General features: G+C 68.1%; 71 protein-coding genes, 2 tRNA genes and 1 pseudogene (1 of these 74 running past the window's edge). 69 read left to right on the top strand and 5 right to left on the bottom strand.

Annotated features, from left to right (window positions below):
• The 11 genes and pseudogenes from dnaN to GV790_RS11415 all read left to right on the top strand — a co-directional run.
• Positions 1–1,046, top strand: the 3' portion of a protein-coding gene (gene dnaN, locus GV790_RS11460; RefSeq protein ID WP_163813344.1) for a DNA polymerase III subunit beta. The gene continues 130 nt to the left of window position 1, outside the view; 1,046 of the gene's 1,176 nt are visible here — the last part of the coding sequence; its start codon lies off the left edge, out of view; the stop codon is at positions 1,044–1,046.
• Positions 1,047–1,208: 162 nt separating this feature from the next.
• Positions 1,209–2,396 carry a DNA replication/repair protein RecF gene (recF, locus tag GV790_RS11455; RefSeq protein ID WP_163813343.1) on the top strand — a complete coding sequence of 396 codons (1,188 nt, stop codon included), beginning with the start codon at positions 1,209–1,211 and terminating at the stop codon, positions 2,394–2,396.
• Positions 2,397–2,749: 353 nt separating this feature from the next.
• Positions 2,750–3,316 (top strand): DUF721 family protein, encoded by a 567-nt coding sequence (locus tag GV790_RS11450; RefSeq protein WP_163813342.1) that lies wholly within the window; start codon positions 2,750–2,752, stop codon positions 3,314–3,316.
• 144 nt (positions 3,317–3,460) lie between these two features.
• Positions 3,461–4,362: pseudogene (locus GV790_RS11445) on the top strand (alpha/beta fold hydrolase).
• Positions 4,363–4,689: 327 nt separating this feature from the next.
• Positions 4,690–6,747: a DNA topoisomerase (ATP-hydrolyzing) subunit B gene (gene gyrB, locus GV790_RS11440; RefSeq protein WP_163813341.1), complete on the top strand. Its 2,058-nt coding sequence runs from the start codon at positions 4,690–4,692 to the stop codon at positions 6,745–6,747.
• A gap of 86 nt (positions 6,748–6,833) precedes the next feature.
• A complete protein-coding gene (gene gyrA / locus GV790_RS11435) occupies positions 6,834–9,344 on the top strand; it encodes a DNA gyrase subunit A (protein ID WP_163813340.1) in 2,511 nt (836 codons plus the stop codon).
• A 36-nt stretch (positions 9,345–9,380) separates the two neighbouring features.
• Positions 9,381–10,466, top strand: coding sequence for a DUF3566 domain-containing protein (locus GV790_RS11430; protein WP_163813339.1), 1,086 nt, complete (start codon positions 9,381–9,383; stop codon positions 10,464–10,466).
• 197 nt (positions 10,467–10,663) lie between these two features.
• A tRNA-Ile gene (locus tag GV790_RS11425) sits at positions 10,664–10,737 on the top strand.
• A gap of 29 nt (positions 10,738–10,766) precedes the next feature.
• Entirely contained in the window at positions 10,767–10,874 is a 108-nt protein-coding gene (locus tag GV790_RS30735; protein WP_014348311.1) for a DLW-39 family protein, read from the top strand.
• Between the two features lie 18 nt (positions 10,875–10,892).
• Positions 10,893–10,965, top strand: a tRNA-Ala gene (locus GV790_RS11420).
• A gap of 138 nt (positions 10,966–11,103) precedes the next feature.
• The gene (locus GV790_RS11415; protein WP_163813338.1) at positions 11,104–12,612 is read left to right on the top strand and encodes a tyrosine-type recombinase/integrase; all 1,509 of its coding nucleotides are present in this window, start codon (positions 11,104–11,106) and stop codon (positions 12,610–12,612) included.
• A gap of 167 nt (positions 12,613–12,779) precedes the next feature.
• Here the strand turns inward: GV790_RS11415 and GV790_RS11410 are convergent, their stop codons facing one another.
• Positions 12,780–13,079: a hypothetical protein gene (locus GV790_RS11410; protein WP_163813337.1), complete on the bottom strand. Its 300-nt coding sequence runs from the start codon at positions 13,077–13,079 to the stop codon at positions 12,780–12,782.
• Positions 13,080–13,691: 612 nt separating this feature from the next.
• Positions 13,692–13,952: a helix-turn-helix domain-containing protein gene (locus tag GV790_RS11405; protein ID WP_163813336.1), complete on the bottom strand. Its 261-nt coding sequence runs from the start codon at positions 13,950–13,952 to the stop codon at positions 13,692–13,694.
• 118 nt (positions 13,953–14,070) lie between these two features.
• Here GV790_RS11405 and GV790_RS11400 point away from each other — a divergent pair, with 118 nt between their 5' ends.
• The 56 genes from GV790_RS11400 (at position 14,071) to GV790_RS11130 (ending at position 50,902) form a co-directional block, all read left to right on the top strand.
• Positions 14,071–14,298, top strand: a complete 228-nt coding sequence (locus GV790_RS11400; RefSeq protein ID WP_163813335.1) for a helix-turn-helix domain-containing protein — start codon at positions 14,071–14,073, stop codon at positions 14,296–14,298.
• On the top strand, positions 14,295–14,603 hold the full coding sequence (locus GV790_RS11395) for a helix-turn-helix domain-containing protein (protein ID WP_163813334.1): 309 nt from the start codon (positions 14,295–14,297) through the stop codon (positions 14,601–14,603). The genes GV790_RS11400 and GV790_RS11395 overlap by 4 nt, the downstream gene beginning before the upstream one ends.
• 247 nt (positions 14,604–14,850) lie before the next feature.
• A complete protein-coding gene (locus GV790_RS11390; RefSeq protein WP_163813333.1) occupies positions 14,851–15,102 on the top strand; it encodes a hypothetical protein in 252 nt (83 codons plus the stop codon).
• A 69-nt stretch (positions 15,103–15,171) separates the two neighbouring features.
• Positions 15,172–15,483: a hypothetical protein gene (locus GV790_RS11385; RefSeq protein ID WP_163813332.1), complete on the top strand. Its 312-nt coding sequence runs from the start codon at positions 15,172–15,174 to the stop codon at positions 15,481–15,483.
• Positions 15,480–15,716, top strand: a complete 237-nt coding sequence (locus GV790_RS11380) for a hypothetical protein (RefSeq protein ID WP_163813331.1) — start codon at positions 15,480–15,482, stop codon at positions 15,714–15,716. Before GV790_RS11385 ends, GV790_RS11380 begins: the two co-directional genes overlap by 4 nt.
• Positions 15,716–15,892 (top strand): hypothetical protein, encoded by a 177-nt coding sequence (locus GV790_RS30540; RefSeq protein ID WP_175585862.1) that lies wholly within the window; start codon positions 15,716–15,718, stop codon positions 15,890–15,892. Before GV790_RS11380 ends, GV790_RS30540 begins: the two co-directional genes overlap by 1 nt.
• Complete coding sequence (locus GV790_RS11375; protein WP_163813330.1) at positions 15,889–16,074, top strand: hypothetical protein; 186 nt, start codon at positions 15,889–15,891, stop codon at positions 16,072–16,074. The genes GV790_RS30540 and GV790_RS11375 overlap by 4 nt, the downstream gene beginning before the upstream one ends.
• On the top strand, positions 16,071–16,463 hold the full coding sequence (locus GV790_RS11370) for a hypothetical protein (protein WP_163813329.1): 393 nt from the start codon (positions 16,071–16,073) through the stop codon (positions 16,461–16,463). The genes GV790_RS11375 and GV790_RS11370 overlap by 4 nt, the downstream gene beginning before the upstream one ends.
• Positions 16,463–17,020, top strand: a complete 558-nt coding sequence (locus GV790_RS11365) for a WhiB family transcriptional regulator (protein WP_163813328.1) — start codon at positions 16,463–16,465, stop codon at positions 17,018–17,020. Before GV790_RS11370 ends, GV790_RS11365 begins: the two co-directional genes overlap by 1 nt.
• A complete protein-coding gene (locus tag GV790_RS11360) occupies positions 17,017–17,850 on the top strand; it encodes a PD-(D/E)XK nuclease-like domain-containing protein (protein ID WP_163813327.1) in 834 nt (277 codons plus the stop codon). The genes GV790_RS11365 and GV790_RS11360 overlap by 4 nt, the downstream gene beginning before the upstream one ends.
• Positions 17,847–18,908 (top strand): hypothetical protein, encoded by a 1,062-nt coding sequence (locus tag GV790_RS11355; protein ID WP_163813326.1) that lies wholly within the window; start codon positions 17,847–17,849, stop codon positions 18,906–18,908. The genes GV790_RS11360 and GV790_RS11355 overlap by 4 nt, the downstream gene beginning before the upstream one ends.
• Entirely contained in the window at positions 18,905–19,255 is a 351-nt protein-coding gene (locus GV790_RS30535; RefSeq protein WP_175585861.1) for a hypothetical protein, read from the top strand. The genes GV790_RS11355 and GV790_RS30535 overlap by 4 nt, the downstream gene beginning before the upstream one ends.
• On the top strand, positions 19,256–20,326 hold the full coding sequence (locus GV790_RS11345; protein ID WP_163813325.1) for a hypothetical protein: 1,071 nt from the start codon (positions 19,256–19,258) through the stop codon (positions 20,324–20,326).
• Entirely contained in the window at positions 20,316–20,837 is a 522-nt protein-coding gene (locus tag GV790_RS11340; protein WP_163813324.1) for a hypothetical protein, read from the top strand. The genes GV790_RS11345 and GV790_RS11340 overlap by 11 nt, the downstream gene beginning before the upstream one ends.
• Positions 20,838–20,866: 29 nt before the next feature.
• Positions 20,867–21,136 carry a hypothetical protein gene (locus GV790_RS11335; RefSeq protein ID WP_163813323.1) on the top strand — a complete coding sequence of 90 codons (270 nt, stop codon included), beginning with the start codon at positions 20,867–20,869 and terminating at the stop codon, positions 21,134–21,136.
• Positions 21,129–21,383, top strand: a complete 255-nt coding sequence (locus GV790_RS11330; RefSeq protein ID WP_163813322.1) for a hypothetical protein — start codon at positions 21,129–21,131, stop codon at positions 21,381–21,383. Before GV790_RS11335 ends, GV790_RS11330 begins: the two co-directional genes overlap by 8 nt.
• A complete protein-coding gene (locus GV790_RS11325) occupies positions 21,373–22,260 on the top strand; it encodes a hypothetical protein (protein ID WP_163813321.1) in 888 nt (295 codons plus the stop codon). The genes GV790_RS11330 and GV790_RS11325 overlap by 11 nt, the downstream gene beginning before the upstream one ends.
• Positions 22,253–22,636: a hypothetical protein gene (locus GV790_RS11320; protein WP_163813320.1), complete on the top strand. Its 384-nt coding sequence runs from the start codon at positions 22,253–22,255 to the stop codon at positions 22,634–22,636. Before GV790_RS11325 ends, GV790_RS11320 begins: the two co-directional genes overlap by 8 nt.
• A 250-nt stretch (positions 22,637–22,886) precedes the next feature.
• Complete coding sequence (locus GV790_RS11315) at positions 22,887–23,339, top strand: DNA N-6-adenine-methyltransferase (RefSeq protein WP_309138993.1); 453 nt, start codon at positions 22,887–22,889, stop codon at positions 23,337–23,339.
• Complete coding sequence (locus GV790_RS11310; RefSeq protein ID WP_163813318.1) at positions 23,336–23,548, top strand: hypothetical protein; 213 nt, start codon at positions 23,336–23,338, stop codon at positions 23,546–23,548. Before GV790_RS11315 ends, GV790_RS11310 begins: the two co-directional genes overlap by 4 nt.
• A complete protein-coding gene (locus GV790_RS11305; RefSeq protein ID WP_163813317.1) occupies positions 23,545–23,985 on the top strand; it encodes a hypothetical protein in 441 nt (146 codons plus the stop codon). The genes GV790_RS11310 and GV790_RS11305 overlap by 4 nt, the downstream gene beginning before the upstream one ends.
• 4 nt (positions 23,986–23,989) lie before the next feature.
• Entirely contained in the window at positions 23,990–24,244 is a 255-nt protein-coding gene (locus GV790_RS11300; protein WP_163813316.1) for a hypothetical protein, read from the top strand.
• The gene (locus GV790_RS11295) at positions 24,241–25,236 is read left to right on the top strand and encodes a hypothetical protein (protein ID WP_163813315.1); all 996 of its coding nucleotides are present in this window, start codon (positions 24,241–24,243) and stop codon (positions 25,234–25,236) included. Before GV790_RS11300 ends, GV790_RS11295 begins: the two co-directional genes overlap by 4 nt.
• Complete coding sequence (locus GV790_RS11290) at positions 25,233–25,814, top strand: hypothetical protein (protein ID WP_163813314.1); 582 nt, start codon at positions 25,233–25,235, stop codon at positions 25,812–25,814. Before GV790_RS11295 ends, GV790_RS11290 begins: the two co-directional genes overlap by 4 nt.
• A 247-nt stretch (positions 25,815–26,061) precedes the next feature.
• Complete coding sequence (locus tag GV790_RS11285) at positions 26,062–26,286, top strand: hypothetical protein (protein WP_163813313.1); 225 nt, start codon at positions 26,062–26,064, stop codon at positions 26,284–26,286.
• A 145-nt stretch (positions 26,287–26,431) separates the two neighbouring features.
• Positions 26,432–26,581 carry a hypothetical protein gene (locus tag GV790_RS11280; RefSeq protein WP_163813312.1) on the top strand — a complete coding sequence of 50 codons (150 nt, stop codon included), beginning with the start codon at positions 26,432–26,434 and terminating at the stop codon, positions 26,579–26,581.
• Entirely contained in the window at positions 26,581–26,775 is a 195-nt protein-coding gene (locus tag GV790_RS11275; protein WP_163813311.1) for a hypothetical protein, read from the top strand. The genes GV790_RS11280 and GV790_RS11275 overlap by 1 nt, the downstream gene beginning before the upstream one ends.
• A gap of 177 nt (positions 26,776–26,952) precedes the next feature.
• Positions 26,953–27,183 carry a hypothetical protein gene (locus tag GV790_RS11270; protein WP_163813310.1) on the top strand — a complete coding sequence of 77 codons (231 nt, stop codon included), beginning with the start codon at positions 26,953–26,955 and terminating at the stop codon, positions 27,181–27,183.
• 1 nt (position 27,184) lies between these two features.
• The gene (locus GV790_RS11265; protein ID WP_163813309.1) at positions 27,185–27,511 is read left to right on the top strand and encodes a hypothetical protein; all 327 of its coding nucleotides are present in this window, start codon (positions 27,185–27,187) and stop codon (positions 27,509–27,511) included.
• A complete protein-coding gene (locus tag GV790_RS11260; protein ID WP_163813308.1) occupies positions 27,512–27,976 on the top strand; it encodes an AAA family ATPase in 465 nt (154 codons plus the stop codon). It begins immediately after the preceding gene.
• Positions 27,977–28,077: 101 nt separating this feature from the next.
• The gene (locus tag GV790_RS11255) at positions 28,078–28,464 is read left to right on the top strand and encodes a hypothetical protein (protein ID WP_163813307.1); all 387 of its coding nucleotides are present in this window, start codon (positions 28,078–28,080) and stop codon (positions 28,462–28,464) included.
• The gene (locus GV790_RS11250) at positions 28,415–29,947 is read left to right on the top strand and encodes a hypothetical protein (RefSeq protein ID WP_163813306.1); all 1,533 of its coding nucleotides are present in this window, start codon (positions 28,415–28,417) and stop codon (positions 29,945–29,947) included. The genes GV790_RS11255 and GV790_RS11250 overlap by 50 nt, the downstream gene beginning before the upstream one ends.
• 16 nt (positions 29,948–29,963) lie before the next feature.
• Entirely contained in the window at positions 29,964–31,292 is a 1,329-nt protein-coding gene (locus tag GV790_RS11245; RefSeq protein ID WP_175585860.1) for a phage portal protein family protein, read from the top strand.
• Complete coding sequence (locus GV790_RS11240; RefSeq protein ID WP_163813305.1) at positions 31,286–32,689, top strand: head maturation protease, ClpP-related; 1,404 nt, start codon at positions 31,286–31,288, stop codon at positions 32,687–32,689. Before GV790_RS11245 ends, GV790_RS11240 begins: the two co-directional genes overlap by 7 nt.
• Positions 32,690–32,691: 2 nt before the next feature.
• A complete protein-coding gene (locus GV790_RS11235) occupies positions 32,692–33,057 on the top strand; it encodes a capsid cement protein (protein ID WP_163813304.1) in 366 nt (121 codons plus the stop codon).
• A 24-nt stretch (positions 33,058–33,081) separates the two neighbouring features.
• A complete protein-coding gene (locus GV790_RS11230; RefSeq protein ID WP_163813303.1) occupies positions 33,082–34,014 on the top strand; it encodes a phage major capsid protein in 933 nt (310 codons plus the stop codon).
• Positions 34,011–34,373 (top strand): hypothetical protein, encoded by a 363-nt coding sequence (locus tag GV790_RS11225; RefSeq protein WP_163813302.1) that lies wholly within the window; start codon positions 34,011–34,013, stop codon positions 34,371–34,373. The genes GV790_RS11230 and GV790_RS11225 overlap by 4 nt, the downstream gene beginning before the upstream one ends.
• Positions 34,374–34,375: 2 nt before the next feature.
• On the top strand, positions 34,376–34,777 hold the full coding sequence (locus GV790_RS11220) for a hypothetical protein (protein ID WP_163813301.1): 402 nt from the start codon (positions 34,376–34,378) through the stop codon (positions 34,775–34,777).
• Complete coding sequence (locus GV790_RS11215) at positions 34,774–35,085, top strand: hypothetical protein (protein ID WP_163813300.1); 312 nt, start codon at positions 34,774–34,776, stop codon at positions 35,083–35,085. The genes GV790_RS11220 and GV790_RS11215 overlap by 4 nt, the downstream gene beginning before the upstream one ends.
• Before the next feature lie 17 nt (positions 35,086–35,102).
• Complete coding sequence (locus GV790_RS11210; RefSeq protein ID WP_163813299.1) at positions 35,103–35,342, top strand: hypothetical protein; 240 nt, start codon at positions 35,103–35,105, stop codon at positions 35,340–35,342.
• On the top strand, positions 35,339–35,743 hold the full coding sequence (locus GV790_RS11205; protein WP_163813298.1) for a hypothetical protein: 405 nt from the start codon (positions 35,339–35,341) through the stop codon (positions 35,741–35,743). The genes GV790_RS11210 and GV790_RS11205 overlap by 4 nt, the downstream gene beginning before the upstream one ends.
• 34 nt (positions 35,744–35,777) lie before the next feature.
• Complete coding sequence (locus GV790_RS11200; protein WP_163813297.1) at positions 35,778–36,308, top strand: hypothetical protein; 531 nt, start codon at positions 35,778–35,780, stop codon at positions 36,306–36,308.
• A gap of 101 nt (positions 36,309–36,409) precedes the next feature.
• Positions 36,410–36,772: a hypothetical protein gene (locus GV790_RS11195; protein ID WP_163813296.1), complete on the top strand. Its 363-nt coding sequence runs from the start codon at positions 36,410–36,412 to the stop codon at positions 36,770–36,772.
• Positions 36,745–37,146, top strand: a complete 402-nt coding sequence (locus tag GV790_RS11190) for a hypothetical protein (protein WP_163813295.1) — start codon at positions 36,745–36,747, stop codon at positions 37,144–37,146. Before GV790_RS11195 ends, GV790_RS11190 begins: the two co-directional genes overlap by 28 nt.
• 3 nt (positions 37,147–37,149) lie before the next feature.
• Positions 37,150–41,007, top strand: a complete 3,858-nt coding sequence (locus GV790_RS11185) for a phage tail tape measure protein (protein ID WP_163813294.1) — start codon at positions 37,150–37,152, stop codon at positions 41,005–41,007.
• Positions 41,004–41,906 (top strand): phage tail family protein, encoded by a 903-nt coding sequence (locus GV790_RS11180; RefSeq protein WP_256673210.1) that lies wholly within the window; start codon positions 41,004–41,006, stop codon positions 41,904–41,906. The genes GV790_RS11185 and GV790_RS11180 overlap by 4 nt, the downstream gene beginning before the upstream one ends.
• Entirely contained in the window at positions 41,906–43,537 is a 1,632-nt protein-coding gene (locus GV790_RS11175; protein WP_163813293.1) for a Gp37-like protein, read from the top strand. Before GV790_RS11180 ends, GV790_RS11175 begins: the two co-directional genes overlap by 1 nt.
• A 9-nt stretch (positions 43,538–43,546) precedes the next feature.
• Positions 43,547–44,596 (top strand): hypothetical protein, encoded by a 1,050-nt coding sequence (locus tag GV790_RS11170; protein ID WP_163813292.1) that lies wholly within the window; start codon positions 43,547–43,549, stop codon positions 44,594–44,596.
• 10 nt (positions 44,597–44,606) lie between these two features.
• Entirely contained in the window at positions 44,607–45,686 is a 1,080-nt protein-coding gene (locus GV790_RS11165; protein ID WP_163813291.1) for a hypothetical protein, read from the top strand.
• Positions 45,683–46,735: a hypothetical protein gene (locus GV790_RS11160; RefSeq protein WP_163813290.1), complete on the top strand. Its 1,053-nt coding sequence runs from the start codon at positions 45,683–45,685 to the stop codon at positions 46,733–46,735. The genes GV790_RS11165 and GV790_RS11160 overlap by 4 nt, the downstream gene beginning before the upstream one ends.
• On the top strand, positions 46,732–47,361 hold the full coding sequence (locus GV790_RS11155; RefSeq protein ID WP_163813289.1) for a hypothetical protein: 630 nt from the start codon (positions 46,732–46,734) through the stop codon (positions 47,359–47,361). The genes GV790_RS11160 and GV790_RS11155 overlap by 4 nt, the downstream gene beginning before the upstream one ends.
• Positions 47,354–48,172, top strand: a complete 819-nt coding sequence (locus GV790_RS11150) for a peptidoglycan recognition protein family protein (protein ID WP_163813288.1) — start codon at positions 47,354–47,356, stop codon at positions 48,170–48,172. The genes GV790_RS11155 and GV790_RS11150 overlap by 8 nt, the downstream gene beginning before the upstream one ends.
• Positions 48,169–48,597 carry a hypothetical protein gene (locus GV790_RS11145; RefSeq protein ID WP_163813287.1) on the top strand — a complete coding sequence of 143 codons (429 nt, stop codon included), beginning with the start codon at positions 48,169–48,171 and terminating at the stop codon, positions 48,595–48,597. The genes GV790_RS11150 and GV790_RS11145 overlap by 4 nt, the downstream gene beginning before the upstream one ends.
• Positions 48,598–48,603: 6 nt before the next feature.
• Positions 48,604–49,005, top strand: coding sequence for a hypothetical protein (locus GV790_RS11140; RefSeq protein WP_218586402.1), 402 nt, complete (start codon positions 48,604–48,606; stop codon positions 49,003–49,005).
• Between the two features lie 2 nt (positions 49,006–49,007).
• Positions 49,008–50,462 carry a hypothetical protein gene (locus GV790_RS11135; protein WP_163813279.1) on the top strand — a complete coding sequence of 485 codons (1,455 nt, stop codon included), beginning with the start codon at positions 49,008–49,010 and terminating at the stop codon, positions 50,460–50,462.
• 11 nt (positions 50,463–50,473) lie between these two features.
• On the top strand, positions 50,474–50,902 hold the full coding sequence (locus GV790_RS11130; protein WP_163813285.1) for a hypothetical protein: 429 nt from the start codon (positions 50,474–50,476) through the stop codon (positions 50,900–50,902).
• Between the two features lie 58 nt (positions 50,903–50,960).
• On the opposite strand, the gene GV790_RS11125 is transcribed toward GV790_RS11130, so the two are convergent.
• From GV790_RS11125 to GV790_RS11115, 3 genes are all read right to left on the bottom strand, one after another.
• A complete protein-coding gene (locus GV790_RS11125) occupies positions 50,961–51,326 on the bottom strand; it encodes a hypothetical protein (protein ID WP_163813284.1) in 366 nt (121 codons plus the stop codon).
• A gap of 419 nt (positions 51,327–51,745) precedes the next feature.
• Complete coding sequence (locus GV790_RS11120) at positions 51,746–52,009, bottom strand: hypothetical protein (protein ID WP_163813283.1); 264 nt, start codon at positions 52,007–52,009, stop codon at positions 51,746–51,748.
• A gap of 184 nt (positions 52,010–52,193) precedes the next feature.
• Positions 52,194–52,472, bottom strand: a complete 279-nt coding sequence (locus GV790_RS11115; protein ID WP_163813278.1) for a hypothetical protein — start codon at positions 52,470–52,472, stop codon at positions 52,194–52,196.
• A gap of 191 nt (positions 52,473–52,663) precedes the next feature.
• Between GV790_RS11115 and GV790_RS11110 the strand changes: the two genes are divergently transcribed.
• Complete coding sequence (locus GV790_RS11110; RefSeq protein ID WP_163813282.1) at positions 52,664–53,857, top strand: helix-turn-helix domain-containing protein; 1,194 nt, start codon at positions 52,664–52,666, stop codon at positions 53,855–53,857.
• 256 nt (positions 53,858–54,113) lie between these two features.
• The gene (locus tag GV790_RS11105; protein WP_163813281.1) at positions 54,114–54,818 is read left to right on the top strand and encodes a DUF3800 domain-containing protein; all 705 of its coding nucleotides are present in this window, start codon (positions 54,114–54,116) and stop codon (positions 54,816–54,818) included.
• The last annotated feature ends 462 nt before the right edge of the window (positions 54,819–55,280 follow it).

The following is a 55,280-nucleotide window of genomic DNA, read 5'->3' as shown; positions in this document are numbered from 1 at the left end:
AAGACGGGCTCACGGTTTCCGGCTTCGACTACGAGGTCTCCGCGCAGATGCGGGTCGCGGCCGAGGTCGCAGGTCCCGGCCAGGTGCTCGTCTCCGGGCGGTTGCTCGCCGATATCACCAAGGCGCTGTCCAACAAGCCGGTGGATGTCTCCGTCGACGGCACCCGCGTGCTGATCAGCTGCGGCAGCGCCAAGTTCTCCCTGCCCACCATGCCGGTCGAGGACTATCCACAGCTTCCCGAGGTGCCGCAGCAGAGCGGTGAACTCAATGCCGACGTCTTCGCCGAGGCGGTCGGTCAGGTGGCCGTCGCCGCAGGCCGCGACGACACGCTGCCGATGCTCACCGGCATCCGCGTCGAGATCGAGGGCCCGCATGTGGTCCTCGCGGCCACCGACCGCTTCCGGCTGGCGGTGCGCCACATCGAATGGCAGCCCGCACGGCCCGACATCGAGACCGCGGTGCTCATCCCCGCCCGCACCCTGTCGGAGTCGGCGAAGACACTCGGCGCCACCGACGCGCCGGTGCAGCTGTCGCTCGGTACCGGTGCCGGGGCCGACGGCCTGCTCGGCATCGTCAACGCGGGCCGGCGCACCACCACCCGCCTGCTGGACGCGGAATTCCCCAAGTTCCGTCAGTTGCTCCCCAAGGAGCACACCTCCATCGCGACGCTGCCGGTCGCCACTCTCACCGATGCGATCAAGCGCGTGGCCCTGGTGGCCGAGCGCGGCGCCCAGGTGCGGCTGGAGTTCTCCGGTGAGGGCCTGTTGCTGTCGGCCGGCGGTGACGACGCGGGCCGCGCGGAGGAGTGGCTGGAGGCCGATTTCCGCGGCGAGCCGCTGACCATCGCCTTCAATCCCGGTTACCTCATCGACGGGCTGTCCGCGCTGCATTCGGATCGGGTCACCTTCGGCTTCACCACCCCGAGCCGTCCCGCGGTGCTGCTGCCTGCCTCCGAGGAAGAGCCGCAGCCGTTGGATTCCGGTTCCTTCGCGGCCCTGGACAGCGCCTACATCTACCTGCTGATGCCGGTCCGGCTCCCGGGCTGAGGCCGGGTGTGACCGTCGGGTGCGAGCAGGATCCGAAACCGGCAGTGCGGTACGACGTTTCGGTGCGGCACATCCTCACCGAACCGGAAACCGATGTGGCACAAGAAAAGTTGTCCACAGTTGTGGATACAACTGTGACATCTCGTTCGGCGAGCTGAGCGCATGTTCATCCGAGCGCTGACGGTGCGTGACTTCCGGTCCTGGGAGCACGCGGAGATCGAGTTATCCACAGGCGGAACGGTTTTCCTGGGGGCCAACGGCAACGGCAAGACCAATCTGCTCGAGGCCGTCGGCTATCTGTCCACCCTCGGCTCCCATCGGGTCGCCGCCGAGGCACCATTGCTGCGGATGGGCACCGAGCGGGCCAGGATCGGCGCGACGGTGGTCAACACCGGTCGTGAGCTGCGCATCGACGTCGAACTCAATCAGGGTTCGGCCAACCGCGCGCAGATCAACCGGTCGCCGGTGCGCAGGCCGCGTGAGATTCTCGGGATCCTGCACACGGTGTTGTTCGCGCCGGAGGATCTGGCACTGGTGCGGGGCGATCCGGGGGAGCGGCGCCGGTTCCTCGACGAGTTGTGCACAGCCAGACTGCCGCGGTTGGCGGCGGTGCGGGCCGATTACGACCGGGTGCTGCGGCAGCGGTCGGCGCTGTTGAAGAGCGCGGGCAGGCAAGCCCGCTCCCGTGCCGATCTGAGCACCCTCGACGTGTGGGACGGTCATCTGGCCGCGCACGCCTCGGTGCTGCTGGCCGAGCGATTACGGCTGGTCCATGAGCTGTCGCCGCATCTGGCGGCCTCGTACGCCGCCATCGCCCCGGAATCGCGGCCCGCGGCCATCGGCTACCGCAGCGCCGCACTACCGGTGGAATTGCTCGATCCCGCGCGGGCACCCGAGCCGGGCGACGCCGCCGCACTGGAGGCGATCCTGCTGCGCGAACTCGCCGCGGCTCGCCCCCGTGAACTGGAGCGAGGGGTCTGCCTGGTGGGCCCGCATCGCGACGATCTCGAGCTCATGCTCGGCGACGCGCCGGCCAAAGGTTTCGCCAGCCACGGCGAGTCCTGGTCGTACGCGCTGGCCCTTCGGCTCGCCTCGTTCGAGCTGTTGCGCGCGGGCGGTACCGACCCGGTGCTGCTGCTCGACGACGTCTTCGCCGAGCTCGACAGGCGCAGGCGCACCGCCCTCGCCGCGGTGGCGGCCGGCGCCGAACAGGTGCTGATCACCGCGGCGGTGGCCGAGGACGTCCCGGCGGAGCTGTCGGCAGCGACGCTGCGGGTGGAGACTTCCGGCGATGCCGAGCGCCGCACCTCCCGGATCGTCCGCAGCGTCGACTCCTCGGCCGCAGGCTGATCGATGCGTCCGGAACCGCTCGTCGTCCCGGTGCGCGGGGAGGCGCTGCCGTACAGTTCTCCCGTGCGTCCAGCGCTGCCTGCCTGGTCACGGGCATCGATCCCGCGTTGTCAACAGCCTGTGGATAACTCGGTATCGCCGGAGAGCTCGGCGAGGGGCCGCAGCTCGACAGCGACCGCCGGGCAACGGCCGCATTGGACTCGGAAATGGCCTTCTACCTGCTGGTATGCCGGTCGGAGGCGGCAGGTCGCGGTACCCGGCCGCCTCGGAACGTACTGGTACACACAGCGTGTCGGAGCCTGGGGACAACTCGCCAGAGCTGGGGACAACTCGACGAATCGAACGGAGCGGCGATGACCGATCGAGCCGAACCGCCGGGCGGCCGGAGCCCGGACGCGGAACCGGAATTGCGCGGGATCGACCTGGCTCGCCGAGCCCTCGAAGAGGCCCGCGCTGCCGCCAAGGCCAGCGGCAAATCGGTGGGCCAGGGTCGTTCTTCCCCGCGGCGGAGCCTGCGGACCGGTGCCCGCCGCCGCAGTGGATGGTCCGGTCCTCGGCCGGACGACCGTGATCCACAGATGCTGTCCAAGCTGGCCGGCTCGATCGCCAAGAGTCGAGGCTGGTCGACGAAGGTGGCCGAGGGCATGGTGTTCGGCCGATGGTCCGGTGTGGTCGGTGAGGACATCGCCAGCCATGCGACGCCGGTCAAGCTGGAGAACGGGGTGCTGAGCATCGCGGCCGAATCCACCGCGTGGGCCACTCAGTTGCGCATGTTGCAGTCGCAGATCCTGGCCAAGATCAATGCCGCCGTCGGGCAGGGCGTGGTGACGTCGGTGAAGATTTCCGGTCCGGCCGCACCGAGCTGGCGCAAGGGGGAACGCCATATCAAGGGCCGCGGACCTCGCGATACCTACGGCTGAGCCGTTCCTTTGTGTGGTACCCGGTGTTACATTGATCCGAATTGCCGGTCCCGGGTCGTGCTGGCGCCGCGAACTGCGGTTTCACGTGGAACAGCGCGGCGATCCGGGCCGCCGGCCCGCGCCACTCGTCGAAAGTTGTCACCGATGACCGTCGTTACCGAGCCGTTTCCCACGTTGCCGACCCGCACGGTCCGGCGCGGCGATATCGAACTCGCCGTCTTCGAATGCGGAAACACCGACGGGCCCGCGATCATCCTGGTGCACGGCTGGCCGGATACGCACACCCTGTGGAACGGTGTCGCCACCCTGCTCGCCGACCGATTCCGGGTGATCGCCTTCGACAATCGCGGAGCGGGAGCCAGTACCGTCCCGGCCGAGGTGGCCGCCTACCGGATCGAAGAGCTGGCCGCCGACGTGCGCGCGGTCGCCGAGGCCGTGGCGCCCGGTGAGCGCGTGCACGTGCTCGGTCATGACTGGGGTTCGGTGATCGGCTGGGAACTGGCCTCGATGCCCGATGCCGCCGGCGCGATCGCCTCCTTCACCTCGGTCTCCGGCCCCAACCTCGACTTCCTCGGTGCCTACCTGCGCGGGCCCTTCTCCCTCGCCCGGCTGCGCAATTCTCTCGCCCAGGGCGTGGCCTCGGCTTATACCGTCGCTTTCCAGATCCCCGGACTGCCCGACCCGGTATTGCGCGGTTTGTCCGGTCGCTGGCCGCGATTTCTGTCTTCTTCGACGGCATCGACCCCGCCCTGGTGCGGCCCGCGCCCACCCTGCGCGCCGACATGATCAACGGCCTCGAGCTCTACCGCGCCAATATCCGGCCGAGGCTCGGCAACCCGCGGCCGCGCCCGATCGACGTTCCGGTCCAGGTGATCGTCGCGACAGGCGATCGCGCGGTGCGCCCGGTGGTGCATCTCGAAGCGGATAATTGGGTGCGGGACCTGACGATGCGCCAGATTCCGGCCAGGCACTGGTCGCCGCTGTCGCATCCGGCGGATCTGGCCCGGCTCACCGCGGAATTCGTGGCTCGCGGCACCGAAAGCTGACCGGCGGGAGCGATCCGGGCGGACGCGGAACGAGACGAGTCGCAACACAACTCTCACGCCAACCCTGATGGATCGAAACCGCCGGACGGCGGATCGGACCCACCGTGATCCGATTTCTCGCATTCTCGTAGCCGTCAGGGGTGTCGTAGGTGCACTGTAGTTTGGGCGTACCAGTAGGATGGTGACGTAACTAGCGGCGATACCTTCGGCGCGTTCCGCACAGCCCGCGCGGTGGACCGTGAATCTCGACCAGCTCAGAATCCGGCCCCTCCGTGTGCTGTGGCGACGCTGTGCCGGGGATCAGCAAGTAAGGAGAGCTACCGACCAGTGGCTGCCAACGACTCCAATGCATCGGGCTCGACCAAGGCGTCTTCGGGTAAGGCGGGCAACAAGGACTACGGTGCCTCCTCCATCACGGTTCTCGAGGGGCTCGAAGCCGTCCGTAAACGCCCAGGCATGTACATCGGCTCCACCGGCGAGCGCGGTCTGCACCACCTGATCTGGGAGGTGGTCGACAACTCCGTCGACGAGGCGATGGCCGGGTACGCCACCCGCGTCGACGTCACGCTGCTCGCCGACGGCGGCGTCGAGGTCATCGACGACGGCCGCGGTATCCCCACCGGAATGCATGCCCAGGGCGTGCCCACCATCGAGGTGGTCATGACTCAGCTGCACGCCGGCGGCAAGTTCGACTCCGACTCCTACGCCGTATCCGGTGGTCTGCACGGCGTCGGCATCTCGGTGGTGAACGCGCTGTCCACGCGGCTGGAGGCGGAGATCGATCACGACGGCTACCACTGGACCCAGGAGTACAAGGACGCCACCCCCGGCAAGCTGATCCAGGGCGAGGCCACCAAGCGCACCGGCACCACCATCCGGTTCTGGCCGGACCCGAACATCTTCGAGACCACCTCGTTCAACTTCGAGACGGTGGCCCGCCGCCTGCAGGAGATGGCGTTCCTGAACAAGGGCCTCACCATCACCCTCACCGATGAGCGGGTCTCCGACGCCGAGGTCACCGACGAGGTGGTCAGCGAGACCGCCGAGGCGCCCAAGCACGCCGACGCCGAGGCGCCGCAGGCCGAGCACAAGGTCAAGTCGCGCACCTACCACTACCCGGGTGGTCTCGAGGATTTCGTGCGCCACATCAACCGCACCAAGCAGCCCATCCACAACTCGGTGGTCGCGTTCACCGGTAAGGGCACCGGCCATGAGCTCGAGGTCGCGATGCAGTGGAACTCGGGCTATTCGGAGTCGGTGCACACCTTCGCCAACACCATCAACACCCACGAGGGCGGCACCCACGAAGAGGGCTTCCGCGCCGCGCTGACCACCGTGGTCAACCGGTACGCGAAGGAGAAGAAGCTCCTCAAGGACAAGGACGGCAACCTCACCGGTGACGATATCCGCGAGGGCTTGGCCGCGATCGTCAGCGTGAAGGTCGGCGAACCGCAGTTCGAGGGCCAGACCAAGACCAAGCTCGGCAATACCGAGGTCAAGTCGTTCGTGCAGCGCACCTGCAACGAGCACCTGGCGCACTGGTTCGAGGCCAATCCGGCCGATGCCAAGACCATCGTGAACAAGGCCGTGTCCTCGGCGCAGGCCCGGGTCGCCGCGCGTAAGGCTCGTGAGCTGGTCCGTCGCAAGAGCGCCACCGATCTGGGTGGGTTGCCGGGCAAGCTGGCCGACTGCCGGTCCAAGGATCCGAGCAAGTCCGAGATCTACATCGTCGAGGGTGATTCCGCCGGCGGCTCGGCCAAGTCCGGGCGCGACTCGATGTACCAGGCGATCCTGCCGTTGCGCGGCAAGATCATCAATGTCGAGAAGGCGCGCATCGACAAGGTCCTCAAGAACAACGAGGTCCAGGCGATCATCACCGCCTTCGGCACCGGTATCCACGACGAGTTCGACATCTCCAAGCTGCGCTATCACAAGATCGTGCTGATGGCCGACGCCGACGTCGACGGCCAGCACATCTCCACCCTGCTGCTGACGCTGCTGTTCCGGTTCATGCGTCCGCTGATCGAGCACGGGCACGTCTACCTGGCCCAGCCGCCGCTGTACAAGCTCAAGTGGCAGCGCGCCGATCCGGAGTTCGCCTACTCCGACCGCGAGCGCGACGGTCTGCTCGAGGCAGGTCTGGCCGCGGGCAAGAAGATCAACAAGGACGACGGCGTCCAGCGCTACAAGGGTCTGGGCGAGATGAACGCCAAGGAACTGTGGGAGACCACGATGGATCCGGCGGTCCGGGTGCTGCGTCAGGTCACCCTCGACGACGCCGCCGCGGCCGACGAACTGTTCTCGGTGCTGATGGGCGAGGACGTCGAAGCGCGCCGCAGCTTCATCACCCGCAATGCCAAGGACGTCCGCTTCCTCGACGTGTAGCCGGTTCGGCAGGGTCAGGGGAATCGACCCCCTGACCGCTGCCTGGAACCGCCGCAGCCCCCGAGCCTTCCAACGGAGAGCCATTCATGACTGAGACCACCCTGCCGCCGAACGGCGGCGCAGGCGACCGCATCGAGCCGGTCGACATCCAGAACGAAATGCAGAGCAGCTATATCGATTACGCGATGAGCGTGATCGTCGGCCGCGCGCTGCCCGATGTGCGCGACGGCCTCAAGCCGGTGCACCGGCGCGTGCTCTACGCGATGTACGACAACGGTTACCGGCCCGATCGCGGTTACGTGAAGTCCGCCCGCCCGGTCGCCGAGACCATGGGTAATTACCATCCGCACGGCGACGCCTCCATCTACGACACCCTCGTGCGCATGGCCCAGCCCTGGTCGCTGCGGTATCCGCTGGTCGACGGCCAGGGCAACTTCGGTTCCCGGGGCAACGACGGCGCGGCCGCCATGCGATACACCGAATGCCGCCTGACGCCGCTGGCGATGGAGCTGCTGCGCGAGATCGACCACGAGACCGTCGATTTCACGCCGAACTACGACGGCCGCTCGCAGGAGCCGGTGGTACTGCCGAGCCGGGTGCCGAACCTGCTGATGAACGGCAGCAACGGCATCGCGGTCGGCATGGCGACCAACATCCCGCCGCACAACCTCAACGAGCTCGCCGACGCCATCTACTGGGCGCTGGAGAACTACGACGCCGACGAAGAGGCCACCCTCGCCGCCTGCATGGAGCGCGTCAAGGGCCCTGACTTCCCGACCGCGGGCCTGATCGTCGGCGGGCAGGGCATTCACGACGCCTACACCACCGGCCGCGGTTCCATCCGCATGCGCGGCGTGGTGGAGATCGAGGAAGACACCCGCGGCCGCACCACCATCGTCATCACCGAGCTGCCGTACCAGGTCAACACCGACAACTTCATCAACTCGATCGCCGAGCAGGTGAAGGACGGCAAGATCGCCGGCATCTCCGATATCCACGACGAGTCCTCCGACCGCGCGGGTATGCGGATCGTGGTGACGGTCAAGCGCGACGCCGTCGCCAAGGTCGTGCTGAACAACCTGTACAAGCACACCCAGCTGCAAACCAGCTTCGGCGCCAACATGCTCTCCATCGTCGACGGTGTGCCGCGCACCCTGCGCCTGGATCAGATGATCCGGTACTACGTCGAGCACCAGTTGGAAGTCATCGTCCGGCGCACCCGCTACCTGCTGCGCAAGGCCGAGGAACGCGCTCACATCCTGCGCGGCCTGGTCAAGGCGCTCGACGCGCTCGACGAGGTCATCGCGCTGATCCGGCGTTCGGCCAATACCGATACCGCGCGCACCGGCCTGATGCAGCTGCTCGACATCGACGAGATCCAGGCCACCGCCATCCTCGATATGCAGCTGCGCAGGCTCTCGGCGCTGGAGCGGCAGAAGATCGTCGACGAACTGGCCAAGATCGAGGCCGAGATCGCCGACCTCAAGGACATTCTCGACAAGCCGGAGCGGCAGCGCGCGATCGTGCGCGACGAGCTGGCCGAGATCGTGGAGAAGTACGGCGACGAACGGCGCACCAAGATCATCGCCGCCGACGGCGACGTGGCCGACGAGGATCTGATCGCCCGCGAGGACGTGGTCGTCACCATCACCGAGACCGGCTACGCCAAGCGCACCAAGACCGACCTGTACCGCAGCCAGAAGCGCGGCGGCAAGGGTGTGCAGGGCGCGGGTCTCAAGCAGGACGACCTGGTCAAGCACTTCTTCATCACCTCGACCCACGATTGGCTGCTGTTCTTCACCAACAAGGGCCGGGTGTACCGGGCCAAGGCCTACGAACTGCCCGAAGCCAACCGGACCGCCCGTGGTCAGCACGTGGCGAACCTGCTGGCGTTCCAGCCGGACGAGAAGATCGCCCAGATCATTCGGATCAAATCCTACGAAGACGCCCCGTATCTGGTGCTCGCCACCAAGAATGGCCTCGTGAAGAAGTCGCGGCTGTCGGATTTCGACTCCAACCGCAGCGGAGGCATCGTCGCGGTGAACCTGCGCGACAACGACGAACTGGTCGGTGCCGTGCTGTGCTCGGCGGACGACGACCTGCTGCTGGTATCGGCGCAGGGGCAGTCGATCCGCTTCGCGGCGACCGACGAGGCACTGCGTCCGATGGGCCGGGCCACCTCCGGTGTGCAGGGTATGCGGTTCAACGCCGAGGACGAGCTGCTTTCCCTCAACGTCGTGCGTGAGGGCACATACCTGCTGGTCGCGACGTCCGGCGGGTACGCCAAGCGCACCGCTATCGAGGAGTACACGGCACAGGGTCGCGGTGGTAAGGGTGTGTTGACCATCCAGTACGACACCCGGCGTGGCACGCTGGTCGGTGCGCTCATCGTCGACGACGACGATGAGCTGTACGCGATCACCTCTGGGGGCGGTGTCATCCGCACGGGAGCCAAGCAGGTTCGCAAGGCAGGCCGCCAGACCAAGGGCGTGCGATTGATGAACCTGGGCGAGGGCGATACCTTGCTTGCGATCGCGCGCAACGCCGACGAGCCCGAGGCTCTCGACGACGACACCAGCGATTCTTCCGAGCAATAAACACAGCGGCGGCAACGAACGGATCTGAGGATTGCATTGACCACTCCGAATCAGCCGAATGACGAGCGGCAGCAGACGAACGGCGTGACCGAACGGGTCGCACCGTCACCGATTCCGCCCCGGCCGATCCAACGACCGGAGTCCGAACCGTCCAATGGCGGTCCGGCGGGCGCGAATCCGCAGGCCGGCGCCGGGCCCGCCGCACCTTCGCGCGAAAATGACGACAAGCAGGGCGATTTCGGCTCCGACAGCGCCGAATCGGCGCCGAAGGAGGGCGGTAGCGCCTCCGATCAGACCGTCCGGATGAACGGTTCCGGTCAAGCGCCGCAGGGCGATTCGGGTGCGCCGAGCGGCAACGGCGGCGGTCAGTCGCGGTACCAGGACGGCTGGTCGGCGCTGCCGCAGCGGGAGCCGCAGTCCAACCTGCCCCGGCCCGGGCATTCGCCGGTGGCCGGAAGGCAGGCGCCCGCCGGAGGCGGCGGCCTCGGTGGTGGTGGCGGTCTCGGCGGGGGCGTCGGCAATGCCAGGACCACGGCCGATCTCGCGGCCAAGGCGGCCCGCAAGGAAGCGGCGATGGTGAAGTCGGTGGGCCTCGACGGGCCGACCCGCAGCATCTCCCGCCCCGAACTCACCAAGGACATGCCGGATCTGTCCGAGATCCGGCATCCGCTGCCCCCGGAGAACCCCACCGCGCCCAAGCCGGGCCCCACCCCGGTCTCGCCCGCGGTGCCGGTCGCGGTCGCCCAGGCGGTCGCCGGTGAGCCGTTGCGCGCCACGGTCCAGATCCGTCGCATCGACCCCTGGTCGACGCTGAAGATCACCCTGGTGATCAGCGTGGCGCTGTTCTTCGTGTGGATGCTCGCCGTCGGGCTGCTCTACATCGTGCTCGAGGGCATGGGCGTGTGGGAGCGGCTCAACGACACCTTCACCGAAATGGTGTCGCAGGACAGCGGCGCGTCCACCGGCCTGATCGATGCGGGCACGGTGTTCGGCTACGCCGGCGTCATCGGGCTGATCAACGTGGTGCTGTTCACCGCGCTGGCCACCGTCGGAACGTTCATCTACAACCAGTGCTGCGATCTGGTCGGCGGCATCCAGGTGACCCTGGCCGACCCGGACTAGAACCCCACCCGACGGCCGGTACCGACGCCCTCCGCCGGGCGCGGTGCCGGCCGTTATCGTTGCCGGGGCAAGCTCGGCCCACCCTCGTCCTCAGCCCATCTACCAGGCGTTTTGGTCGTAGTCGGCGCGTCGGGTAATCTCTGTTCTCGGTCGTTGCGTTCGGTGCAGTACCCGGCTGAACACAACAACGAACACACGGGCCTATAGCTCAGGCGGTTAGAGCGCTTCGCTGATAACGAAGAGGTCGGAGGTTCAAGTCCTCCTAGGCCCACTCCCGAACATCACAGTAGGGTGGGAACCATGAAAATTCTCCTCACACTCGGTGTCGTGGTCGCGGTTCTCATCGGAATAACCAAACTGCGCCAGCGCAACGACGCCGACCTGTGGCACGAGGTCACCACCCGCTGACAGCTCGGGCAGCCACCCGGGGCCTTAGCTCAATTGGCAGAGCACTGCCTTTGCAAGGCAGGGGTTAGGGGTTCGATTCCCCTAGGCTCCACAACTTCCGCAGCAGGTCAGATGGCATTTCCGGCCGTCCGTCCCGCTCGTGTCCACGAGTCGCGTCCACGAAAGTGGCCGCGCACAGCGGTCCACCGTGATCTGAGGGGATTCGGCACCGACCCGCTGAGGTTTCGTGATGCCCGCACCCAACAAGCGCAAGCGCACCCACACCCCCCGCCCGCGTCCCCGCAAGGACGGGACGGTGGCATGGCAAGTGCGCTACACCATCGTCCGCAACGGCAAGACGGTCGCCACCTCCCAAGTCTTCGACGACGAGGTCGCCGCAATCCGCTGGGCCGCCCTGCTCGACCGCCTCGGCCCCGACCGCGCCGAGGCCATCTTGTCCGCGCAGCTCGCCGCCGAGGCTGAGGCCGAGCTCACCATCGCCGCGTGGCTGCGCCGCTACGTCGACCGGCTCACTGGCATCGAACCGGCGACCCGCAAGCGGTATCACCGATTCATCGACCTCGACGTCGTCGGATTCTTCGGCGAGCACGCCCCGCTCAAGGCCTACACCGAGGAACTCGACGCCGCCTGGGTGCTGTGGCTCGAGCACGACGTATGCCACAAGCCCGGCGCGCGTCCCGGCAACGCGCCGAAGACGATTCGCAACAAGCACGGATTCATGTCCGAGGCGATGGCCGCCGCGGCACGGCACCGGCCCGAGCCGCTGGTGCCGGCGAATCCGTGTGCGAACACTCGCCTACCGCGGGTCAACGGCCGTCGGCGGGAGTTCTTCACCCCGGCCGAATTCGAGCTGTTCGAGGCGCTGCTGTGGCCGAAGTACCGGCCCATGTTCGAGTTCATGGTCATGTCCATGTGCCGTCCCGGCGAGGTATTCGCGCTCACCGTCGGCGACGTCGACGTCGCAACCGGCGCCGTCACCATCGACAAGGCATGGAAGTACGCCGACGGGAAACGCGTTCTCGGCCCGCCGAAATCCGAGCGCGGCGCTCGCACCGTGCATGTCCCGCTCGAAACCCTCGCCCGGATCGACCTCGACCGTCCCGCCAACGAGCTGCTGTTCCCGACCGGCGTCGGGACAGCGTTCACGGTGGTCGGGTTCTACAAGCAGATTTGGCTGCCCGCGGTGCGCCGTCTGGAAGCCCTCGGCGACGAGCAGGAGCCCGGCCGCAACCTGTTCGGCAGGATGGCGCGCTGGGAGGGCGAGACGCCCGCGCAGCTGCTCGCCCGGTTCGGCCGCGACACTGTGGTCGGGCTGCTGGCGAAGTGGCTCACGCCGTATATCACCCGCCACACCGGCATTTCGTGGCGTCTGCAAGATGGCGTGCCGATTTGGGTTGTGTCGCGCGATGCCGGGCACGAGTCCGTCACGACCACCGACCGCAAGTACGGGCACATCGACAGCCGCGCCTCGGTCGCCGCGGCCGAGCTCGTTGGCGGTCGGCTGCCGGTGTTGCGTAGCAATGTCGTCGGCCTCGAGATGGCGCGCCGGCGGCGCGCGGCGCGGGCCGGGCTGCTCGGCGAGATCGACAAGACCGGCGAAGGATTCGAGGCCATCTGGATGGACGCCGCCGGCATCGTGCACTCGCAGCTGTTCGACAACCTCGACGCCGCGGTCGAGCACATCGCACTACACGAGGTCGACGAACCGGCCGACGAGCCGACTGAGGCCGCAGCATGACCGGCAATCCATTTCATGACAGCTGCAATGAAATGAAATTCCTCGCAGGTCAATGCCAGTTTCCGACCGGACCCAACACGCTGTGCGGAGCGCCGGTGCCGCCGCGGTCCGGGCCGGGGCGGCCGAGCGTGTATTGCGCTGATCCTGGGCATAATCCGGTCACCCGGCTACGTGCGGCCCGTCGGTACGCGCAGCTCGCCGAGCAGGTCGAGCCAACCGCCGGCGACCTCGCGGCCGAGCTCGAGCGTGCACGACAGCTCATCGCCGACGCCGAGCGGGCCCGGCATGGTGCGGAGCGTGACGCGCACGCGGCCCGGCGTGAGCGCGACGCCGCGCTCGCGTTGCGCGACCTGGCGCGCGAAGAAGCGGCCGAGGCGATTTCGCGCATGCGCGAGGACTGCGATCAGCAGGTAGCGCAGGTTGCCGCGGTTGCTGATGCCGAAATCGCGCGGGCCGTGACCGCGCATATAGTGCATGATCGGTTTCCGCGCAAGACCGCATAGTGGAGGGGTAATCCTCCGTGGCCCGTGGTGTATCCCGTTGATACACCACGGGCTTTCGCTGTCGTTGAAGTGCTTACTGCCCGGTAGCTGGAAACGGACGTAACGGTCTGGATAAAACGGAGGATAGACCTCCAAACCCCCTGTGGTTGAAGCTTGCACGCCCCTATGATCGGGGCTCAGTCCCAAGAACTACCAAACCATTTCAGCATCATTGCTGATTGTGAGGCGTACACGATGCCGCATACTCCTGCCTCCGGCCCCCGTCGCTCGACCGAGCTCTGCGTAGCTGGGTTGGCGGATTACCACCAACGGTGATTGCCAGATTTTCGCGGACATTCTTCCGTTTCAATTGGTTCGAATGTATGTTCGAAGGTGGCCGGGGCAGCTGAGGGTGGGCGAGTTATAGACACTGGAGTAGGTGTGATGCAGAGGGCAGGGTTAGAGGAGTTGCGACGCCGGTTGCAGCAGCGCGATGGGGGAGAAGTCGAGCGCGCGCTCGCCCTGTCTCCCAAGGCTTTACATGCACGGCTCAGTGGGCGCGTGCCGTTCGACGCCTCCGAGTTGGTCGTTGCTGCGTCACTCGCCCGGCTCCGCGTCGGCGACCTGATCTAGCTCGTCCTGTACCGAGTCCATGAAGTCGCGGAGGTTCGTGCCGAGTGCCTTGCAGAGCATCATCAGAGTTGGTATCTGTGCGGCGCGCTCGCCTTTCTCGATCCTCCTGATTGTCATGATCGGCACGCCGGATAGCTCGTGTAGCTGCTCCCGGCTGTAGTCGTTCTTGGCGCGCAATGCGCGCAGGTTCGCGCCGACGATCGCGTTCGCCTGCTCAACATTCATACAGAGCAGTATCTGTTCTATGTCAAGTAATGCGCAACCCGGTCGGATCACTTTCTGATCCAAACGGGTGTAGCGGCATGCTTGCCATGTGTTCCGTTTGCCTACTAATGTGTTCCGTATGGAACAAGTCAACGTAGCGCTGGGGCGGGCGGTCGGGGAGGCGCTCGACGATGCCGGGCTAAGCATCCGCCAAGCGGCCGACATGACCGGTATCGCGGCAACCACGCTGCACCGCAAGGTTTGCGGTAGAGGCAAAACCACGTTTGACGTCGCCGAACTCTTGAGCATCGCCCGGATCACAGACCGGTCGCTCGGCTCGCTCATTCCCGAGGCGTTGCTGACATGACCGCCGGCGAATTCGAGACGTTCTCCCTCGCGCAGGTGTGCGAGATGACCGGCGCGCCCTCGCCCGACTGGCTGTACCGCCGCATCGTCTCGGGCGAGCTGACGGCCGTTCTGTCTGGTCGCGAGTGGCGGATGACCCGTAGCGACATGTGCCACCTCGTCGACCGCATGCGCGTCGCGGCCGAGCAGCAGCTGGCCAAACGCACCGCGCGCACCACTGAATCCGGCACCACCGCGCCCGCCAACCGGGCCGGGCTGTCCAAGCGTGGCGCCGCCCGCATGGCGCGCAAACGCGCCGCCGCATGACTTCCCCGCGGCGGCACGCCGAATGCCGCCGCGGGGCGCGTGACCGATCGGGGGGACCGCCGGGCGCCCCCCTCACGCCCGAACCCGATCGGTCACGCACCCACCACCCAACCAAGGCACAGGAGGCGCCGGTGAACACCAGATTTCTCGACCGCAACACGGTCGGCCTACTGCTCGACCTCGCGTACATCGTGGCCGGTTTCGCGCTGTTCGTCGTGTGGTTCGCGCATATGTCCGGGCCCGCGCTGTGAGCGCACCGAGCAACCTCGACGGCGTCGTGACGCAGCTCGACCGGCTCATCACGCGCACATTCCGAGCCGCCTACGACGCGCCGACCGCTACGGCCGACGACTGCACGTACGTCGTCGCGCTGCTGGCGATCGCCGAGTCGGCCGCGTCGGTGGCCCTACTGCTCGATGCGCGTCGCCCCGAATCGGCGCCCGGCGCGGGTGATTCCGTCCCCGCGCCGGGCCGTCTCCCAAGCAATCCCTACGCCTAGAACGCCAGCGGCCCGGCGAGCTGCTACCTCGCCGGGCCACCCACTTACCCAACAACAAGGGAGCATACCGTGACCCACTCAATCGACCGAGCCACCGGCACCGCGAGGCGCCTCGACGTCCGCGCCATGGTCAACGCTCGGATCCCGTTCCTGCCCGAGGCCCGCGTCTACCAGCTCGACCCGCCGTTCGACACCGAGGCCGGTCCGGTCCGCCACATCATCATCGCGACCGCGGATTACGACGGCGTCACCACATACGCGCTGCCGTGCGACCCGCTCGGCGTCGTGTCTGACTGGGGCCAGACGCTCTACAGCTGCACCGATACCCGCGATCACGCCGAGGTGCTGCGCCGCATCGGATACGGCGAGGTGACCGAATGAACCTCGGCTACGTGTTCCTCGCCGCCGAGCTGTTCGTCGTGCTCAGCGTCGCCGCCGCGGTCGTCATTCGCAAGGTCTGGCCGCCGATCGTGTGCGCGGCCTGCGGCGGCGAGGCGTGCCGCTGCGAGCCCGACGACCGGCCCGAGCTCGACCAGGCCGTCGACGTCGAAATCGACGGCGGCCGTCCCATCAACGAGCTCGACTACGCGCTGCGGATGGGCGGTGAGCAGTGATGGGACCGTACTGCAAATTCTGCGGGCACCGGTGTTTCGTCCCCGACCCGTGGGGTGAATACCACATCGCCGGGTCGACAATCATCCTCGCCACCTGCGACAAGGGCAAGGCACTCGACCGCGAGCGCGCGGGCTACGACATCGACCGCGCCCGCGAGATGGCGGGTGCCCGATGAGCGAGTACTCGATCGGCGACGTCGAGCGCGCCGCCCACATCGACGAGATTCACCGTCTGCGCGCGCAGCTCGAAATCGCGAACGCAGTCCACGAACTCGCCGCCGCCAACTATCAGCGCCGTATCGACCACCTGCGCGCGGTGGCCGCCCGGCATTCCCGAATCAGGAAGGCGGGCAAGTGAGCCAACTCGAACACGTCATTCAGATCGCGATCGTCGGCGGCGCGCTCGCCGGCGTGCTGGTGATGGGCGCCGGGCAGTCCATCGCCGACTACCTCAACGGCGCGTTGCGCGTCGTGACCGTCGACGTGTGCGGTTGGTGCAGCGGCGGCGGGTGCGAGGAGTGCGACCCCGACCAGCGACACGACCCCGGCGAGCCGGGACCCTGCGCCTGGCACTGGACGATCGACGGCTCGCCGTGTGGGTGTGATCCCGACGACGACCTCGCCGAGGAATACGCCGACATCCTCGACGACGAGGTCGACGGCTCCGAGTACGACGAGCCCGATTGGGGCGACGAGTGGGACCGTGCCCGCGATCGCTGGCTCGATGACCGGGCGGGGGCGTCGTGATGCCGACTCAGACATGGCAGCACCGCGCCGCGTGCCGAGGCCAGGATCCCGAGATCTGGTTCCCGCTCAACATCGACGCCGTCGGCGACGCACGCGCGGTGTGCTTTGAGTGCCCGGTCCGGGCACAGTGCGCGGCGCTGGCGACCAGCGCGCGCACCACCGACGGCGTGTTCGCAGGTTTCTATCTACCCACCGAGCGCCGCCAGCTCGTCGAGTACGCGACCGGGAAACCGCACCGGCCGTTGCGCAAGTGCGATGACTGCGGCAAGGAATTCGACACCGTCAACAACCTGCAACAGTGCGCCGAGTGCCGACTGCTCGCCCGCGGCGACCGCGTATCTGCCCGGCCGGTGCAGGCGCACATCGACGCACTGCGCGAGGTATTCGACGTCGGATACGGGCAGATTGGGCAGGCGGCCGGGCTCACCAAGTCTGCCGTTGTGGCAGTGGCGTCGCCGCGCACGAAGACCGTGCGGCGCGAGGTCGCCGACGCAATCCTCGCAGTAGTCAGCCTCACACCCAAACAGACCAAGTTCACCGCGGCGGGCGTCGGATGAGCGCGCCAACCGAGCCCGGTCTGTACGCCGGTGTGCCCGAGGACGTCTACCACGGCGACCGCGATTCGCTGTCGTCAACCGGTGCGCGGCAGCTGCTCAAGCTGTCGCCGCACCGGTGGCGATACGAGCAGGAGCACCCGCCGGCACCGTCGCCGGACATGGAATTCGGCACGGCCGTGCACACGCTCGTCCTCGGCGTCGGTGCACCGCCGGTCAATACCGGATTCGACAAGTGGCAGAGCACCGACGCCAAGGCGCGCGTAGCCGAGATCCGCGGGGCGGGCGGCATACCGCTGCGCCCGAAGGATTTCGACGCCGTCCACCAGGCGGCCGAGAACCTGCGCAACCACGAGCGTGTTCGCCGCTGGCTGGCCTCGGGTGAGCCCGAGCTGTCGGTTTACCACCGCGACCCGATCACCGGCGTGATGTTGCGGGCCCGCGCCGACTGGGTCCATTGGATCGACAAACGAACGGCGCTGATTCTCGACGTGAAGAAGTCGCGAGCCGAGGGCCCCGACGAGTTCCGGGCGAGCGTCGAAAAGTACGGCTACGACTGTCAGCAGGACTGGTATCAAGCGGCGTTCGCCGCACATGGCGTCACGACGGCGTTCGAGTTCGCCGTCATCTGCGACGAGCCGCCATACGAGCCATACGTCGTCGACCTCTCCGACCGCTATTTCGAGCGCGCTGCCGAGCGCAATCGGCGCGCGATCGACATCTACGCCGCGTGCCGTGAGTCCGGCCACTGGCCGAGCCGCGGCGACGGCGACCACAGCACCCGAATCGAACCGTCCAGATGGGCTTACAAGCAGGAGGAATACGCATCATGACCAGCACTGAACTCGAGCTCGCGACCGGCAGCGGATACGCCCCCGTGCCAATGACGGCCGCGATCGTGTCCGACCTGCAACAGCAGGTGCAAGCCCTCGATGCCGCGTACACGATCGCAAAATCGGTGTGTCAAACCGCATTCGCGCCGAAGGACTTCCGCGGCAAGCCCGAAGACGGCGCGATCGCGATCCTCTATGGCTCGCGGCTCTACCTCGACGCGATCCAGTCCATGCAGAACGTGTTCATCATCCACGGACGACCGAGCACGTACGCGATCGTGATGAAGGCAGCGCTCTCGGTCAAAGGCCACACGGTCAAGACAATCGAGAGCTCGGCCGAGCGGTGCGTCGTGCGTGGCTGGCGTGCTGGCGCCGCCGAGGACGACTACGAAGAGTCGGTCTGGGATATGGACCGCGTACGCGCCGCGGGCTACGACAAGACGAACGAGATGTACCGCAAAGAGCCGCAGAACATGCTCTACGCCCGCGCTACCGCCGAGTGCTGCCGCCGAACCGCGCCCGAGGTGCTGCTCGGAATCTCCGAGGTCGCCGAGGCGCGCGACGCTGGGCCCGAGCCTGTGCGCGTGAAGTCCGAACGGATCACGGCTGACGAACTGCTCGCCGAGTCCGGGGGCGAGCCCACGGCCGACCAGCCCGAGGCGCCGCGGGTGCAGCAGTGGCAGGCCGCAGACGGCGGCCCGGCCGACGCCGACGCATCCGAGGGCGAGAAACCGGACACTGCGCCGGTCGACGAGCCATCCGTCGACGCCGCCAGCGAACCGGCGCCCGAGCCCGCGACGCGTGAGCAGCTGCAACGGCTGTCGTCGCTGCTCGAGCGAGAGGGATTGAACAGCGCGGTTCGCAAGCGCAAGTACCTCTCGGAGCAGTTCGGCCGTCAGATCAACTCGGCCCGCGAGCTCACCGCCGACGAGGCCGTCGCGCTGACCCGGTACCTCGAAAACCCCGAGGGCGAACGGCTCGACACCGTCGCCGAGGCGACAGTTGTCGGCGTCGCCGAGGCAGAGGCTCACGCCACGGGCGGCGAGACGACGCCGTGAGGTCGTACGCGGAATACGAGAAGGGCGCCCGCGGTGGGCGCCCGTTCTCCAACTCGGCCGAGTGGGAGATCTGGAACTTCAACGAGTGCGAGGGCGGCGGCAACGACGCTCGCCGCTGCGTCAATGACGACGGCGAGGATTGTCCACTGATCCTGATCGCGCTCACCGAGCGCACGCCGGCGGAATGGACGGGCACGCACGGCCGGTACTCGTGCTCGGAAAAGGTCACGCCCGCACAGCAGCGTGCCGCCGATCGTGAGGCGCGGCGCGGCGCCGAGGCTGCCGAACGGGCCGCGATCGAGGCGCAGCACTACGGGCCACTATTCGACGTGGGGGAGGTGCCATAGGTGACGTGGTTCAAGGTCGACGACGGTTTCTGGTCGCATCCGAAAACGGCTGTCCTGTCGGCCGACGCCATCGCTACTTGGGTTCGCGCTGGCTCGTATTCGTGCCAGCACCTCACCGACGGGTTCGTCTCGCCGCCAATGCTGCGCATGCTCGGCAGCGTCGAAGCGGCCGACGAGCTCGTTGACGCCGGGCTCTGGGAGCGGGTCGCCGGCGGGTACCAATTTCACGATTGGGGCGAGTATCAGGAGACGAGCGACGCGGTCAAGCGACGCCGTGAAATGGCGCGTGACCGACAGCGGCGTTCGCGCGCAGCACGTGAGAAGAAACGCAGTGAGTCACAGTCGAGTTCGCCGCGTGTCACACGGTCTGTCACGCGTGACACTTCCGTTAGTGACGAGACTGCCCAGCATTGGGAAGGCTCACGAGAGAGGGGCGTCTACGGCGACGAGCACGGGCATTCGGAATCGTCGCAGGTAGAAGACGGTTCGGGTGATGTTGTCACGCAGCATGTCACGCGTGACAACACGCGTGAGTTTTCTACCCCCGACCCGACCGTAGGGAGGGTCGGGACTACGTCCCTCCCCTCCCTACAGGGAGTTGCTAACGCAACTCCTAATACCCCCGTTTCAAACGCAACTCACGACCGCGCGCGCGAACGCGAAACGGGAGGGCGGAACACCGGCGGCGAACTCGTCCAGCTCCAATCGCAGCGGGGGCGGTACGACGTCGCCGCGCGACTCAACGCGACTGCGCACTCTGTCGAGGCGCACGCCATCGCCCGCGAATACGAACGCGAGGTCGGCGGCAACGTTCCCGGCAAGGTCCTGACCGACATTGCGCAGCGCGTCGACGAGTGCCTCGCCTCCGGCGTCCCGCCCGAGCAGATCGCCCACGGCCTCGCCGCATGGCATCAGTCGCCCATCAGCGCCACATCCCAGATCCCGAGCTTCATCCACAAGGCCGCCACGAAGTCGGCCCGGCGCGGGCGCAGCAAGCCCACAGACCGCGCCCTGGACGCCACGCAGATAGCCGAACAGCTGATTCGAGAGGGACTGACCCATGGGAGCTGAAATCGCCGCCAGCGACGCCGCTATGCGTGCCGCCGCGGCCGCCTGGTCCCGCGCACGCATCTACGACGACAAGCTCGGCGACCCGGACGCCGCCCGCCTCGCCGCCTGGGCCGAGAGCATCGACCGCTGGGAGCTCGGCACGCCGGACCTGCTCGAGGGCGTCATCCGCTACTACGAGAGCGAGACCGAGGGCCGCACGATCGGCATCGGCGACCTGCTGCACCACGCCCGCGAGTCCCGGCGCCAGCGCGCCGAACGCGACAAGGCCGCACAGGTGCACGCCGAAGCGGCGCAGCTGCCCGCCGGCGCCGGATACGCCGGGCTACCGATCAACGCGACCGGCCGCGCCGTCCCGGCCGCCTACGAAACCAACGACGCGATCCGCCGCGCATGCCCGAAGTGCAAGGCCGCGACCGGCGACCCGTGCACGTCGGCACTCGGCCGCGAGCAGCGGATCCCGTGCCTCGCCCGCATGACCGGCAAGCCAGTCGGCCTCGGCGCCAAACCATGACCTACCCAACAACGAACAGGAACCCGCACATGCCCGAGAACCCGCGAACCTACGTCACCGCCAAGGGTGACGCCGTCACCGTCGGCGAGCACTACCGCGACAACCGCGCGAGCAACATCCGCACGCTGCGCGTCGACCGCATCGAAATCGACCGATACGGCGCGACCGTGCACTGCATCGTCGTCCGCCAGGACCACGGCGACGGCCGGACCACCGAGCCAATGCGCGAAACGTCCATGACGCCAGAGCGCCTCACCGGCCGCTCGTTCGTGCGCGTCGAGGGGGCGACCAATGCCTGAGCTCAGTGTGCTCCGAGGCTGGGTTGTACTCGCACACAACCTGGAACGGCCCGGCGATGTCGAGGTCGTCTACACCGACGTCCTGCCCAAAGCGGAGGCGGAACGGCAGCGCGACAAGATCGCCGCGGCCTACTACGACCAAGCGCCGGACCCCGACGTAGCGTTCGCCGTCGCCGAGCTCGCCACAGTGCCGGAATCCGTCCGCGGCATCGAGGACTACCCGAAGGCGGCGACCGATGACGAGTGACCAGACCTCCGCCCCGCTGCCCGACGAGCAGCTCGAGGCTCGTCTCGCCGAGATGATGGCCCGCGCCTGGCGGACCCTTGCCGACCAGCTGGGGCTGCCAACCGTCGATGATCTGATTGCCGAGCGCGACAACCTGCGCGACACCGTCGCCGACCTCGTCCGGCTACGCAACGCCGCCGAGACTGACGCCGACGAAACGCGCGCGCTGCTCAATGAGGCCCGCGCCCGCATCACCGAGCTGGAGGCCGAGCGGGACCTGTGGCGTGAGCGCGCAGAGAAGGGTCAATTGCATCGCCACGGCCTGGTCACCGAGGCGTGCGCCCTCCGCGCCCGTGTCGCCGAGCTGGAGGCTGCGGATGCCCAAGCAGCCGAGGCGGTGTCGAAAACCGTGGCGCGGTTCAGTGCCGCTCTGAACGAGCGGGACCGGCTGCGCGCCCGCGTCGCCGAGCTGGAGGATCATGTCGCCGCGCTGGCCGACGCCGAGATGGAGCGCGCCCGCCTGTCGCTCTATGCCCGTAATGCGCGCCGCACCATCAGGTCCATGTGGGAGTCGCGGCGGCACTGGCAAACCCGTGCCACCGAGCTGGAGGCCGAGCTGCCGTACCGCGAGGTGTGGTCCGACGAGACGCCACCGGGCGGGCTGGTGTGCTCGGTGTGCGGTCAGCCGGTGGAGTCCGAGCCGTGCCGAGACCATGCCCCGGCGGGCTACGTCGTCGGCTGGCAGGACAAGGGACAGTTCCGTATCACCTACGACGACGGCGAGATCACGCACCCCAACTTCGCCCTTGCCCGCGTGTTCCTCGCCGAGGTGACCGCCGAGGACCCAGACACCGAATACCGCGTCTACGAGCTGCGGGAGGTGGCTGACCGTGATTGACGTTACCCCGTGCCAGCTCGGCCCGATCGCACCTCGCGGCCAGCTCGGCGGACGGCCGCGGGTGCGCGCCGCCTGTGCGTGCGGAATCACGATCAGCGGTTGGGACGCCTCGCAGATTCGCGACCTCTACGCGCGGCATCTCGCGATCCCGCGGCCACCGGCCGAGGTGCTCGCCAAGGACGCGCCGACGAAAGCCGATGTGTGCCGGTGGCCGGATTTCTTCATCTCTGGGCCCGGCCGCGCGGTCGCGTCGCGCACTTTCTGCCCGCACGACTACTACCTGACCGATTCTTGCCCCGGCTGCGACGCCGACCAGGAAGAGACGGCGACCTCGAGCGGGAGAACGCCCGAGCCCGAGCAGGGGGCCGGGCAATGACCGGCCCTCGTCTTCGCCGGTGGGCGTCCCGCGAGTACGTCTGGCGACTGCTCTACCCAGAAGGGCGCCGCCCGCGCCGCCCGATCCGCCGCGGCCGAGCCCTGTTGCACCTCACAATCGACGCCCTTGACGCCGTATTCCAGCGCGAGGAAGTCGCTCGGACTCAGCGCACCATCACCGAACTGTCTCGGCGAGAGGTGGCCAAATGACCTCCCTCGGCGCGCATGAGTCGGCGCGCAGCGGCTCGAATGTGTGGTTGACCCCGCCCGGCATCATTCACGCGCTCGGAACGTTCGACCTCGACCCGTGTGCGGCAAACGACCGGCCATGGGACACCGCGCGCGAGCACATCGCCCCACCCGACGACGGCCTCGCTGCACCGTGGAACGGCCGCGTGTGGCTCAACCCGCCATACGCCGATATCGCTCGCTGGCTCGACAAGCTTGCCGACCACGGGCAGGGCACCGCGCTCGTGTTCGCGCGCACCGAAACGCGCTGGTTCGTCGAGCATGTCTGGGCCCGCGCCTCGGCGGTGCTGTTCCTGTACGGGCGCCTGCATTTCCACCTACCCGATGGCAGCCGCGCCCACGGAAACGCGGGCGCGCCGTCGTGCCTCGTCGCGTACGGGGGCGACGACGCGATGCTGCTGCGCAGTTCGGACCTCGAGGGCGTCCACATCAACCGGTGGGAATTCGGGCTATGACCTCGCAGGCCGCCCCGATGCCGTGCACCGGCCCGGTGATCGTCGGCGTCGTCGAGGCGTACGCCCGCAACTGGCCGGACAAGCACCCGCCGATATTCCGATCGGCCGATGTGCTGCCGCTGCTACACGGCGACGACCGCGAATTCGCCGCCGCCTCAACCCTGCTCGACGCCGAACGCGTCCACTACCCGGAAGGTGCGCCCGAATGACGTCCGCAACGATCGCGCTGCCATGGTCTCGGCCGCCGCTGTCGCTCAACGACAACGGCGCGAGCCGCGGGGCGCGGTTCGCCAAGGCCGAGAAGATCCGCGACATACGCGACACCGTCGTCACCCTCGCCAAGGCCGCTCGCCTGCCGAAGAACGTCGACACGGCGACGATCACGCTGCACTACCGGCCACGCGACAACCGCGCCCGCGACTCAATCAACCTCGCGCCCACCGTCAAGGCCGTGGTTGACGGGCTCACCCCGCCGAAAGTCGTCATGGGCCGCAAGCGCGGGCCCGTCGTGCATTCCGGCTACGGATTCGTGCCCGACGACTCGACCCGGCACGTATCGACCCCCGAGCCCGTCATCCACCCCGCCGAGCGCGGTCGACCCGGCGCGCTGTGGCTCGAAATCACATGGACCGAGCAGGAGGCGTGACCCCATGGAGAAACGTCCGACGCCGTGGCTGGATTCGCTCGAGCGTGCCCACCGCATCCGCGAGGCCCGATTGCGTGAGCAGCCGGACGAGCCGTCGCCTGTGCCGGTCGAGCAGATCCCCGACGGCCGACCCATGATCTACGGCCGCGACTACTACATCGACGACCACGGCGACACCGTGCTCACGAGCGGGTACCTCCGGCGCGCCGGCGAGTCGCTTGTCGCCGTCCTGCTCGCGGCGATCGGGGTGCGCCGATGAGCAAGCCCGAGTGCGTTCGCTGCGCCCGACCGGTGGGCGATTCCGCGCCGCTGTGCCGCACCTGCGGCCAGAGCATCGCCGACGCCCTGCTGCGCGTGCCCGCGCTGCTCGACGAGCTCGCGATCACCCGCGCAGGCCTCGGCCGCAACGCCGCGGCGACCGCGACGAAATCACGCGGCGGCGAGGTGCCGCTGCCCGTGCAACCGGCCGGGTCCGCCGAGGTATGGACACCCGTCGGTGCCGCCATGGTCGGCGACTACGAACTCGCCGCCATCGGCAACACCGTGACCACATGGGCGCGGCTACTCGCCGAGGATCACGGCGTCGAGCCCTACATCGGCGGCCCGGCGCTCGTCGGCCTCACCGAGGCGCAGCGCAGCCCGCACACCGACGACCGCACCGGCGCGGCCCTGCCCGCTACCGCGCCCGGCGTCGTCGCTCAAGCCGCGGTGTGGCTCGCCGGGCACCACCGCGCCCTACGCGCACACGAGGCCGCCGGCGAGCTGCTCCACGACATCACCCGCGCGGTTGACGCGCTCGAGCGCCTGGTCGATCGACCGCCCGAGCGCCGCTACCTCGGCGCGTGCCCGGCGACGTTGCCGCGCGGCGAGACATGCGGGTACGAGCTGCGCGTCGACATCGACGACGAAACAGGCCGCCCGCAACCGTGGGTGAGGTGCGGGCGCGCCAGCTGCCGAACGCAATTCGAGGTCGCCACGATCGAGGCCGAGGCCCGCGCGCTCGCCGAGGCGCAGTGTTACACCGTCGCCGACCTCGTGCGGCTGACGGCCGCGATCGGCGCACCGGTGCCGAAACCGACGCTGTACCGGTGGGCGAAGGACCACAGGATCACCCCGCGCGGCTGGCAGCACACCGACGACCGCGGCGTGCGCATCACCGACCGGCAGATCGCGCCCGGCGACCCGCAGGTGTACCGACTCGGCGACGTGCTGGCGTACGCCGCCCGCAACCAGAGAGGATCGGCAGCATGACCTACCAACCGCACGGCGGCGATCGGTTTGCGCTTGAAAGCCACTACGAGGACGACGCGCCCGACCCGCGCCCGCTCTGGCGTGCGTGGGACCGCGAATGGCGGCAGATCGGGCAGTGGCACGAACAACCGTCGCCGAGCGAGCTCGCCGAGGACGGGGCCCTGACCGTCGACCAGCCGAACGGACGGCGCCGGACATGGCTCGTGATCGGCGGGAAGTTGGTCGACGAGCGCGAATTGGTGGCCGCCGGATTCAAAGCGCTCGGCGAGTACTTCCTCGCAGCGTCCGGGCCCGACGACGTCGACGCCGGATGGAACCGGCTCAAGCAGCGGCTCGACGAGCGGGCGCCGGTGTCCATCGAGGAGTTCATCGAGGCCCGCCTCGCCGAGGATGAGGCGGATCCGGCACGCGTACTGCGGCAGTGCGCGGTGATTCACTGGCTCATGGGCGAGGTTGCGCACTTCTACAACCACACGGGCGAGCCCGACTCAACCTGGGCGCTGATGCACAGGCGGGTCGCTGCAATCTGGTCGGATCACCCCGACTATCAACAGGAATGGGCCAACACGACGTCCTGACCTGCAACGTTGTCGATCAACTCGACAGCATGTTGTACAGTGAGACTCGAAACCGCTGCTGACGACGCGACCCCAAGATCCGACGTCACGGCGGTTTTCTCATGCCCACGTCCGGGCGCCACTCTCGCATCGCAAGGAGCACCGTCGTGCTGTCCACGCTTTCCGCTGCCCTCACCGCGGTCCCCTGGACCGAGGTCGCCATCGTCGCCGGCAAGATCGCCGTCGCCGTGATCGGCGTGTTCATCTGATGAGCCCGTTACCGACGATCGGCCGCACGGTCCATTTCCAGACCTACGGCACGCCGGGCGGCGAGCATCCATCCCAGACCGTCGCCGCGATCGTCACGGGCATACACCCCGCTGCCGCGGCGGACCTGTTCGTGATCTACCCGAACGGGACGTCGCACAAAGAGATGGTGCCCTGGGCGTCCGAACCGACCCCCGGCCACTGGAACTGGCCGCCGCGGGTCTGACCCCTGATCGTTCGCAGCGCGTCAAACCGCATCGAAGCACGGCAAGCACCTAGGGAGAGACCCCCGACTCTCCGCAACCCGGCGCATCCATACGCCGGGGGGCACGCTGCGCGCTGCGAACCCCACACCATGAGGAGCCCGCACGATGGATCACTGCGCCCACGTCATCGCCTACTGCATCGAGGTCGCGCGTGCCCACTGCGAGGCGTTCGCGAGCGTGATCGGAATCCCGAACGTGCTCGACGGCCTTGCCGAGGACATCGCGCTCGCGTGGGCGCACCACAAGGCGGCGTAATGGAACTAATCGGCTACCGCATCGCCCGCCGCGAGCGCGTCGAGGGCCCATGGATCGCCGACTACGACGGCGGCACCGTGCACGAGAACCTCGACGAGGCAACCGCGCTCGCCAAGCGCGCGCAATCCGAGACCGGCGTGCGGTACGAGCTCGAGCTCGTCTACGCCGAACCAACCAGCGAAGGAACCGAGTAATGGACACGCTCGCCGCCATCGTCGCCATGCTGCGCTGCCACCCGGTACGCACGCTCGAGGCGCCGTATCACGCACCGATCGGCTACTGGACATGGTGAGCCGGTACCTCGCGGGCGTGCTGCGCAACCTCGCCGACCGCATCGACCCGCCACCGCGGCGCCCGATGGGGTACGGACGATGAACCTGCCGGACCTGACCGCCGAGGGACACGAGATCGCCGCGCAGGAATGCGACGCAATCGCCGACCACCTCGACCGCATGGCCGAGATACACGACGGCTCGCTCGGCCCGTACCTCGAGCGGCAACACCGGAACGACGCTGCGAACGTCCGAGCCCGCGCAGCCAAGCATCGGCGCGCCGCGGCCGACAAGCTCGCGCGCGAAGTGACGCACATCGTCGTCGTCTGAGATGGTCGCACGTCGCACCACAACGCAGCGCGGCCTCGGCTGGCGTCACCAGCAGGAGCGGGCACGCCTACTCGCCCGTCACCGCGATGGCGACCGCTGCTGGTGGTGCGGCGAACCGATGTACCGCGACGCTGCCCGCAACCCGGACGGCGGCGCCCTCGCTGCCGATCACAGCCACGCCCGCGCCCACGGTGGCACCATCGCCGACCGCCTACTGCACGACCTGTGCAACAAGGCCCGCGGCGATGGTTCGCGCGACCACCAGCGGCCGGCACTCGTCCGCATGGCTGGCGGCCACAACGGCAACGCACTCGCCTGGGGTGACTGAATGCTGTACCTCGTGATCGGACCGCCGGCCGCCGGCAAGAGCACATGGTGCCGCTCGCAGGCCGGGCCCGACGACATCGTGATCGACTTCGATCGGCTGGCGCAGGCACTCAGCGTGCGCGACGACGCGGCCGGCCACGATCACCCGGACGCACTGAAGAAGGTCACCAAGGCAGCAAGGCGGGCCGCGATCGACACCGCGGTCGGTTTGGCCGGCATGGTCGACGTCTACGTGATCCACTCGACGCCCTCGCCGAGGCTCGTCGCCGACTACCGGCGCAAGGGCGCGAAGGTCGTGGTTGTCGACCCTGGCCGTGACGTCGTCATGGCGCGCGCCAAGGCCGAGCGGCCCTGGTGGATGCAGCAGGTAGTTAAGCGCTGGTACGAGGCCCCGACGCGCGTGCCAGGTTCGGCGACCGTCCAGCAATCGGACCAGCATACGACCAGCAACGCGCTGGCCTGGTGAAAATCCAGGCCCCCGGCCCCTGACTCGGCCGTGGCAGTCAGGCGATTTCTCTCTCCCCCGGCGGACGCTGGGGGCGGATGCCGAGAGGGGGCGCACTGCCCGTGAACGAGTCGGTGGCAGATCTACGGCCGGAAACCCTCGGCGAACGAGGCTCGGCCCTATGGGACGCCCTGATGGACGACAGGGGGCAGGACGTGCCTCGCGCCGTCCTCGCCGGCGAGGCCGCCCGGCTGGCGGACAGGCTCGACAAGCTAGATCAGCTACTCTCGGGCAACGTCGATTGCTGGACTCGGCTACGTCACCGCGAAGGCAATGACGACGCCGTTCTGATCGTCGACTCGGCCGCCGGCGAGGCAAGGCAGGCGACGAACACTCTTCGCCAGCTGGTTGCCCAGCTCGTCGGCTCGACCGCCGACCAGGGATCGTCGGGAGGTTCGATTGCTGACGAGCTGGCCCGCCGACGGGCTGGTAGGGATACAGGAACCTAGAGTTTCCTGGCGCCCGAGGACGGCGGTCGACTACCTCGCCGCCGAGGACGCAATCGACCTCGCTGATATCGCCGGGCGGCGCCTGCCGCCATGGCAGGCGACCGTCGTTCGCGACGGGATGGCACGGCGAGCAGACGGCAAGTGGGCTGCGTTCGAGGTCTGCGTGCTCTGTAGCAGACAGAACGGCAAGAACGGCTCACTCGAGACCGTGGTGCTTGGCTGGATGCTCAACGAGCCGGGCGTGCAAATCCTGTACACCGCACACGAGTTCGCGACCGCACTCAAGACCATGAACAAGCTCATGACCTTGTTCAACGGCTGCGAAATGCTGCAACGCGAGCTCATGCCGCGGCAGCCGCGGCAGGGCAACGGGCGCGAGTCGATCACGCTGCGCAACGGCTCGGCGATCTACTTCCGAACCAGGACGAAACAAGGTGGCCGCGGCGGCAGTTTCGACCGGCTGATCGTCGACGAGGCGATGATCTGCTCACCCGAGGCGCTCGCGGCGCTGACTCCACTACTCACCACCGCCGCGAACCCGCAGATTTGGTACCTCGGATCAGCCGCAGACGCCGACAGTCAGGAGCAGTGCGGCCAGTGGTCGTCGCTTCGGGCGCGTGCCCTCGGCAAGTCCGAGAAACGGCTGCTGTGGCTTGAATGGTCGGCGCCCGAACCGCCCGAGGATGCGTCGCCGGCCGAGCGTGCGGCGTGGCGACTGGATCGCGCGAACTGGGCAGCAGCCAACCCGAGCCTCGGATACCTGTTCGACGAGGAGTTCATCGAAGGCGAAATGGCGACATTCGCCGCGCAGCTCGAAAAGTGGGAAGTCGAGCGGCTCTCGGTTGGTCGATGGCCGCGCCCGTCCGAGGAACACGAGCCTGTCGTGCCGCCGACGACTTGGGAAAACATGGCCGAGCTGAATGTGCGCGTGGGCGGACCGATCGCGATCGCAGTCGACATGAGCGAAGACCTCTCGACGTGCGCGATTGGAGCCGCAACCTACACCGTCGACGACCGGATCCGAATCGAAATCGGCCACCAGGGCACAACTGACGGCCTGGTCGAACGGATCGTCGACCTAGTGGACCGCTGGGACCCGTGCGCGGTCGTCATCAACTCGTCATCGACTGCTGCATCGCTGGTGCCGAAGCTGCGAAAGGCCGGTATCGAGCCGGAAATCACCAGCGGCACGCAAGCCGCGGACGCTGCGGTCGGTTTCGTCGATGACGCCATCGCCGGACGCCTCTCACATGCTGACGATGCCCGACTCAACGACGCTGTGGCATCGGCCAAGAAACGACCACTCGGCGGCGGCCGGTTCGGCTGGGACTACACCGCCGGCGACGTGACCCGAGTGCAGGTTGTGACGCTCGCCAGATGGGGCCTATTGACGTTCGGCCTCGATATTCGACCGCCACAGATCGCCACGCAGGCCGACGACGGCGACCTCGTCGAGGACGAGCTCATGGTCGCAGGTTTCTAGAGGGGAGGTGCGCGCGATGGACAAGCCGCTCACGATGCCGACAGCCGAAATCGGCTACGGCACCGACGGTCTGAGCTACGGCGCCGACTCGACGACGTTTTGGCAGTCGTCGGAGGAAACCCCCGAGCTGCGCTGGCCGCGGAACGTCCGCGTGTATCGCCAGATGGCGCGCCAGGATGCACAGATCACGTCGGTTCTGCGCGCGGTCACCCTGCCGGTGCTGCGGACGAAGTGGCGTATAGACCCGGCCGGGGCCCGGCCCGAGGTCGTCGCGCACATCGCGACCGACCTCGGGCTACCGGTCAAGGGCGGCGCCGAGGTGCCGACTCGCCAGCGTGGCCGGTTCTCGTGGCAGGAGCACCTCGCGGCGGCGCTGCGCTGCTTGCGGTACGGGCACGCGTTTTTCGAGCAGGTGTACCGAGTCGGCGACGACGGGCTGTACCACCTGCGCAAGCTGGGCCCGCGGTTGCCCGAGACGATTTCCGATATTCAGATCGCCCGCGACGGCGGATTGCTGTCGATCGAGCAATACGGATTCGGCGAGGCGGCGCAGGCTACCCGGATTCCGGTCGATCGGCTCGTCGCATACGTCGTCGACCGCGAGGGCGGCGACTGGACCGGTAACTCGCTGCTGCGACCGGCCTACAAGCATTGGCTCATCAAGGACCGTTTGCTACGCGTGCAGGCGCAGACGATCGAGCGCAACGGCATGGGCGTGCCGGTATACGAGGCGGGCCCGAACGACGATCAGCGCCAGCTCGACGCCGGAAAGAAGATTGCGCAGAGCTACAAATCCGGCCAGGCGTCGGGCGCGGCCACGCCATATCAAGCCAAGCTCCGGCTCGCCGGCGTCGAGGGCAATCTGCCCGATGCGAACCCGGCGATTCGTTACCACGATGAGCAAATCGGGCGCGCGGTGCTCGCCCACTTCCTGAACTTGGGCACACAGACCGGTTCCTGGGCCCTCGGAAGCACGTTCGCCGACTTTTTCGTCATGTCGTTGCAGACGGTCGGCGAAATGGTGCGCGATACGGCCCAAGCGCACGTCATCGAGGATCTTGTCGACGCGAATTGGGGCACGAATGAGCCTGCGCCGCGTCTGGTGTTCGACGAAATCGGCACTCGGCAGGCCGCGACCGCCGACGCGCTGAAAGTCCTCGTCGATGCCGGGCTCATCACGCCCGACGAGGCGCTCGAGCAAGCGGCACGGCAGGACTACGGATTACCCGCGAAGGATCCCGACGCTGTCGACACCCCCGAACCTGCTGCCGCGCCCGCGCTCGCGCCCGTCGCGCGGCGCGCACGTGCCCGAATCGAGCCGAATGGAGCGCTGACGCTGTGGTGAACACACCAAATCGCGGCCGAGACAACGAGTCTCGCGACCCGTGGTACCGGATCAAGAACAGCGGCGGCCGTGGGATGAGCGCCGAGGTGCTGATCTACGACGAAATCGACCCGTACTGGGGCACCTCGTCGGCCACGTTCGCGCGTGACCTCGCGCAAATCGACGCCGAGGCGATCACTGTGCGTATCAACTCGCCCGGTGGCGACGTCTACGAAGGCCTTGCGATCCTCAACTCGCTACGCGGGCACCGCGCGCGAATCACGGTCGTTGTCGATGGGCTCGCGGCGTCCGCGGCGAGCTTTATCGCCATGGGCGGCGACGAAATCGTCATGGGCCGCAACGCCGAGATGATGATTCACGACGCGCGTTCGTGGACCGGCGGCCATGCCGACGAGCTGCGGAAGAAGGCCGAATACCTCGACAGGGTGTCCGACAACATCGCCTCGATTTATGCCGAGCGCGCGGGCGGCACCGCCGAGCAGTGGCGCGAAATCATGCGCGCCGAAACGTGGTTCTCGGCCGCCGAAGCAGTCGCGGCCGGCCTCGCCGATCGTGTCGAGGCGGCGCCCGCCGCCGAGCTCGCGCCGGTCGCTCGGTTCGACCTCTCAGCTTTCAACTACGCGGGGCGCCGCGCCGCACCCGCGCCAATGACCCCCTCAGCCACCGAGGCCGAGGCCAACCAGAAGGGATCGCGCATGACTGCACTCGCCGCCATCGCGAAGCGCCTCGGCGTCGCCGAGGATGCCGACGAGGCGACCATCACCGCGGCGCTCGACGCCGCGATCGGTCGCCCGAAGAACATCGACCCCGTCGAGCTGCCGTACACCCCGGCCGACGTCGATTTCGTGCGAGTGCTGGCCGACGTCGGCCCGGCGCTGCTCGAGGCCGCGAACGCCGTCGTATCGGACGGCAAGTCGACCGACGCCAAGGCCTTGGCGCAGCCGATCGTCGACAGCTTCCCCGATGCCATCGAGACCGCGAACGAGGCGCTCGAGGCGTGGGGACAGACCGCGCCACCGGAGCAGCCCGCCGAGACGCCGGCCGCGCCCGCCGCCCCGGCTGCCGCGACGGCCAAGCTGCCCGATGGCGTCGTCGCAATCGAGTCGGCCGCGCTCGCCGAGCTGCGCACGCAGGCCGCCCGCGGCGACCAGGCCCGCCGCGAGCAGGAACGCGCCGAGCGTGTGGCTGCGGTCGACAACGCCGTGCGCACCGGTCGTATCGCGCCCGCGCAGCGAGAGAACTGGATTGCGCGACTCGAGAAGGACCCGAGCGAGGCGTCGGTGCTGGCCGCGCTCGCGCCGGTCTACCCGGTCGGGGCCGAAATCGGCCACGCCGCACCCATTCACGACGACAACAGCGACGACGTTTACGACGCGCTGTTCGGAAAGGACGCCTGACCATGGCCGAGCACACCCCAATTTTCAAGCCCGGCGAGGCGATCACTCGCAACACCTCGGCCGCGGTCACCGGCGGTCAGCTGCTGATCGTGTCCGGTAACAACACCGTCGCCCCGAGCTCGGCCGCCTCGGCCGCGTGGCTCGGCGTCGCCGCCTACGATGCCGCGTCCGGCGCGCCCGTCACTGTGCTGTCCGGCGGCGTGCACGAGCTCACCGCGTCCGGCGCGATCGCCGCCGGTGCCGCCGTGATCCCGGCCGCCGCTGGCGCGGTCGCGACCATCGGTTCGGAAACCAACTACGCCGCCGTCGTCGGCGTCGCCCTCGCGGCGGCATCCGGCGGCAAGGTCCTCGTCAAGCTCGCCCGCTGATTCGGGAGAACAGGAAGAAACGCTATGCCGTACACCTATCCGCCCGCGGCGCCGACCATTTCGGGCGACAACGTCACCATTTCTCGGTTCCTGAAGGAACCGAACCTGATCGCGCGGCGCCTGCGCGAGCTCGCCGAGCAGCGGTTCATCGCCGACGTGCTGCTGTCGGGCCGCTACGACGCTGTCGGCGGGTCGATCGCCTACGAACAGGGCGAGTCGATCTACTCCGACCGTGCACCCGAGGCCGTCGCGCCCGGCGCCGAGTACCCGCTGACCCCGATCACCGAGGGCCCGGCGCAGGTCGCGAAGACCGTCAAGTGGGGCCGCGATACCGAAATCACCGACGAGGCCATCGCTCGCCGGAAGATGGACCCGGTTAACCGCGCCCTCAAGAAGATGGTTAACCAGATGGTCAAGACCATCGACTCGGTTGCGCTGGCCGCGATCGCATCGCAGGTCACCCAGACCTCGGCCGCCTCGGCGCCGTGGGACACCGGCACCCCAACGATCCTGCGCGACGTGCTGCGCGTCGTCGCCGAAATCCGGGCGCTCAACGAGGGTTACGAGCCCGACATCATCGTCGTCGACGACCTCACCTGGGCCAACGTCATGTCCGACGACAAGATCGCGTCCCTGCTGCGGCGCGAAGACGGCATGGCGCCGGTCTACACCGGCAATTTCCCCGAAATCGGCGGTCTGCGATTCCTGCCGACGCCGAATCTGCCGGTGGCCGATACCGCACTCGTCGTCGACTCGACGCAGCTCGGCGGCATGGCCGACGAGAAGCTCGCCGGACCGGGCTACGCCTCGGCCGGTGGCAGCATTCCGGGCGTCGAGGTCAAGAGCATCCGGGACGAGGACAAGGACCTGTACCGGCTGCGGTCGCGTCGTGTCACTGTCCCGGTCGTGCTCGAGCCGCGCGCGGCGTGGAAGATCACCGGTGTGGTGACGCCGTGAACGTGATCGTTACGGCGCCGCTGGTCGTCGTGCCCGACGCCGCGGGCAACCTGCGCTATTTCTACCGCGGCGCAGTCATCGACGAACTGTCCGAGCGCGACTACGACCGGCTCATCGGCGACGGCATGATCGTCGACGCCGCCGCGGCCGTGGTCGGTCCGGCCGTCGAAGCTGAGGGCGGCGCAGCCGAGGGCGGCGTCGGCGAGCCGCCCGAGAGCCCGTCCGGCGAGCCCGTGCCCGAGCGGCCGAAGCAGGCCGCACCGAAAGAGGCATGGGTTGACTATGCCGTGCTCAATGGCATGACCGCGGCTGACGCCGAGGCCATGACCAAGCCCGAGCTGATCGCGAAGTTGGCGTAGTCGTGCCGCTGCTCATTGTCGACGAGGTCATGCGTGGTTGGCGCTCGCTCACCGATGAGCAGCAAGCCGACGCGCAGCTGCTCATCGACGCCGCGGTCGCATGGGTGCGCGACCCCGAGCGCCGCCCGGACATCGCCGACGACGACCCGGTCGGAAAACGGGTCGTCCTCGAGGTAGTACGAGCGGCGCTCGCGGCGGGCCCTGATTTCACCAATCACGTGTCGTACGCCGACACCATGGGCCCGTGGTCGACCTCGGGAACGCTGGCTACCCCGGCCGGCGTGCTGATATTCAGCGAGGCGCACGAGCGCATGCTCGGTATCTCGTCGGACCCGGTGCCGCGCGGCGATTTCGGCGACCCGTGCGACTACCGGTACCCACCAGCGGGCGCGGTGCTGCCGTGATTACGGTGATCCGTCACCGCGGCGGCGGCATGGATGACGACGGCAACCCGATCCCGTCGACCGACACCGAGCTTGCAGCGGTCGCGGTCGCGCCAGGCGCGAATCCCGACTACCTCGACCGCGGCCGGAATGGGCAGCGCGTCGAGTGCACGGTGTATTTCTCGCCCGCGGTCGACCTCGTCGGCACCGACGAGCTCACCGTCGACGGACAGCGCTACTGGGTAGCGGTCGAGCAATGGCGGCCACGCGCCGACCGGCCCGGCCGCCGCACCGGCACGCTCGCGCTGTGCAGCAGAGGGGAGGGGTAGCCATGGCACCGCCTCGCGTGCGGCTCAACCACCGCAACATTGAGAAGCTGCTCAAATCCGATGCGTTCGCGAACCTCGTCAACGATGCCGCGATCCGCGTCGCTGCGGCGTCGGTCAGCGACAACGTGCACGTAGACCGGTACACCACCGACCGCGGCGCCGCCGCTGTCGTGGTGCCCGCCGAGGAGCAGGCGCGCGACGGCGTGCTGACCCGCGGTGCGGCAGCTGCCGGCCTCGAGGTCAAGCAGAAGCCGTGAAACCGCTTCGGCTACCGGCCGACCCGGCCAAGGCGGCGAAGAATCACCTTGCCGCCGTGCTGCCCGCAATGGTCGCCGCACCGTCGCCGACATTCGGCATGGTCCTGCCCGCCAATTGGTCGCCGTCCAGCCCGCCGGCGGTCGTCGTGTTCGACGACGGCGGTTCGGCGCGGTGGCCTGTCGAAACGCGCCCGCTGCTGCGGGTGACCGTGTGGACGAACGGCCGCGACCGTGGCCGGGAGATAGCCGGGGCCGCCCTCGGCGTACTGCTGTCGCACCGCATCGCCGGTATCGCGACGATCACCGATCCGTCCGGGCTGCTCGAGGCTCGCGACTCAAACAACGCCGGGCAAATGACCTCGTTCACGGTCCGCGCCCGTTCTCGCACTCTGCCCGCCTGATTCGGGCCGAGCACACACACAAGGAGGTGCCGTCATGGCACGCGATCCCGATAACGTCAAGATCTGGTCGGACGCGAGGGTATTCCTTGCGATCGGCGAAACCCGGCCCGCCGTTCCGAGCGACGTCGACACGGCGTTCGATACCGGCTGGGAAGAGGCCGGAATCCTCGACGGCGAAGACGGTTTCGGCGAGGAACGCTCGCAGGACGAAAGCGAGTTCTTCGGCTGGGGCATCGGCCTGATAAAGGTGGGCGGCCGGAACTACGGCCTGTCCCGGACGTGGTCGCCGCTCGAGGACAACCCCGTCATTCGGGGCCTGGTCTGGCCGGGCTCGACCGACATCAAGCTGAAGCTTCCGAAGCCGGTCTACCGCTGGATTGCGTTCGAGACCGACAGCGATTTCGGCGACCGCGAGCGCCTCATCGCCACCAAGCGCGCCCGCATCTGGGTGCCGGCGAACAACCGCAACGAGTCGGACATCACCAAGTGGGAAGTCCAGACGAAGTTGTTCGCCGACGGCACGGGCGACGTGTTCGACCGCCAGATCCCGGCAGTCACCCCGTAGCGGCTGCCGCCGCTGGCGGCGCGGTTCCTGTGCGGGTTCACCGCGCCGCCAGCACCCCTCACTCACTGATGAAACCCGCATGCATAGAGAGGAACCCGCACATGTCCAACAACAACCGTCGCCGCCGTCCGCGCCCCGCAGGAGCGCCCGAGCCGCGCGACCACCAAGCGCCCAAGTCGCCCGCACAGCGCGAGGCCGAGGGCGTCGACACCGTCAATGTCCACTGGCGCGGATTCAAGTTCACCGTGCCGTCTCGGCCGGAACTGTGGGACTACTGGGCCGTGTCGCGTCCGCTGTCGCAGAACAACTACCCCGAGACCTGCCTCGGGCTGCTCGGTCCGCGGCAGGCGAGCCAGATTCACGCCGCATACCCGCAGCTGACCAACAAGGACGCCGCCGAGATGTTCGCCGAGCTGTTCAACGCCATTGCTGAGGCGTGCGGGTTCGGCAACTCGGGAAACTAACAACGCTGCTGGCGCTGATCCGCGATCACGAGGACCAGCTCGAGGCGGACCTTGCCCACCACTGCAACGGCCTGCGCTACACCGACCGCTGGCGCTACGACGAGCACGGCGTGCCGCTGCTGACGTTGCGCGAAATCTGGGTCCGAATCCAGCAGCTACCCGGCGATTCTGAGCTCGTCATGCTCGGCAACGACGGCCGCCCGCGGTGGTCGGATGCCGATTTCTTGCTGTCCGACATCGTGCACGTTCTGTCCGGCAAGCCGCACCCGGCCCGCCCGAAACCGCGCAAGCGGGAACGGGAGACGCCGCGGCGTGCCGCGCTGCGTCGACGGCGTATCGCCGAGAAGCGCAGGCGTGAAGCCGAAGGGGGGTAGTCATTGACTGAGCCGATTGCCTATGCGGCGCTCCAGGTCATTCCGTCGCTCGACGGCGTGCAGGGCGCGATCGACGGGCAGCTGACGGGCCCGCTGGTGTCGTCCGGCCGGTCGGCCGGACGCGCCGCGGGACGCGCGGTGGCGTCCGGGCTCGAGGCGGCGCGGGCCGAGGTTGCGCGTGCCTCGCAGGCGCTCGCCGCGGCCCGCGACAAGGAAGCCGACGCCGCGGGCAAGATCCGCGTCGCCGAGGCCAAGCTGCAAGAGCTGCGCGCCAAGGGCAACGCCAGCGCGAGCCAGCTCGCCCGTGCTGAGGAAGCGCTCGCCACCGCGCAGCGCAACGGCGCCCGCGCCTCGGCCGCCCGCCAGCGCGCCGTCCAGGACCTCTCCGACGCGCGGGTGCGGCTGGCGAACGCCACCGACGACGCCACCGAGAGCGAAGGGCGTTTCTCGGCGGCGCTGTCGGGGCTGCGCGACCGGCTCGGCACCACCACCAAGGAGATGGCCGCCGCGAGCGCCGCCGCGGCCGGCATCGGTGCCGCGATGGTGGCCGCGTCGACAGCGATCGAAACCGAGTCGCTCAACGACAAGTTGGCCGCACAGTTGGGCGCCTCGCCGAAGATGGCCGCCGAGTTCGGGCAGATCGCCGGCAACCTGTACTCGCAGGCCTACGGCGACAGCCTCGGCCAGGTAAACGACGCCCTCAAGAACGTTTGGCAGCAGGGCCTCGTCGCCGAGGATGCGGCTACCGCCGAAATCGAGGCCGTCACAGCCTCGGTGCTCGACCTCTCAAGCGCGTTCGACGAGGACGTTTCCGCTGCGGCGGCGGCTGTCGGAACTCTGCTCAAGACCGGCCTCGCGCCCGACGCGCGATCGGCGATGGACACCATTACCCGCGGGTTCCAGGAAGGCGCCAACAAGGGCGGCGACCTGCTCGACACGTTCATCGAGTACCCCGCATTGTTCCAAGCGCTCGGTCTGTCCGCGACTGAAGCCACGGGCCTACTCGCGCAAGGCCTCGACGCTGGCGCATTCAACGCCGACAAGGTCGCCGACGCGCTCAAGGAATTCCAGATCCGGGCGACCGACGGCAGCGAGACGTCGAAGGCCGCTTACGAGGCACTCGGGCTGTCCGCTGAAGAGATGACGGCCAAGATCGCCGCCGGTGGCGCGGGTGCGCGCGAGGGGCTCGACACCGTGCTCGACCGGCTGCGCGCCATGGAGGACCCCGTAGCGCGCAATGCCGCCGCGATCGGGATCTTCGGCACGCAGGCCGAGGACCTGGCGGGGGCGCTGTTCGCGCTCGACCCGTCCGCGGCCGTCGACAGCCTCGGCAAGGTTGAAGGCGCGGCCGCACAGCTCGGCACGACCCTGTCGGACAACACCGCGACCAGCGTCGAGAAGATCAAACGGTCGATACAAACCGAGCTCGGTGAGGCGCTCACCAATTCGGTGACATGGATCCAGAACAATGAGAACGTCGCGAAGGGCCTCGGCATCACCCTCGGCGTGCTCGCCGGCGCCCTCGTCACGGCCAAGGTTGCAGCGACCGGATACGCCGTCGCCCAAGGCATCATGGCCGCCTCGACCGGCGCGGGAACTGCGGCGCTGACCGCGAATTCGCTTGCCCTCGGCGCCTACACGGTCGCGACGGGCGTCATTCGAGGCGCGACGATGGCATGGTCGGCGGTGCAGTGGGCGCTCAACGCCGCGCTATTCGCGAACCCGATCGGCGCCGTGGTGCTCGCCGTCGGCGCGCTGGTCGCCGGAATCGTGGTCGCCTACCAAAAGTCCGAGACTTTCCGCAATATCGTCGAGGGCGCGTGGAACGCCATACAGACAGCCGTTTCGTTTGTCTGGGAAAGCGTGCTAAAACCGTTTTTCGGTTGGTGGGGCGACCGATTCGCCGACGCTGGCAACATCGTTACCGGCCTCGCCGACAAAGCGCGCGAGGTCAAGGACCGGATAGTCGACGATTTCGGCAAGCTGGTCGGATTTATCACCGGCCTGCCTGGCAAGGTGAAGTCTGCCGCCTCGGGATTGTGGGACGGAATCACTGACGGATTCCGAACCGCGCTGAATTGGCTCATTTCCAAGTGGAATAATTTCCGGCTCGGATTCGATTTCACTATTCCGGTTATCGACAAACACATTTCGTTCTCGATCGACACTCCCGACCTGCCGCTGCTCGCCAAAGGTGGCGTCGCAGGGCGCACGACGGCGGGGCTGCTGTTCGGGCCGGGCACCGGCACCTCGGACAGCATTCTTGGCGTCGGCGCCGACGGTATCCCGACCGCGCGCGTATCGGCCGGTGAGGGCGTCGTCACCGAGGACGCAATGCGCCGCGGCGGCGCCGAACTCGTTGCCGCACTGAACCGCGGATGGACGCCCCCGGCCGAGTGGCTACACGGGATGGTGCGCGGCGGCGCCCGCCTGGCGCATGGCGACTACGACGGGTCGCTGAACCGCCTCGGCATCACCGAGGATTCGCCGATCGTGGCCGCGGTGCTCGGCCTGCGGTCGCTGCTGCACGAGGGCAACTACACGGGCAACCTGCGCGATGCGTTCGGCGTCGAGGAGGATCACCCGCTGGTCTCGGCCGCCCTTGGTGGGCACTCGCTGCTCGCCCGCGGCGACTACGACGGCCGCCTGCGGCAGTTCGGCATCGAGGAAGATAACCCGCTCGTCGACGCCGCGATCGGTGGCGGCGCCCTGCTGCGCGGCGACTACCGCGCGAACCTGCGCCGCTTCGGAATCCAGGAAGACGACGCACTCGTCGACGCCGGCCTCGGCCTCGGCGGGCTACTGCGCGGCGACTACACCGGCAACCTGCGCCGCTTCGGAATCCAAGAGGACAACCCCGCGGTTACTGCGGCGCTCGAGGCGCGCCGATTCCTGGCGTCGCTGCCCGGTTTCGCCGGTGGTGGCGTCGTGCCCGGCGCCGGGTCTATGACGCCGGTGCAACAGGGCATGTGGGAATCACTGCGTAATGCGTTTCCCGAGGCGCAGTTGACCTCGGCCACGCGCACAGCTGACGTGGGCAGCGGCTACGACTTTCACATGCAGGGCAAGGCAATTGATATTGCCGGGCCGAATATGGCGGCAATGGCCGATTGGATCGCGAGCAATTACCCCGGCTCGCTCGAGCTCATCCACGGAAACGGATTCAGTCGCAATATCGACGAGGGCAAGAACGTCGGCGACGGCATGAGCTTTTTCGGTCCCGACACCATGGCCGGACATAACGACCATGTGCATTGGGCCATGGCCTCGGCGCCGTCGGTCGGCACGGTCGAGCCCGGTTCCGGCGGCGGACTCACGCCAGGCGGCACTGGTGGCGCGAGCGGCGCAGGCGCGTCGAGCCCGAGCGTTGGATCCGGCGCTGGCGGGACCTCGCCCGGTGGCGCAGCTGGCGCGACCGGCACCCGGCCGCCAGGTACCGCTACGCCGGTGTGGGTGGATAACTGGCCGAGCAACTTCGGCGCCGCGGCGTCGACGTCGACGACCTCGACGCCGGGCGTCGGTGGCACGGCGTCGGATCCGGCTGCGCCCGCGGTCGGTGGTGGCGGCGTCGAGCAGCACTACGGCGCCGGGCAAGAGCTCGCGGCCACACCCGAGCAGGCCGCCGACCCGTGGGGTGAGTGGGCCAAGGGCGTCGGCGACGGATTCCGTGGCTACCTCGAGAACAACTGGAAAGAGATGCTCAACAGCGGTCTATCCATGCTCGGAATGGGCGCCGTCGGCGGGGGCGGCAACACCTACAACATCGTGGGCCCGGACCCGCGGCAGGCGGCGATGGCTGTCGAGCGGGTGCACCGGCGCGAGGCCATGGCGTCTATGCGGCGAGGGGGATTCGGGCGATGACACTGCATCCGCTGCTGGAAATCGAGACGACGAAGGTGTGCTACTTCGGCATCTCGGGTAAGTGCTGGCATCTCGCAGGCGTCGGCGCCGGCGCCGAGGGTGTCGCGCTTGGCGACTCGCCGTCCGGGCACATGTTCGCGCCGACGAGCATTCTCGTATCCGAGGGTGCCCGCCAGGATGGCGCGGATTTCCTGCGTTCGGTGCGCAGTAAGAAGGAAATCGATTTCATCGTCGATATCGGCGGCGACACGCTGCCGCTGCTGCTCACCCGCCCGCGGCACTGGTACGCCGTGCATGACTCCTGGTTTCGCGATTGGTCGACCGATAAGCCGGGCACGCTGGCGTTCTGGACGCGCTATCAGGGCTGGCGATACCAGCAGGTACGGCTCGACTCGGCGCCCGCGCCGGTTACCGGCATAGACCCGGCGCTGAACCTGCACGAGGCCTATCAGATGGGCATTGTTGCCCTCGACCCGCTCGAGCATCACATGCCCGAGCCGTCGGTATGGGTCAACGCCGACGGGTTCGGCGAGGGTGTCGTCGTCGGCCGCAACGCCGCCGATCAGCCGGCGTGGCCGCGGTATGTGATGAACGGGCCGGGCCGGTTCCATATCGGCGACCTCGGTGGCGGCGATACCCCGCGCATCGTCGAAACGCCGCCGATCCTCGAGGGCGAAACGCTGCGCATCGACACCCACCCGCGGCACCGCACCGCGCGTGTCTACTCCGACGCGCTGCCGTCCGGCCGCAATGTGTGGGGCGCGCTCGCCGGTAGGCGTTGGTTCAAATCCATTGACCCATGGTCGAGCGTCTCTATCCCGGTGCGCGTCACCGACGGCGGCAGCACCGAGTCAACGGTGCGTCTCGACGTCGACCCGCGCAGCTCGAGGCCGTTCTGATGTGGGATCACGCCGCCGAAGCGCGGCGCATGGATCGCCTCGAGCGCGAGGACGCCGAGGCGCGCCGCGACCAACGGGTATTGGTGCGCTACTACGACAAATTCCTGCAAGAGGTCGGCGAGGAAGGCCGCTATCTGTCGTTGCAGTGCACGGGGAAGGTGTTCGGTGCCGGTGGCTTGAAAATGGTTCTACCGCGCGATATCACGAACTACGACCACCTGTTTCGCAACCCGGACGGCGCCGACGCCACGATCCCGATCACCGTGAATTTCAGTGCGGGCAAGCGGTGGGACGGCTACATCACGCGCATTGCCCGCATGCGCGATCAGGACGGTACCGAGACGATCGACGTCGAGGCTATTCACTGCTGGCACCACATCGCGACGACGTGTCTGTATCCGTCACCGTTCGCGCCGATCTTGGCGCAGTGGCCGCGGCACATGATCGGTATCGGCCCGGTTCTTACGCTGTGGGCTATTTTCATGGCCTGCAATCTCATTCGGCAGCAGTCGCTTGCGTTTCCGCAGCAGTGGAGCGACGCCCCCGAGTGGGCGCGCACCGATGCACTCTGGCCGATCGCGCTCGTGCCGGTGTGGATCCCGACCGATACGAGCCCGTGGCGTGCCGCGGTCGCGCGCATGGACCAGGCCGACCAGCTGTTCGAGCCGCTGGTCGCCGATACCGGCGTGATGCTGACGGCGCGGTTCTTCCTGCCCGAGGACGGCGACGAGCAGCCCGCGCCCGATTGGTACTACCTCGACCGGCCGACGGTCGTGCTCGAGGGACTGGACAAGTCCGGCAGCGTCGGCCCGACCGGCACCCTGCTCGACGGCCTCATCTCGTTTTTCGAGGAATGGGTCGACGACACGACGTTGGTCCGGTATCCCAACTTCAACGCGCAGTCGGAATACGAAGCGGTCTACGGGAATATGGGCCCGTTCGGCACGTTCCGCGGGCTGCCGCACGTGTGGTACCTCGAGGGCGAATACTCCGGTATCGGCACCGCCGAGGTGGCGATCCACAAGCCGACAGCGATCGACGTCATTGTCGGCGGCAAGTCGCCGGGCTGGGTGAACGCCGGCATTGAGTTCGCCATGAAGAATCTGCTGTCGTGGCTGGGGCTGCTGATCGGCATGCCCGGTCTCGACGCCCTGTATCAGGGGCAGCTGGACGACGTGTTTCTCGCGTGGATGGTGTACCGCGATGCCGGTCGCGCCGAGCGCGCCGGACCGTTCGCATTCCGCGAGCTGTACATCACCGGCAGCGACAAGGCGTTCACCATGGACGGCGTCATGGCCGGGCGGCAGGGCGTGCACCAGACCCGCGGCTACGTGTCGAAAAAGGTCACCGTCGACGCCGCCGGCGGCCCGTACACGTTCGGCCGCGATTTCGACCTCGGCGACCAAATCGGGTTTCAGCTCGACGAGGACATGCTTTTCACCGACATCGTGTCCGAGTACACGTTCACCGACGACCGCACCACCGCGGCGCACCTCGAGCTCACCATCGGCGACGGCAGCGACGAGGAAGACGCGACGGTGAAGGCGTGGGGCCGCATGGGCCAGATGGCCGGCGCAATCAAGCAGCTGTTTACCGACGTCGGCGCCGACCTCGACCTCATCATTTTCTAGGAGCCCGCATTGCCTGACGTGTCGTTTCCGGCGCGCCTGGTCGTGACCCGCGAGGTCACCGACGACGGCCTGCCCATACTCACCGCAACCGTGATCCCGGTCGAGTCCGCGGCATCGCTGCCGCTGCCCGCAGGCCCGCCCGGACCACCCGGACCGCGCGGCGCCACGCAATCGACATTCCGTAAGTCCGGCGAAATCGCGAATGCGGCAGCGCGACCGACCGGCCTCGGCCCGGAGGATCGCGGCCGCTGGTGGCATCGCCTCGACACCAACGGCATGGACGTCTGGACCGGTACGGCGTGGCAGCACTCGCCCGACGCCGTCGGCCCGCAAGGGCCGACGGCGTACCCGAACACGATCGCGGTAACCACGGTGCACAATCCGGCGCTCACCGTGCCCGCGGTGAAGTTCACCGGCTCGGGTGCCGATCAACAGTTGTCGGTCACCGTGCCTGCCGGGCTCCGCGGCCCCGCGGGGCCGTCGGGATCCTCGGGCGCGATCACCGAGGCGACCGATTTCGATGACACGATGGGCCCGACACAACGCAGCATGTTCGGGCTCAACGTCGGCGCCCGCAAGTGGCGCCCGCTGCCGCCGCCGAACGGATTCGGACCGTGGTCGTGGTACGGAAGTACCGATTTCAACGCGGCCTCGGGCAACGTGAACGCCGCCAAGCTCACCGCCGGGCAATTCACCATCCCGGCGCTGCCGTTCCGCTGGCGCCCGCTGGCATGGGCGCAGCTCGAAATCTACTGCCAGAACGGCCACAACAGCCACGCCGTCGGCTACGTGCGACTCAACAACAGCAACGGCGTATCGGTCGCGCACGGCGCCGGCGCCCGCCTCACCGGTCAGTACTTCCAAGTCGCGATGGTGCCGACGTTCGGCGACGAGGGCACCAAGCCGCTCGGACCGTCGTCGACCTACGCCACCGTGCCCGCGAACACCGAGGCGACGCTCGTCGTCACCGCCGAGCGCGTCGGCGGCACCAACTCAGCGGCCGAAATCGGCTACAGCGTCGGCCGCGCCTCGCTGGTCGTCTGGGCGATCCCCGCATAGGAGGTGTGACGTGTCCACTGTCGGCGAGTATTTCGAGTCGACCAACCTGCGCGGCCTCGACGAGGGACTCGACCGCGACGGCATCGTGCAATCGTTCGTCGGCACCCCCGCCGATGGCTCGCTCGAGCTGCCCACCGGCCCGGCCGGACCCGACGGCGAGCAGGGCCCCGCAGGCTGGACGATCCGGCACGAGGGCGACATCGCCGATGACACTGCGCTGCAAGCCCTCGCGGCCACGCTGCGCCCGGTGCACGCCGGGAAGGCATGGCGGCTACTCGACACGAACACGCTTATGGTGTGGAACGGGCGCAGCTTCGACGCGCACCCCGACGCGTTCGGCGCCCACGGACCGGCCGGCGAGGCGAACACCCTCACCCTCGGCACCGTGACGACCGGCGCGGTAGGCGCAGACCTCGAGGTCACCATTTCCGGCACCCCGCCCGCGCAGACCGTCGACCTCGTCGTGCCGCGCGGCGTCAAGGGCGTCGACGGCCCCGAGGGATCACCGGGCCCGCTTCGCCTGTCGACCGACTACGACAACACCCCGGCCCACATCGACGGCATGGTGCCGCTGTGGTCGGCCTCGGCGGGCAAGTGGGTGCCCACCCCGTACCCCGGCTGGCGCGGCCCGTGGACCATCCTCGAGGGGCAGGCGTGGGACGGCGGCGCCGGATTCGCCGCCTCGCAAACCAACGTCGCCACCTCGCCGAACACAATCGCCATCGTCAACGTGCCCGCGCAGGATTGCGATTGGCGCCCGCTGGTGCTCGGCGCCGCGGTGGTGCGAACGATCGTCACCGACACGTCGGTTCGCGTCGACCTCGAGGCGCGCCTCGGTGGCGCCGACGGCCAGATCCTCGGATTCGGTGCCGGTATGGGCTACGCCGTCGACTGGGCGAACGTGCTGCAACCGCACTACGCAACCGCCGCGGTCACCCCCAGCTCGGGCGTCGGCGTCGTGGCCGCCGGCGCGCCCGCGCAAATCTATATCGTGCTGCGCCGCAACGTCGGCAGCGGTAACTACACCTACACCCGCACCTCGGCGCACGTCGCGGTGTGGGCCGTGCCAGTGACAGGGGCGCCAGCATGACCGGCGAAATCGTCTACGAGGCCGACATCCGCGTGACCATGCGCGGCGTCGACGACCCCGTCGGGCTGCCCTACACGGTGAACCCGTTCGAGCTCTACGACCGCGAGGCGCTCGTCGAGCTGCGCGAAGGACCGCGCGGCGAGCTCGGCCCGGTCGGCCCGTCGTCGTGGCCGTGGGAATGGCGCGGCGACGCCGCCGATTTCGCGACGCTGCAAGCCCTCAACCTCGGATACGACGAGGCCGGGCGCGCGTGGCGCGTCGTCGCCGAAAACGCGATCTACCTGTGGACCGGCATGGAATGGATTCGGTTCGACGACGCGTTCCAGGCACCGGGCAAGCGCGGCGCCCCGAACGCACTCGTCGGCGTCGGCATCGCGGGCCCGACCGGGTCGACCGCGTCCGCGCAGATCACCGGCACCGCGCCCGGCCAGACGCTCGCAATCACGTTCCCGCGCGGCGAGACCGGCGACCAGGGCCCGCCCGGCGAACCGGGCGCCATCTCCGACGCCGAGGACGTCGGCGACCTCGCCGGCGCCCGGCAAGACTCGGTGCTCGCCTGGCGCACCCCGCCCGGCGAATTCCAACCGATACCGTCGCCGCAGTTGCTCGGCCCGTGGGCGATCGCAGGCGGGCAGTTCTCGGGCGGCTCGAATATGGCGACCTCGCCGAAAGTGCTCGCCACGATGACGCTGCCCGCGCAGCCGATCGCGTGGCGCCCGATCGTGCTGTCCGGGAACCTCGGCATGCAAACCCATGTCGCGAGCCTCAACGAAAGCCGAGTCGATATCGAGATGCGCCTCGGCGCCATCGACGGCGACCTCATCGGCTACGGCATCGGCATGCCCGCGGCGAACAACTACATGGTGCTCATGTTCCCGCGCTACGAGTACCCCACCGAGCCGGGCGCCGCGCACGGCGTCGTCTCCGCCAACCAAACCGCGAGCCTCTACATACTCGCGCGCCGTGTCATCGGATCGCGGAACTACACCATTGCGACGGCAGGCGCACAGCTGCTCGTAATGGGCCAACCACTACGGGAGCAGCCATGAGCGAAGAGAACGACGGCCGCGAGGTCGTCGAGGAAATCATCACCCCCGCCGGACGGCAAGCCCGTGCCGGCGCATACGAGCCGAGCAGCGTCGACGGCGTCGAGATCACCGAAAAGTTCCGCGCGTTTCTGCGGCAAGTTGTGGACGGGCAGCTGCCCGACCTCGGCGACGTGCCCGAGGTCGACCCGCTCGTCGCCGAGCTCGCGGCCGAGCTGCTCGTCGTCCATCTGCCCGAGTGGCGCAACCCTGCCGGGCGCGTGCTCGCCGGTCCGACCACCGTGCCGATACCGCAGGCGCCGCGCCTCGCCGCCTACCTCATCGACCGCGGCTGGATACGCGACCCGTCACGCGAGCGGGTGCGCTGGATCCCGACACCCGGCGGCCTACCCGGCCCGTACGACCAGGGCCTACACATCCACCCCGACGAAAACGGGGAATGGCCGGCGCCGGACCCCGAGCAGTTCTACGACCTCGACGACATCAAGGTCGAGCAACTCAACAGCGGCGAATGGTCGGCGACTCATCCGCGCGGAATTGCGTTCCAAGCGTCCACCAAATCCGAAGCGTACGAGGGCATCGTCGGCCGTCTGCGCGCGAAAATCGAGGAGGCCAAGAACAATGCCTGACCCCGTCTGGCTGCCCGAGGTGCTGCGCGCCGAGGGCCTCGAGGTGCGCGAATATTCCGGCTGGCGCGATCGCGGGCACGGAGATTTCGGCGAGATCTGGGGCGTCGTCGCGCACCACACCGGCAGCTTCGGCGCGACCCCCGGCAGCATCGCCAATCACCCGCAACTCGGGTTGTGCTCGCAGCTCCACCTCGGCAGCGACGGCGTGTACACCGTCGTGGGCGCCGGAATTGCATGGCACGCGGGCGAGGGCTCGTATCCAGGCCTTCCCCGTAACGCCGCGAATCAGTACACGATCGGGATCGAGGCCGCCAACGATGGCGGCGGCACCCCTGGCCGCCCGCACCGGTCCTCATGGTCGGACGCGCAGTACAACGCCTACGTACGCGGCGTCGCCGCGATCCTGCGCCACCTCGGACACGACGCCTCGCATGTGATCGCACATCGCGAGTGGGCAGGCGCCGCACAGGGCAAGTGGGATCCCGGCGCCATCGACATGACCATTTTCCGCGCCGATGTGCAGAAGGCCATCGGCAACCCGACAGCCGGAAGGGGCGAGGGCACCGTGTGGGGCGAGATGTTCGAGAACTTCAAGAAAACGAAGGTCAGTTACGGCACCGCGGTCTACTACATCGACGAGGCCGTGAACCAGATTCGCGACCAGGTCGCCCGCGGCTGGAAACAGCTCGGCGTCAACGACAAGGGCGAACCGCTCACCCTCGTCGACTCGCAGGCCGCGCAGAACGCCACACTCGAGCGCATCGAGGCCCGGCTCGCCGCGATCGAAACCAAGATGGGCGGCAAGGCATGAGCCGCAACGTCGTCGACCTCGTCACCGCCGCGGTCGTCGAGCGCCTGCGCGCCGAGGGCATCGGCCGCGTCGACGACATCGTGCGTGCCGCGCAGGCCGACGCGCAGCGGCGCCTCGACGAATTCCTGCGCAGCCTGCCCACGATGGCACTGCCCGAGCCCGAGCCGGTCGACACCAAGGCCGACGCGAGGGAGCGCGCCGGGCGCACCGCACTGCAAGGCGCCGCCGCAACCGTGCTCGTCGCCGTCGTGCTCGCGATCGCCGGCGTCATCAGCGGCGACGGATTCGATGTCACATCCGGGGGCGACTGGAAAGCAGTAGCGGGCGCCGCAATCGCGGCCGTCGTCGCCACTGGCGCGGCCTACGTGCAGCGCCTCGTCAAGCCGCCACGGTCGACGGATCGTGGTGCCGAGTACCGGGAGTGATCCCCCATGACAACAGCGCATATCAGGAGGGATGACGTGCTACTCGAAATCGGCGCCGCGCTCGGCACCCTCGGCGTCGGCGGCGTCGGCGTCGCCCTCGTCAACGGGATGTTCAGTCGTCGCCGCAACCGGTCCGGCGTCGAACTGGACGAAGCGACCGCCGATCGGGCCCGCGCCGAGGCCGTCGACGTGCTCACACGCGCGGCGTCGGTGCTCGTCGACCCGCTCACCAAGCAGCTCGACACCGTGACTCGTGAGCTGGCCGCCGTGCGTGCCGAGAAGGCCGAGGAAGGCGTGCGTCGGCGCGCCGCTGCCGCGCAACACGCCGCTTGGGACGAGCAGGTAGCCGATTCGCTGCGCGCCCTCGGCGAGGACGTGGCGCCGCCCCCACCGTTGGAGGACATCTAGACATGGCTGATCTGGCACCGCTCAAGCACGGCAAGGTCGTCGGCCGCTTCCTCGCCAACATCGCCGACGGCCCCGATATCGGCGACACCCCGGAATTCGCGCCGCTGACGGGCTCGCTCACGTTCACCGCTGCGCCGCCGAAAGTGCTCGTGCCGACCGCGCAGCCGGATCCGGCGACGTTCGTGCAGCTGCCGACGCACTACGTGTGCGCCCTCGACCAGTTCGGGTACGTCACCCACCGCGGGAACCGGGGCGTGCGGCTCGTCGCGCCGACCGCCGAGGTGAACCCGACCGGCTGGACGTGGAAAGTCGAGTTCGACCTGTATTTCGAGGACGAGCGCGTGCCTATGGCGCCGTACTGGTTCGAGGTACCCGAGTACGTGCCCGGCCCGGACCCCGAGGACCCGGACGAAGGATCGACCGGGCTCGTCGACCTCGCCCTCGTCTCGCCCGTCCCCGCCAGCAACGGCGAGGCCGTCGTGCGCGGACTCAGCGTCGTCGACGTCAACCTCGTCGGCGACGCGCTGGTATTCGTGCTCGACAACGGCGAGAATCTGGACCCGGTCACCGTGCCGCAGATCGCCGCCGCACAGGCCGCCGCCGACGCCGCGGCAGCCAGCGAGGCAGACGCCGAAACGGCGGCGGCGTCGGCGCAGGCCGCGGTCGACAGCTTCGGGCTGACGGTCGGCACCGTCACCACCGGCGCGCCGGGTGACCCCGCCTCGATCACCATCACCGGCGGCCCCGAGTACCACCTCAACGCCGTGTTGCCGAAGGGCGACACCGGCGACCAGGGCCCGCCGGCGCCCGACGCAACCGCCAGCGTAAAAGGCCTCGTTCAACTCGCCGGCGACCTCGGCGGCACCGCGGCGGCGCCGACCGTGCCCGGTCTCGCAGGCAAGGCGCCGGCGGTGCACACACACCCGGCCACCGACATCGTCGACTCGTCGGCGGTGGGTCGCGCGGTGCTCACCGCGGCGAATGCGGCCGACGCGCGCACCGCGATTGGTGCCGGAACCTCGAGCCTCGCCCTCGGCACCACCGCGGGCACCGCCGCCGCAGGCAACGACGCGCGCCTGTCGGACACCCGCACCCCGACCGTTGGCACCGTGCCGTATGACCTGTCGATCGTGGTGTGCGGCAAGGACACTACACGCGCGGCCGGTGTGGGCGACTTCCCGTTCGGCATCAAACTGCAACGGGCAGCGACGTTTACCAGCATCACCGTCCGCGCGAACACTGCCGACGCGTCGGGCAACCTCGTCGTCGAGCTGCGCAAGAACGGTGCCACGGTCTCGGGCACCAGCACCAGCGTCGCGGCGGCGAATCAGGTCGCCGGCGGCACGTCGTCCGGATCGTGGGCGTTCGCCAAGGGCGACATCCTGCTGCCGTACATCACCGGCGTGGGCACGACACCCGGCAAGGGCCTGATCGTCGAAATCGAGGGGCTGGCCTGATGCCCTGCATAGTGATCCAGACCCCCTCGGCGGTGCTCGCCGCGATGGGCATGGACAAAGCCGGGACGTTCGCGATGCCGACCGGCGGCACAGGCCTCATTCAGGGATGGGCAGCCCGGTCCGGGTTCCCGGCCACAGCGATCGCGAGTGATACATCCCTCGTCGCCAACGGCATCGGGAACGTGACCGTCCAGGCGCGCATCCAACTGACAGGTAACTGGGTGAACGCGTCCCTGCCCACGTTCCGGGTGCTGAAAAACGGTGTCCAGATCGGACAGGTGCAGATCGGGTTCAACAGCAATGCGGCGACGTTCTCGCCGATGGCGACGAGCCTGGCCCCCGGCGACACGCTGGACATGCAATATGTCATGCCCTCGGGCCAGTCCGGCACCGTCCAGCAGGGCGCGGCAGCGACGTACCTGTACTACACGCTCGCCTGATTCACCCCGAACGAGAAGCGCCCCGGCCGTCTGGCCGGGGCGCTCTTTTTCGTTGGCGTTATGCCGCTGGACACTTCGCCGATGTGGTGTCGAACGTGCTGCCGCCCGCCTCGAGGCCGACCTGCGCGGCGCCGAGGTTCCCGATTGCGAACCGCCCGTTGCCGAGCCGGGCGTCGACGGCCGCGGTGCCGCCGGTCGAGCAGTTGATCTCGACGTGGTAGCCGCCCTCGGGCAACCCCTCGTTCTGCGCGACTATGTCGTCGAACACGGCGCGCAGCTGCTCGGCGTCGTCGAAATCGACCACGGCCGTAATCACATCGCCGTCGCGGCTCGACGTGTACGCCGGCACCGAGTCCTCGCCCCCACCGGCGAGGGCACCGGCGACGACGATTACGAGGATGAGCAGCAGCACGGCGCCGGCCACGCCGTATATCCATTGGTTGATCTTGCGGCGCTTGGCGGCCGGGTCCTGTTGGGTCACAAATCCCCCTCGGGGTGCGAGTCTGGTCGATCAGTGATCGGCGCCACGGCCCTAGGCGTTAGCGTGCATCGCGCAGAACGCCCCCGGCTGGGCATTGCCGGAGGCGTTCTCGATTTCGGTGCAGATCAATGCCATGGCGTACGCCGCTGAGGGCGAGGCATTCCCGCCTCGGCCCACTTCGAGAGTCGATCGGCGAATTCGCGCACATCGCGGGCGAGCCGATTGTCCTCGGAAGTCTGTGCGTAGGCGGCGATCGTCAATGACTCTGTGTACAGGTTATTTGCGGCCGCCAGGGCGGCGATGCGACGTCCATCTGAGACCACGTCGGGCGGTTGAGTCATCGGTGCGGCTTTCTCTGCGGGCTACGGCTGGTCGCGCTGCGTTTGTGGCTCATCGGAAGCTGATCCGTCCGGTCCGGGCTCGAGCATGTTCACCCCCTCGCGGTCGCGCACAGAAATCGGGGCAACGTCGATGATCGGGCGGTCAATTCCGGCCGGACCGGCCGCGGCCTCGAGCACGTCGGCCAGCGAGACACGATCACCCGTCCACCCGTCCGCGTAGACAGGCGACCAACTGCCGTCGTCCCACTGCACCCACGATTCCGGGGCGTCCTCGGGCTCGGTCACCGCGCCGCCACCAGCCGTAGGCGCGCTGCGCGCAGCCGAGCACACGTATCGAACGTGCAACCGATACGTGTGTGGATGCCGACAATTCCGTGAGCGTGCGGCTCGGTCATCTGAGCCGGAACCTCGTGGCAGTGTTCGTAACTCGGATCGCCCCGCCGCGCGGATGGTTGCAGCGTGGTGGACGTCATCGCACGAATCGCTCGACGCGAGGGTCCGGCACGATGTGCCCGGCCGCGACCAGCGTTTTGAATGCGGCGCGTTTCTCGGCGCAGTCCTCGAGGGTGCGCCGCCGGTACAGCTGCATCACGTCGTGGGCCCGCTGGACCGTCATCCGCGGTAACGGCTCTGACCTGAACTTGAGCTCGTCGTCTCGCTCGACGAGCCACGGCAACACGAAGATGGTGCCAACGATCAGCACGCCGACGGCGCCACCGACTGCCAAGGCAGCCACATATTCGGCCATTGTTTCCCCTGCTTTGTTGGTTGTTGGGTACCGCCCGGCGCCGGGGATGAGGGGGCACGCGCCCGGCGCCGGGGGCTGATTGTGACGCTAGGTACAGCCAGTGCTACGCGGGTACCACAAGGTGTATTACTTTCCGGCGAGATTGCCGGTACCGTCGAGGTTCAGGGGAATACCGACAAGAGACGGTCAACATGGATGACGAAACGATCGGCGACCGTATCCGCCGATTCCGCGGCAAAGCTCTTACACAACGCGAACTCCACGAGCGGTCCGGCGTGAGTATCGCCCTGATCCGGGCACTCGAGCAGGGCACCAGGACCGGCGCGAGCATCGCCTCGCTACAGAAGATTGCGCGCGCGCTCGACGTCGATATCGCTGACCTTGTCGGCAAGCGCTACGGCATTCCGTCCGGCGACCCGGATGCCGGCGTCGTCGCAATCCGTCAAGCGCTCACCTCTGTCGACGACCTCATCGACGACGGCGATACTGAGCGCGCGGTCACGGTCGACGAGGCGCGCCGGTCGGTCGACTACGCATGGGGTGCGTACTGGAACGGCCGGTACGAGACTCTGACCGCGATCCTGCCGCCCGGCCTCGGGCAGCTGCGTGCTACCGCTCACGCTGCGCAGGCCGCAGACATCCCGATCGCGCACGAGCTGCTCGCGCGCATGTATTGGGTCACCGGCTGCACGCTCGTGCACATGGGACAGACCGACTCGGCATTCATGGCCGTCCGGCAGGCGCTCACTGCGGCCGAGCGTGGAAACGACCCGCTGCTCGCAGCAACCCTGCGGGGTTCCGTTGCGTGGCAACTGCTCGTGCAAGGCCGCTACGAGGAATCGCACAAAGTTGCTCTACGTGCGGCGGCAGGAGTTGAGCCGACCGGCACGGCGTCGGACGCTCACCTCGCCGTCTACGGCTCGCTTGTCCTGCAAGGCGCCACCGCGGCCGGACGAAACCAGAGCACGGACGAAGCGTTGACCCTCGCCAACGCCGCGGGCGAGGTAGCTGACCGCGTCGGCGCCGACACCAAGCACTACGAATGCAATTTCGGCCCAAGCCAAGTCGTCATGCAGACCGTCGATATCAACGTCTCGAGCGAGCGGTACCCCGAGGCATTGACGGCGGCGCGCGCGATGCCGAACCGGGCGACCGGGCTCACGCAGGTATCGCAGGCGCGGCACTTGCTCGACAAGGCCGCGGCGCTGGCGCGAATCGGCGAGTATCAGAAGGCGCTCGACATGCTGCTCACCGCGGAGCGTGTCGGCGGGCCCGAGTGGGTGAAATACCAAACCCTACTGCGCCAGATTGTCGCCGAGCTGCTGGACCACGACCGGCGTGCCCCGTTGCGCGCGTTCGCGGACCGCATCGGGGCACGCGGCTAACCTCTACTCGGGCTTTTCGTCGGGGCGGAATCGGCCGATCCAGTCTTGCCACGCTTCGATCGCTTGCTCGGTTGGCGGGCCGAGCTCGACCAGGGGCGGCTCGTATATCTGACACACGGCCACATGCCCTGAACAGGGTGCTGCCGAACACGACGAAGATCACAACTTACCCGCCGCCATCTAGTTGTCCACAAGCTGTCCACAGGAGCCCTAAAGGTCGGGCCGTGTTGTCCTGTCGCAGTGCAATACTCGTTGGGTGCTGCTGGCATACCTTGATGAGTCGTACGACCGAGGCGAGTACTGGATCTCGGCTGTCGTTTGCCCCTCAACAGAAGTCTTGGGCCTCGCGGCTGGCCTTGACCAAGTGGTAGCTAAGGCTGCCCAAGCATGGGGCGTCGATGCTCGTGCAGAGTTGCATGGCAACGATCTCGTGCAAGGCAAAGGTGACTGGAGCGGCATGGCGACTCAGATTCGTGCCCGAATCGGCATCTACCGCGACGCATTCGCGGCCATTGCTGCCACTCCTGGGCTGAAGCTGATTCTTCGGGGCGTCGACCGCAAACGGTTGGAGGCTCGATATGTCAGCCCATACCATCCGCACCGGGTGGTGCTTGAACATATCCTTCAGCGTCTGAACGATTACGCCGCTGTTCAACAGCAGCCAGTCCTCGTGATCGCTGACGAGGTCGGAGACCACGACTCGCATCGCAAGAGCCTCTGGGAGTACCAGCACATGGGAACCGGCGGATACTGGGGAACGAAGCTGAAGAACGTTGCGGATACGATCCACTTCGCCCCGTCCTGCGACAGTAGGCTGGTGCAAGCGGCTGACCTCGTGTCGTACCTGCACTTCAGGATGAGGCGGACGCCCATCACGGACGAACGCGCGAAGAAGGCGAACGAAATGCTGTGGTCGAAGGTTGAGCCTAGGGTCCACTCGAAGCATATTTGGTGCCCGTGATGCACGACGACCCCGCAGCGGGCGGGGTCGAAGGCTAATCGGAATCCGTGTAGGGATGTCCTGACAACAAAGCTAGCACGGGTTGGACCGTTCGGCAGTGGCTTGGACCACTCCGGCCCGTTTCGCCTCGATCACGATCTGGCTGCGTCGAATCTCTACTCCCGTTACCTCACGCGCAGGTCGCGCCCTCTGGGACGGAGAGCCGCTGTCGACGGCTCCATCCCCGTGGACGCCGTCCACGAAACGGGCTATCGTTGCCCCGACCACACCCGACGAGTCCCGACAGATCCCGACTAACCGCAGGTCGCAGGCATGTAACAGTAGGCAGCGTGGGGCACCCGTAGGGGTTCGATTCCCCTAGGCTCCACAACTTCCGCAGCAGGTCAGATGGCATTTCCGGCCGTCCGTCCCGCTCGTGTCCACGAGTCGCGTCCACGAAAGTGGCCGCGCACAGCGGTCCAC

Origin of the sequence: Nocardia cyriacigeorgica, assembly GCF_010858045.1 — a bacterium.
GTDB classification, from domain to species: Bacteria; Actinomycetota; Actinomycetes; order Mycobacteriales; family Mycobacteriaceae; genus Nocardia; species Nocardia cyriacigeorgica_E.
The sequence above is the reverse complement of the archived record's forward strand: the minus strand, read 5'-3'. Positions and strand labels throughout refer to the sequence as shown.

Excerpts from the sequence above, each read along its gene's own strand:
- GV790_RS11395 (WP_163813334.1), top strand. The coding sequence starts at position 14,295 with ATGACCGCCGGCGAATTCGAGACGTTCTCCCTCGCGCAGGTGTGCGAG.
- GV790_RS11135 (WP_163813279.1), top strand. The coding sequence starts at position 49,008 with ATGGCTGATCTGGCACCGCTCAAGCACGGCAAGGTCGTCGGCCGCTTC.
- GV790_RS11145 (WP_163813287.1), top strand. The coding sequence starts at position 48,169 with ATGAGCCGCAACGTCGTCGACCTCGTCACCGCCGCGGTCGTCGAGCGC.
- GV790_RS11360 (WP_163813327.1), top strand. The coding sequence starts at position 17,017 with ATGAGCGCGCCAACCGAGCCCGGTCTGTACGCCGGTGTGCCCGAGGAC.
- GV790_RS11325 (WP_163813321.1), top strand. The coding sequence starts at position 21,373 with ATGACGAGTGACCAGACCTCCGCCCCGCTGCCCGACGAGCAGCTCGAG.
- GV790_RS11110 (WP_163813282.1), top strand. The coding sequence starts at position 52,664 with ATGGATGACGAAACGATCGGCGACCGTATCCGCCGATTCCGCGGCAAA.
- GV790_RS11355 (WP_163813326.1), top strand. The coding sequence starts at position 17,847 with ATGACCAGCACTGAACTCGAGCTCGCGACCGGCAGCGGATACGCCCCC.
- GV790_RS11260 (WP_163813308.1), top strand. The coding sequence starts at position 27,512 with ATGCTGTACCTCGTGATCGGACCGCCGGCCGCCGGCAAGAGCACATGG.
- GV790_RS11265 (WP_163813309.1), top strand. The coding sequence starts at position 27,185 with ATGGTCGCACGTCGCACCACAACGCAGCGCGGCCTCGGCTGGCGTCAC.
- GV790_RS11280 (WP_163813312.1), top strand. The coding sequence starts at position 26,432 with ATGGATCACTGCGCCCACGTCATCGCCTACTGCATCGAGGTCGCGCGT.
- GV790_RS11180 (WP_256673210.1), top strand. The coding sequence starts at position 41,004 with ATGACACTGCATCCGCTGCTGGAAATCGAGACGACGAAGGTGTGCTAC.
- GV790_RS11230 (WP_163813303.1), top strand. The coding sequence starts at position 33,082 with ATGCCGTACACCTATCCGCCCGCGGCGCCGACCATTTCGGGCGACAAC.
- GV790_RS11415 (WP_163813338.1), top strand. The coding sequence starts at position 11,104 with ATGCCCGCACCCAACAAGCGCAAGCGCACCCACACCCCCCGCCCGCGT.
- GV790_RS11335 (WP_163813323.1), top strand. The coding sequence starts at position 20,867 with ATGCCCGAGAACCCGCGAACCTACGTCACCGCCAAGGGTGACGCCGTC.
- GV790_RS11155 (WP_163813289.1), top strand. The coding sequence starts at position 46,732 with ATGAGCGAAGAGAACGACGGCCGCGAGGTCGTCGAGGAAATCATCACC.
- GV790_RS11270 (WP_163813310.1), top strand. The coding sequence starts at position 26,953 with ATGAACCTGCCGGACCTGACCGCCGAGGGACACGAGATCGCCGCGCAG.
- GV790_RS11330 (WP_163813322.1), top strand. The coding sequence starts at position 21,129 with ATGCCTGAGCTCAGTGTGCTCCGAGGCTGGGTTGTACTCGCACACAAC.
- GV790_RS11245 (WP_175585860.1), top strand. The coding sequence starts at position 29,964 with ATGGACAAGCCGCTCACGATGCCGACAGCCGAAATCGGCTACGGCACC.
- GV790_RS11380 (WP_163813331.1), top strand. The coding sequence starts at position 15,480 with ATGAACCTCGGCTACGTGTTCCTCGCCGCCGAGCTGTTCGTCGTGCTC.
- GV790_RS11195 (WP_163813296.1), top strand. The coding sequence starts at position 36,410 with ATGTCCAACAACAACCGTCGCCGCCGTCCGCGCCCCGCAGGAGCGCCC.
- GV790_RS11365 (WP_163813328.1), top strand. The coding sequence starts at position 16,463 with ATGCCGACTCAGACATGGCAGCACCGCGCCGCGTGCCGAGGCCAGGAT.
- GV790_RS11275 (WP_163813311.1), top strand. The coding sequence starts at position 26,581 with ATGGAACTAATCGGCTACCGCATCGCCCGCCGCGAGCGCGTCGAGGGC.
- GV790_RS11340 (WP_163813324.1), top strand. The coding sequence starts at position 20,316 with ATGGGAGCTGAAATCGCCGCCAGCGACGCCGCTATGCGTGCCGCCGCG.
- GV790_RS11305 (WP_163813317.1), top strand. The coding sequence starts at position 23,545 with ATGACGTCCGCAACGATCGCGCTGCCATGGTCTCGGCCGCCGCTGTCG.
- GV790_RS30540 (WP_175585862.1), top strand. The coding sequence starts at position 15,716 with ATGGGACCGTACTGCAAATTCTGCGGGCACCGGTGTTTCGTCCCCGAC.
- GV790_RS11150 (WP_163813288.1), top strand. The coding sequence starts at position 47,354 with ATGCCTGACCCCGTCTGGCTGCCCGAGGTGCTGCGCGCCGAGGGCCTC.
- recF (WP_163813343.1), top strand. The coding sequence starts at position 1,209 with ATGTTCATCCGAGCGCTGACGGTGCGTGACTTCCGGTCCTGGGAGCAC.
- GV790_RS11285 (WP_163813313.1), top strand. The coding sequence starts at position 26,062 with ATGAGCCCGTTACCGACGATCGGCCGCACGGTCCATTTCCAGACCTAC.
- gyrA (WP_163813340.1), top strand. The coding sequence starts at position 6,834 with ATGACTGAGACCACCCTGCCGCCGAACGGCGGCGCAGGCGACCGCATC.
- GV790_RS30735 (WP_014348311.1), top strand. The coding sequence starts at position 10,767 with ATGAAAATTCTCCTCACACTCGGTGTCGTGGTCGCGGTTCTCATCGGA.
- GV790_RS11405 (WP_163813336.1), bottom strand. The coding sequence starts at position 13,952 with ATGAATGTTGAGCAGGCGAACGCGATCGTCGGCGCGAACCTGCGCGCA.
- GV790_RS11140 (WP_218586402.1), top strand. The coding sequence starts at position 48,604 with ATGACAACAGCGCATATCAGGAGGGATGACGTGCTACTCGAAATCGGC.
- GV790_RS11290 (WP_163813314.1), top strand. The coding sequence starts at position 25,233 with ATGACCTACCAACCGCACGGCGGCGATCGGTTTGCGCTTGAAAGCCAC.
- GV790_RS11295 (WP_163813315.1), top strand. The coding sequence starts at position 24,241 with ATGAGCAAGCCCGAGTGCGTTCGCTGCGCCCGACCGGTGGGCGATTCC.
- GV790_RS11450 (WP_163813342.1), top strand. The coding sequence starts at position 2,750 with ATGACCGATCGAGCCGAACCGCCGGGCGGCCGGAGCCCGGACGCGGAA.
- GV790_RS11300 (WP_163813316.1), top strand. The coding sequence starts at position 23,990 with ATGGAGAAACGTCCGACGCCGTGGCTGGATTCGCTCGAGCGTGCCCAC.
- GV790_RS11200 (WP_163813297.1), top strand. The coding sequence starts at position 35,778 with ATGGCACGCGATCCCGATAACGTCAAGATCTGGTCGGACGCGAGGGTA.
- GV790_RS11115 (WP_163813278.1), bottom strand. The coding sequence starts at position 52,472 with ATGGCCGAATATGTGGCTGCCTTGGCAGTCGGTGGCGCCGTCGGCGTG.
- GV790_RS11410 (WP_163813337.1), bottom strand. The coding sequence starts at position 13,079 with ATGCGCGGTCACGGCCCGCGCGATTTCGGCATCAGCAACCGCGGCAAC.
- GV790_RS11310 (WP_163813318.1), top strand. The coding sequence starts at position 23,336 with ATGACCTCGCAGGCCGCCCCGATGCCGTGCACCGGCCCGGTGATCGTC.
- GV790_RS11160 (WP_163813290.1), top strand. The coding sequence starts at position 45,683 with ATGACCGGCGAAATCGTCTACGAGGCCGACATCCGCGTGACCATGCGC.
- GV790_RS11235 (WP_163813304.1), top strand. The coding sequence starts at position 32,692 with ATGGCCGAGCACACCCCAATTTTCAAGCCCGGCGAGGCGATCACTCGC.
- GV790_RS11175 (WP_163813293.1), top strand. The coding sequence starts at position 41,906 with ATGTGGGATCACGCCGCCGAAGCGCGGCGCATGGATCGCCTCGAGCGC.
- GV790_RS11375 (WP_163813330.1), top strand. The coding sequence starts at position 15,889 with ATGAGCGAGTACTCGATCGGCGACGTCGAGCGCGCCGCCCACATCGAC.
- GV790_RS11400 (WP_163813335.1), top strand. The coding sequence starts at position 14,071 with ATGGAACAAGTCAACGTAGCGCTGGGGCGGGCGGTCGGGGAGGCGCTC.